Below are 57671 nucleotides of genomic sequence, written 5' to 3'. Positions count from 1 at the left end.
AGCGCAGCTTCATTGTCGTGACGCACTATCAGCGTTTGCTGGATTACATCGTACCGGATTACGTTCACGTACTGGCGGGTGGCAAAATCGTCAAATCCGGTGACAAGAGCCTGGCGCTCGAACTCGAAGCCAAGGGCTATGGCTGGCTGGAAGGTGAGGTGGCCTGATGAGCGATTTTCAGAATGTCGCATTGCGACTGGCGGAGGCTCAACGTAGCCCCGACTGGTTGCAGAGCCTGCGCGAGCGCGGCGCACTGAGCTGGTCCTCAGCCAAGTGGCCGACCCGCAAGACCGAGCTCTGGAAGAACACGCCGCTGCAGCCGCTGCAGAGTGACATGCCGTCACGTTGGGCTGCGGCCACTGGCGCTGCCTGGCAGCAGGACATCGAGCAGATCGATATCGATGCAACGCGACTGGTGTTCGTCAATGGCCAGTTCATGGCCGAGCTCTCAAGTGATCTGCCGGCGGAGGTCGTCCGCTTTGCCGATGCAGATGATGCGCAGCGCCAGGTAATCGAGCAAAAGCTTGGTACCGTAGTCGATGCCGAGCGTCACCTGTTCGCCGCTTTGAGCAACGCCTGGGCAGCCGATGGCATTCTGGTTCAGGTGCCGCGCAATCAATCGCTGGGCAAGCCCATCTACGTCCTGAACGTGTCTACCCCTGAGGCTGAGCCTGCGGTCAGTAACCAGCGCGTACTCATGCTACTGGAAGAGGGCAGCCGGGCCGAGCTCATCGAGCACTACGTTTCGGCGGACAGCAAGCAAAACGGATTCGTAAACAGCCTGACCGAGGTTATCGTGGGCCAGAACGCCCAGGTGCAGCATTACCGCATCAACCTCGAACAGGAAGACCTGCTGCATGTCGGTGGCGTCCATGTAAACCTGCACCGCGACGCTCGTTTCCATGGTTTCACCCTGGCTCAGGGTAGCCGGCTGAAGCGCATCGATTATCAGGTCAATCACCGGGGCGAGGGTGCTCATCTCGAACTGCACGGTGTCTACCTGCCGCGCAACAGGCAGCTGATCGATTACCACACCAACGTCGAGCATTGCGTGCCGCATTGCACCACAAACGAGGTATTCCGCGGCATTATCGGTGACTCGGCCAAGGCCGTATTCAACGGGCGCATTCATATTCACCCGCAGGCGCAGAAGACGCTGGCCGAACTCAGCAACAAGAATTTGCTGACCTCGCCAACCGCGGAAATCTACACCAAGCCCGAGCTTGAGATTTACGCTGATGACGTACGTTGTGCCCACGGCGCGACCATCAGTCAGCTGAATGAAACGTCGCTGTTCTACCTGCAAAGTCGCGGCGTCGAGCGCGCCGAAGCGATCAGCATGCTCAGTTTCGGTTTCATCAACGAATTGCTGACGCAGGTGCCGGAGCAAGCCATTCAGGATTACCTGCGCCCGCGCCTGACCACGCTGTTCGGGCAGGGGAGTGAACTGCTGGGGCAGCTGGATTATGAATGATTTGAGCATCACCACAGCGCCTGCGTTTGATGCGGACAAAGTGCGTCAGGACTTTCCGATTCTGAATCAGGAGGTCAATGGTCATCCGTTGGTCTATCTGGATAACGCCGCTACCACGCAAAAGCCGGAAGCGGTGATTCAGGCGATTGTGGATTACTACCGCACAGACAACAGTAACGTGCATCGCGGTGCGCACAAGCTGGCGGATCGGGCGACAGAAAAGTTCGAGGCCGCCCGTGTGAAAGTCGCCGCGTATATCAACGCGGCTGAAGCACGGCAGATTATCTGGACGCGTGGCACATCCGAAGGCATCAATCTGGTTGCCTCCAGCTGGGGCCGGACCAACCTGAAGCAGGGTGATCGCGTTCTAGTATCGGCGATGGAGCATCATTCGAACATCGTGCCATGGCAGATGGTTGCGCTGGAAGTCGGCGCCACGGTCGAGGCCATACCGGTGGATGAAACCGGCACGCTGGATCTGGACGCGCTCGCTTCCATGCTCGATGAGCGGGTGAAGATGGTCGCTTGCGGTCACGTATCCAACGCGCTGGGCACTATCAATCCGGTCGAGCAGATCATTGGGATGGCGCACGCCAGCGGCGCGCTGTGTCTGATCGATGGCGCGCAGGCAATCAGTCACTTCGATGTCGACGTTCAGGCGCTGGATTGCGATTTTTATGTATTTTCCGCGCACAAGCTGTTCGGTCCGACCGGGCTTGGCGTTTTATACGGCAAGCTGGACCTGCTGGATGCCATGCCCCCCTATCAGGGCGGCGGTGAAATGATCGAGACGGTCAGCTTCGCCGGAACCACCTACAACCAGCTGCCCTACAAGTTTGAAGCGGGCACGCCACATATCGCCGGGGTAATCGGCTTTGGCGCTGCGATCGATTATCTCCAGCAGCTGGATCGCCAGGGTGCGCAGGCGCATGAGCAGGCATTGCTAGCCTATGCGGAAAAACGCGCCCGGGAAACACCCGGCGTGCAGCTGGTGGGCACTTCAGCGTCCAAGACAAGCGTCTTGAGTTTTCTGCTCGAAGGCACCCACCCCCAGGACGTCGGGATGCTGTTGGACCAGCAAGGCGTGGCTGTCCGCACCGGCAATCACTGTGCTCAGCCGATCATGGATCAGTTCGGCATTCCAGGCACCATTCGCGCCAGTTTCGCCTTTTATAACACCAGGGCTGATGTGGACCGTTTGTTTGAAGCATTGGCCAAAGCCAGACAGTTCCTTGTCTGATAAGGAGTTCGCATGAGCGTAGAATCCTTCGATCCGGGTAGCCAGGTCGTCACCGTCACGCCCGCGGCACTCGAGCATTTCCGTCGACAGCTGCTGGGGCAGGAAGGCAAGGCCGTCCGCGTCAGCATTAAGAAGAGCGGCTGTACCGGCTTCATGTATGTCATTGACCTGGTAGAGCAGGGCAGCGACGACGATATTCAGTACCAGCTGGACGACGAGGTTAAGCTGCTGCTTTCCCGCGACAGCCTGCCGATCCTCAGCGGCTCGGAGATCGATCTGGTCAGGGAAGGTATCAACAAGCAGATCAAGTTCATTAACCCTAACGTCAAAGACCAGTGCGGTTGCGGCGAAAGCTTCAGTGTGAGTTGAGATGGAAAGACGCATGGTAGTTGCGCAGGCGGATTGTCCTGCGCGTCGTGTACCGGATGGCACTCCGCTGATCATCCCCAAGGATACCTTCGTGACGATCACGCAGGCATTGGGCGGCAACTATACGGTTACGTATCAGGGGCAAATGGTGCGGGTCGATGGCACCGATGCGGCTAACCTGGGGCTGGAGCCGGAGCTGCTGAGCTTTCCTGAACCGCAGGACGACCAGATCCGCGAAGAGCAGGTCTGGGAGGCGCTGGGTACCATCTATGATCCCGAGATCCCGGTTGATCTGGTTAATCTTGGACTTGTGTATTCGGTCAAGCTTGACCAACAGGCCAAGCGTGTTGATATCGAGATGACACTGACGGCGCCGGGCTGCGGTATGGGGCCGGTATTGGTCGGCGATGTAGAGTACCGCGTGCAGCGTGTCCCCAACGTCGAAACGGTCAAGGTCGATCTGGTATTCGATCCGCCATGGAGCCGGGACATGATGAGCGAAGAAGCCCAGCTCGAAACCGGTATGTTCTTTTAAGAGGTCTGCATGAGCCAGCTAGGCACCGATACCACCAGCGACGACATCATCGAGACGCTATCCTTTTTCGATAGCTGGGAGGACCGCTACAAGTACATCATCGATCTGGGCAAGGAATTGCCGCCACTGGATGATGCGTATCGCACCGACGACAACATTGTGCGTGGTTGTCAGAGTCAGGTGTGGCTGGTCAGCCGCAGGGAAGGGGACCGCTTCTTCTTTGATGCCGACAGCGATGCGTTTATCGTCAAAGGCCTGCTCGCCGTCGTCCTGGCTGCTTATAACGGCAAGACGGCCGAGCAGATCGGGGATTTCGATATTGAAAGCTATTTCGAGCAATTGAATCTGCTCAAGCACCTCAGTGTCACGCGCGGCAACGGTTTGCGCGCCATGGTCAAGCGTATCCAGGATACAGCCGCAGCGGCGTAAGCTCTGGCTTCGCTGTTCGGTGGGGACGGGCGATCTGCGATAAGGCAGATACTGGTCCTGCAATCGCCTTCAGCTATGTCCAAATACACGCGATGTCATTATGATATTGATGCGTCTCGCCCATGGCGTTATGGTCATGGAAAAAGACGGCGCAACCTTGGGTTGCGAATACAATTCATCAGGATATGACACAGCATGCAACGGATATGGCGACGGCTGACGGGCGATTATCAACTAGCGATTATTACGTCCGTTGGATTCCTTGGCCTGGTCGCGTTAACACCCTTTGCGATATATCGCCTGTCTCATGCTGACTGGCTGGTCGGCGCCGTTGATATTTTCCTGATACTGAGCACCTGCACTGCCGTGGCATACGCCTGGCGTACCGGCGATACATTACGACCCGGACAGTTTCTGGCCGCCTTCTACTCGACTGCGGCTGTGCTCGTAGCCATCAATCTGGGCGTGGACGGGCTGTTCTGGTTTTACGTCATGATCGTCTTCAACTTTTTCGTTGTACCGCCGCTGCAAAGCACTATCGCAACCTTGCTCGCACTCGCCGCGTTGTCCGGCTACAGCCTGGCCGGGCAAGGCCACCCCTTTGAAGACCTCCCCCAGCTGGTTTCCTTTGCCATTACGGCAATTATCACCAGCGTGTTTGCGATGATCTTCGCTGCGCGCGGGCGGGTCCAACGGCGACAGCTACACGAACTCGCAACCATCGATCCTCTCACCGGCATAGGCAACAGGCGTGCCCTCGAGACCGAGCTTGTGCGGGTATTCGCTGAACACACTCGTTATGGTACCGCCTACGGATTGCTGGTACTGGATCTGGACCACTTCAAGCGGATCAATGATACGTTTGGCCATAAGGCAGGCGATCGTGTGTTGAGGGATTTCGTAAGCATCGTCGACTCCGCCTGCCGTCAATCGGATCGATTGTTTCGCTTTGGAGGCGAAGAGTTTGTACTGCTGGCTCCACAAGTCGACCTGGACGGGCTTGAGCAGGTTGCCAGGAATATCCTGCGTACCGTCCAGGCCGAATTGCGCAACGCTGAAGGGGGAGAGGTGACGGTCTCCATCGGGGGCGCACAGGCGTTGTGGCAGGCAGATTACAAATCCTGGCTACACAGTGCAGACGAGTGCCTTTACCAGGCCAAACATGCAGGACGCAATACGATAGTTATCGACGGAGCGGGAGCTAAGCGGCAGCCCACGCTGTCAGATTGCGTACAGGCGGCTACTCCGTAGCGATCAATCACTGCGGAGGGCGTCATCGACAACGCATCCGGAGATGGCAGCATGACGCACAGCAGATTCAGTGAGAAAAGCTATTGGAGCAAGCTTAGCCGGTTTGCCTTGAGCGCAGGCCGCGAAGCAGTGGAGAAGTCCCTTTTTCTGTATTACGCGGCTCAGCGTCCTGAAACACCGAAATGGGCCAAAACAGCGATGTACGGTGCTCTGGCCTATTTCATTGCGCCGGTTGATACCATGCCAGATTTCCTGCCGATGCTTGGGTTTACGGACGACCTTGCGGTTATGGCTGCCGCGATCACAATGGTATCGTTTTATATCAACGATGAAGTCAAGGCCAAGGCACGTAACAAACTGAACGCCTGGTTCGGGGAGAAACAGGGTACTACCTACGAGGGCACTGCCGAACGTCCAGAATCAGCCCGCACCCAGGGCTGATTCTGATTTATTACTCAGGGGTATGTGTTGAAAACCTTTTGCTCACCCTCGTCGTTCACAGCGATGACCTTGTAAGCGTCCTGTCTGTCGCCCATTTCCATGCCCGGTGAGCCTACAGGCATGCCCGGGACGGCAAGTCCCACCACATCGGGTTTGTCGCTCAGCGCCAGAATGTCAGCTGCCGGTACGTGCCCTTCGATAAAGCGCCCATCAATTATCGCCGTGTGGCATGAGGCCAGCTCAGCCGGCACGCCAGCTTCTTGTTTGACGCTACGCATATCGTCTTCTAGGTGGTCGTTAACGGTAAACCCGTTTCCCTCAAGATGTTCAATCCAGGCCGAGCAACACCCGCAATTAGGATCTCTATGCACATCTATCGTCATTGGGTCGCCGGCATGGGCCAAGCCGGATATCAGCACAAGGGAAGCAAGCAATCGCGTCATGGGGTATCTCCTATCAAGAGGCCCAAGAGTACGGTTAGTCGGCGCGCCTCGCAATGCGAAAAGGACGATAAGAATTAACCGTTTATCCGATGAATCGTGCCTCAGCATTAAACAGAGGGAGGGTACATGCCGAACAGTGTTATAACGCGGAACCGCCAGTTATAACACTGGCGACGCGGCAATGTATTACCTGACTAGCGACGCGCAATAATCCACACTGCGTGAATGATTCCTGGGATGTAACCGAGCAGGGTCAGCAATATGTTCAGCCAGAACGCGCCGCCTAGGCCGACTTGCAGAAAAACGCCTAGCGGGGGAAGCAAAATTGCGCAAATCAAGCGAACCAGATCCATCGTCACGCTCCTTTAGGTCAGTCAGAAAAGTGATCCGTCGTAAACTCGACGGTTAAAGTTCTGACACTGCTGGTCCGACGAACGTTCCTGAATCAAGTGTTGTTCCGGTGTGTTGCCACCAGCGTGACTATGCCGGAAAGGAGTCTTCCAGCATCGGCACCTGGAAAGAAGCGATAGCGCAACAGAACGATCGCAAGGGATTTGGCTGCAACCGACGGGAAAACCCCGACAACAAAAAACCGGGCACTCGGCCCGGTCGTTTGTTCTTTACTTGGCTTTAGAACTCCATCGTAGCCGATAGCCAGAGTCGGCGGCCTTCTTCAATGCTTCCAGCGCTCGCCATGCCTCGCGAGATGTGAGCATAGCTGGACGCCCACTGGGTATCGCCTTCGCTATCCGTATAGTAGTTACCCTTGAGAAAATCCTTATCGAAAACGTTGTAAATTGTCGCATTCAGCGTCACGTTTTCGGAGGCGCGGTACGAACCGCCCAAGTGAAATACTTCATAGGCCTCGGTGTCGCCGACCTGCCTTTGCAATGCCTGGTCGTCAGGTTCCAGGTTCGCATAGCGCTGGGTATAGCGCGCCCGCTCACTGCGGTATTCACCTTTGAACCAAAGTCCAAGGCGCTGCGTAGCATCCCAATGAATACTGGCGTTGAGCATATGCTCAGGTGTATTGGTCAGAGGTTCACCTTTATCGGGACCGCTCTTTTGTTCGCTATCGTTGTAGGTGTAATTACCGGCCAGACGCCAGCGTGGCGCGAACTGCCAACTCGCGGCCAACTCAACCCCCTGGGTGGTGGCCTCTCCAATATTTATCAGTTGGTCATAGAAGCCCTCGGGGATTAGAGGGTTGCCACTGATATATACGGCGTTGCCATCCGAGATCTTCTCCTTGAAGTCATTGTGGAAGATGGTGGCGTTGGCATTGAAGCCGGCGAGATTGTCGTAATAAACGCCGAACTCGCTATTAGTGCTTTCTTCAGGTTCCAGGTCCGGACTACCAATGGTGAGCGTGTCACCCTGGCTGGTAATCCCATTGATCCCGTCATGCAGATCATTGAGATCGGGCGTTCGGTAGCCTTTGCTCACACCGCCTTTCAGTGTCCAGTTATCACTGGTATTCCAGACCAGGTAGGCGCGCGGGCTGACGTTCCCACCAAAGGCTTCGTGGTCTTCGTATCGGGCCCCAAGCGTTAGCGCCAGATCGTCGCGGATACGCCACTCATTCTCGGCGAACAACGCCCAGGATTTCTGTTCAAAATCCTCGTTAGCGATGCCGTCGGTCATCTCTGCATCGCGATATTGCCCACCTACTGTGGTGAGGTGTGATAGTCCGACCGGGACAACCAACTTGGTATCAAATACCAGGTCGGTGCTCTCTAGCTCCCGGTCGGAACCAATGATCGGGGCATGCGGCAGAGTCGGATGCGCTTCACCAATCAGGTAGTCCACCCCGTCTACCTCGGCACTGGGGATGGTGCGCCCAATCGTTTCGGTAGCATTTCGTGTCAGGCTGCTATCCAGCGTGCCGAATCCGAAACGAGCCGTATGACCTAGCGCAAGCTGTTCCCGCTCGAATCGCTGCTCGTCCTGATAACCACTGGCCGAACCGGGATCTTCCGCACAGTTTCGATCGAAGCCGTCCAGGGTACCCAATTGACACTCGTCGTTGTTGTAAACCTGGCGACCACGTTCCACGTCGAGATAGAGATCATGATTTTCAACCGGAGTGAGACTCAGCCGGCCGCCAATATTGTAGTTGCGTCCTTCTACCGGGGACGCGCCGCGCTTGGTTACTTCGGAATCGTTATCAAACATCAGGTCTGACGCGCTGCGATCATACAGACTGCCGCGCACCGCGAGCCCGAGTACCCCATCGATCAGCGGGCCACTGGTATAGAAACTAGTCTTGCTAGCATCGCCGTAATCCCGGTTTTCCTGAAAGGTGTGATCAAGGCTAACTGAAGTTCCCCATTCGTCCGCGACCCGCTTGGTAATGATGTTTATTACCCCGCCCATGGCATCAGAGCCATACAGGGTAGACATCGGCCCTCGAATCACCTCGATGCGTTCGATCGCAGACATGGGCGGCATGAAACTGGTGGATGTGTCGCCAAAACCGTTCGGCGCGACGTCGCCAGGACTGTTTTGCCTGCGCCCGTCTATCAGGATCAAGGAGTACTCGCTTGGGAGGCCTCGAATGCTTATGTTCAGGCCACCCGTTTTACCGGTACTCTGGCGCACATCAATCCCCTCGACATCCTCCAGAGCCTGCGCCAGATTGGCGTAACGCTTGCCCTGCAGATCTTCATTACTGATCACACTGATACTCGCCGGCGCTTCAGTGATTTTCTGCTCGAAACCTGAAGCGGTAACAACGGTATCAGACAACCTCACAGCGTTTTCATTGGCCATCGCGATGCTACTGGAAAGCATTACGACAGAACTGGCCAATGCGAAGGGAAGTGCATGCGAGCGGGGATTCGACAGCATTTATAACTCCTGTGGACGTTTGCCGATGGCTTCTGTGGCGAACGATAATGATTCTCAAACAGTGGTGCACTCTAGAAGCATTGGCATCGAAATTCCAGTCCAAGAAATGGAATACACCATTGAAGAAAACGAAACATCGCTATAATCGTTAGGAAACTGCCGGCAAAACAATAGCTTAATGATGGATATGGAATCCGCTTATGCATTTGCGATATAACGATAATCAGTCTTAATTGACATGAGTTCACATTCGCTGAAAAATTGAACCCTCTACCCGGTGTCAGCGGAGCGGCTTTGAGATTTACATGGCCGGTCTCAGCGACGCGTATTATCTATAACAGGGGCTGTTTCCGAGTATGGTCATGCACGACTTTAACGAATTGACCGTTTTTGCTGCGGTGGTTGAGCAAGGAGGGCTGACCCAGGTTTCGGTGAGTCTGGGACTACCCAAATCTACCTTGAGTCGCCGGATCAGCCAGCTTGAGACGAGAGTCGGTCAACGTTTGTTGCTTCGCCAGTCGAACCGGATGTTGCCCACCGAAGCGGGCAAACTGTTTTATAACTACTGCCGCCAGCTTCTTGATCTGGCCGTGCAGAGCCAGGATCTGCTGGACGACCTTAAAGAAGAGATCAGCGGTCCCCTGGTTTTGCGGGTGCACAACGCGTTCGAAAGAGGCTGGTTGCCCACTGTTCTTGACGGGTTTCTCGAGACACACGCTGGCGTTACGCTGGAATTGTCCGTAACCAGCCTGCGGCCCGAACAATCCGACCATACCGTAGGCGACCTGTGGCTGTGGCTTGGAGGAGACAGCTTCGCGGGACTACGCAACGAACCTCTCGGGCGATGGATCTCTGGGCTCTATGCCAGTCCTGAATTTGCCAAAACCCATGGATTGCCGACGCATCCCGAACAGCTTCCAACCTGCCCTTGGGTCGATGTGCTGTGCGGCGCAGGCGGCCCTGTCCATTTGCACAGCCCGAACCAGGGCGCGTTTCAGTTCACGCCACCACCGTCGAGATTGAAGTCAGACAGTCTGGTTCTGCAGGCTGACTGCCTGGTGCGCGGGCAGGGCGTCGGGATACTTCCTGAATGGTATGCGGAGAAATATGAGCGTGCGCATCCGGGTAGTCTGGTCCGCTGCCTGGAGGGCTGGAGCCCCGCGGAACAACCTATAAATCTGCTGTACAGTTTCGGTAAGGCACCGAAGAAGGTGACAGCGCTGGTGGACTGGCTGCGTCAACATATGCCCTCGTCATGGGAACATTGATGCAGCCTTGATCGCGTTATTTGAGACGACGCTCGATACCCATGTGTACAAGGATCTTGGCTGAGATCTCTTCGACCGAGAAGTGGGTCGAATTGATGTAGTTGATGTTTTCCTTGCGAAACAGATTTTCAACTTCGCGTACTTCAAATTCACATTGCGCGAAGCTTGCGTAACGGCTATTCGGGCGTCGTTCATTGCGGATACTGGAGAGTCGCTCCGGATCAATGGTCAGGCCAAACAGCTTGTGCTTATAAGGACGCAACGAAGCGGGGAGCTGCAAGCGCTCCATGTCGTCTTCGGTCAGCGGATAGTTTGCCGCACGAATGCCATATTTGAGTGCCATATAAAGGCAGGAAGGCGTCTTGCCGCAACGCGATACGCCCACGACAATCAGATCGGCTTCATCATAATGTTGAGTCCGGGCACCGTCATCGTTGTCCATGGCGAAGTGCACGGCATCGATTCGGTCCTTGTAATGACCGTTGTGCTGAATCGAATGGGATTTACCAACCGAGTAGGACGATCCGTCGCCAAGCTCCATTTCAAGCGGGGCAAGGAAGGTCGCAAATATATCGATCATGTAGCCGTTTGAGCGGGACAACTGCTCGCGGATCTCGCGATTCACGACCGTGTCGAAGATGATTGGCCGCGCGCCATCCCGCTCGGCAGCTGCATTGATTTGTTGTACCATGTCGTGCGCTTTTTCGATGGTGTCCACATACGGACGCAGCAACTTGGTGAAACTGATGTTCTCGAATTGAGAGAGCAGGCTCTGGCCAAGGGTTTCGGCGGTTATGCCAGTGCCATCTGAAATAAAGAAAGCGGTGCGTTTCATGCGCTTGGCCTTAAAAGCTGTGTTGGCTGGGTGTAGCAATTGGGTATAGCAATATAGAAACCCCGATAGAAACCTGAGGTTCATTAGCGGCATTGTGGCGCATTTGTTACATGCAGGCCAGATGGTCGGCCCTTTGCGTATCGCTCAATTCAATGGAATTACGGAGAGATCACCTTGTTAGAGTACGTAGTGTCCTTCGAACAACTGGGTGCGGGAGACGTTGAACGCGTCGGCGGCAAAAACGCCTCGCTTGGGGAAATGATCAGCAACCTGGCCCACGCCGGCGTGTCTGTCCCGGGCGGTTTCGCTACCACAGCAGATGCATACCGCGACTTTCTGGAGCAAAGTGGTCTGAACGAGCGTATTCACGCCGCCCTGGACGCACTGGATGTAGATGATGTTAATGCTCTGGCCCAGACAGGCGCACAGATTCGCCAGTGGGTCATGGAAGCAGAGTTTCCTGAACCACTCGATGCGGCCATCCGCACGGCCTTTGCCGAACTGTCTGAGGGCAATGATAATCTTGCCGTTGCGGTCCGCTCTTCCGCCACAGCAGAAGACCTTCCAGACGCTTCCTTTGCCGGGCAGCAGGAAACCTTCCTCAATATCCGCGGTGTCGATAACGTTATCCGTGCGGCCAAGGAAGTTTTCGCCTCGTTGTTCAACGACCGCGCTATCGCTTACCGGGTGCATCAGGGCTTTGATCACAAATTGGTCGCCTTGTCTGCTGGTGTTCAGCGCATGGTGCGCTCGGAAACCGGCACTGCGGGGGTGATGTTCACCCTGGATACCGAATCCGGATTCCGTGACGTTGTTTTCATTACCGGCGCCTACGGCCTCGGCGAAACAGTCGTACAGGGCGCAGTGAACCCCGACGAATTCTATGTGCACAAGCCTACCCTTGAAGCGGGGCGACCGCCGATTCTGCGCCGCAATCTGGGTAGCAAAGCGATCAAGATGGTCTACGGCGAAGTGGCGAGCGCGGGTCGCTCCGTCAAGACCGTGGAAGTCGACAATGCTGATCGCTCGCGCTTCTGCCTTAGCGATGAAGAAGTCATTGACCTGGCTCGCCAGGCGCTGATTATCGAAAAGCATTACGAACGGCCCATGGATATCGAATGGGCGAAAGACGGTGACGATAACAAGCTATACATCGTTCAGGCCCGTCCTGAGACAGTGAAGAGTCGTGCCAGCGGCAACGTGATGGAGCGCTATCTGCTCAAGGAGAAGGGCAAGATACTGGTTGAAGGCCGCGCGATCGGTCAGCGTATCGGTTCGGGCCCGGTCAAGATCGTTGACCACATCTCGCAGATGGACAAGGTTATGCCCGGAGACGTGCTGGTATCCGACATGACGGATCCGGACTGGGAGCCTGTGATGAAGCGCGCCAGCGCCATCATCACCAATCGAGGCGGGCGCACCTGCCACGCGGCGATTATCGCGCGTGAACTGGGTATCCCGGCGGTGGTTGGCTGCGGAAACGCAACCACCGAGCTGAAGGACGGGCAAAACGTAACCGTATCCTGTGCCGAAGGTGACACGGGGCTGATCTATGACGGCGAGTTGTCCTTCGATGTACGCACCAACAGTGTCGACGCGATGCCTCAGCTACCCTTCAAGATCATGATGAATGTCGGCAACCCCGATCGTGCATTCGATTTCGCCAACCTGCCTAATGCAGGTGTTGGTCTTGCGCGCCTGGAATTCATCATCAACCGGATGATCGGCGTTCACCCCAAGGCCCTGCTCAATTTTGCCAGCCTGCCAAGCGACGTGAAGGACAGTGTCGAGAAGCGGATTGCCGGTTACTCCGATCCGGTCGACTTCTATGTTGAGAAACTGGTTGAAGGTGTCAGCACCCTGGCTGCCGCGTTCTGGCCAAAGAAGGTCATCGTCCGGCTGTCCGATTTCAAATCCAATGAATACGCCAACCTGATCGGCGGCCGCTTGTACGAGCCTGAAGAAGAGAACCCCATGCTGGGTTTCCGTGGGGCATCGCGTTACATCAGCGACTCATTCCGCGATTGCTTCGAACTCGAATGCCGTGCAATGAAGCAGGTTCGCGATGTAATGGGCCTGACCAACGTCGAGATTATGGTGCCGTTCGTTCGCACTGTAGGTGAAGCCAAACAGGTGGTTGAGCTGCTCGGCGAAAACGGCCTGAAGCGCGGCGAAAACGGCTTGCGGCTGATCATGATGTGCGAGCTGCCAGCGAACGCTCTGCTGGCCGAAGAGTTCCTCGAGCATTTTGACGGATTCTCCATCGGCTCCAACGATCTTACTCAGCTGACACTCGGCCTGGACCGGGATTCGGGGATCATCGCTCACTTGTTCGACGAGCGTAACGCAGCGGTGAAAAAGCTTCTGGCCATGGCGATCTCAGCCTGCACTTCGGCCGGCAAGTACATCGGTATTTGCGGTCAAGGTCCGTCTGACCACCCTGATCTTGCACGTTGGCTGATGGATCAAGGTATAGAAACCATGTCGCTGAATCCCGATTCGGTGATGGACACCTGGTTCTTCCTGGCGGAACAGAACGCCTGATATGACTCAAGGAGACTCCATGCACTATATAACTCCGGATTTGTGTGACGCCTATCCAGACGTTGCCGTCGTCGAGCCGATGTTCAGCAATTTCGGCGGCCATGATTCATTCGGCGGTGAGATCGTTACGGTTAAATGTTTTGAAGACAACTCCGTTGTGAAGGAGCAGGTTGATCAGGACGGAACCGGCAAGGTAATGGTCGTAGACGGTGGCGGGTCGCTTCGTCGCGCCTTACTTGGCGATATGCTCGCTGAAAAGGCCGCTCGTAATGGCTGGGAAGGCATCATTGTTTACGGCTGCGTACGCGATGTTGACGTTCTGGTTCAGACGCCACTGGGGATTCAGGCGCTCGCCAGCCATCCCATGAAAACCGACAAACGCGGAATAGGCGACCTGAATGTAACGGTTACCTTCGGCGGCGTGACCTTCCGTCCCGGTGAATATGTGTATGCGGATAACAACGGGATCATTGTTTCCCCGACCGAACTGAAAATGCCTGCCTGACCTGCGAATCTGTGCTGAAACCCAACTGCGGGACCGACATCCGAATGGTGACACCGTTCGGATGTCGAGCGTCTTTGCATAGCGTGTTGGCTGCAGCCGATGTACTCAGGCGGTGGCGGCAGCGAACAGCTTTTCAAGAAACCTTCCGGGCTTGAGGGTTTCCGGCTATCCATTGATGCGAGGTCACTACCGTGGACGATCCCTTTGAAAATCAGTTACGCAACCTCATGCGTGATGCCGAACATCAGCGTCCAGTCAGCTCCGACAACGAGCGACTCGAACGGGTGCTGCATAAGGCGCATATACACGGCGGCATATTCGATTTGCTGAGTCTTTTTGCCCGATGGGGCTGGGTACTCACCGAAGGGATAAACAAAGGTATTCAGCACGGGCGCCCGGTACGACGTAGTAACGATTCCTCCAAACAAGCGAGCGAGTAAATCATGGAATTTGATACCTGGAGGCAAAGCTTCGTAGCAGCGATGACCACCCTCTGGAGCAAAATTGCTTCCTTTGTTCCCGACCTGATCGCCTCGCTGCTGATCGTGTTGCTTGGTTTCGTTATAGCCAAACTGGTTGACGCATTGTTGAGCAAGGGGCTTGCCAAGCTGGGATTGGACCGTTTGATGACAGGTGCCGGGGTCACCAAGCTGCTCGGAAGGATAGGGATATCGTCGCCGGTTTCTTCTGTTGTGGGCAAGATAGTCTACTGGTTTATCGTTCTGACATTCGTTGTGTCTGCTGCCGAGACGCTGGGTCTAGCCCGGGTTTCTTCGACGCTTGATGCGTTCGCACTGTATTTGCCTAAAGTGTTCGGCGCCGCGCTGATACTACTGGCGGGTCTGCTGCTGTCGCACCTGGTGAGTGGCGTCGTACGCGGCGCCGCTGAAAGCATCGGTGTTGATTACGCGGGAGGGCTGGGGCGTTTCGCCCAGGGACTGCTGGTCATCATCACCGTTTCTCTGGCGATCGGTCAGCTGCAGATTGAAACCGGCTTGCTCAACACCGTGATTGCCATTGTGCTGGTCTCCTTCGGCCTCGCAGCTGCATTGGCGCTGGGCCTGGGCAGCCAACAGGTGGTTGGTCAAATCATTGCGGGTGTCTATGTACGTGAACTCTACCAAGTGGGTGATCGCATCCGGGTCGGAGACGTTGAGGGTGTGATTGACGAGATCGGCACTGTAAAGACGTCTCTGGTCGATGATAGCGGGGCGGTAGTCTCGCTATCCAACCGTGTTCTGCTGAACGAACGGGTCTCCCGATAACCATCTAGCGTGTACATCAACCCACTTAGCGATCCCCTCGTTTTGAACGATTCTGGCCCATCAAGCAGCCGATATACTCCTGCCGACCTTTCGGACGAGGAGCTGGTCGTGCGCGCGAAACGTGAATTGCTTCACACGACAGTGGCTTATGAAGAACTCATGAGGCGCTATCAAAGAACACTTTTTAACGTTTGTGCGCGATATTTGGGGAACGAAAGGGATGCTGATGATGTCTGTCAGGAGGTAATGCTAAAAGTGTTACATGGCCTGAAACAGTTTGAAGGCAAGGCAAAATTCAAGACATGGCTTTATAGCATTACATACAATGAGTGCATCACACAGTATCGAAAAGAGAAGCGTAAAAAGCGACTCTTCGATGCGCTAAGTCTGGACTCTCAGGAGGAAGCTCAGGAAGAACCCGAGCCTCTCGCAGGTAGTGGTGGCCTGGACCGCTGGCTGGTTCATGTGAACCCGGTTGATCGCGAAATTCTTGTGCTACGCTTTGTGGCAGAGCTTGAATTTCAGGAGATTGCCGACATCATGTATATGGGACTAAGTGCGACAAAGATGCGTTACAAGCGTGCATTGGAAAAGCTCCGTAAGCACGTCGTAATGCCCCTTTGAAACTCGCCCTATGATGATGTGGCGTTGTCTGTATACTCACGCCTGTGTTTTGCCGAGATTGCGCAAACCTAACGTCCGAATGGATTAAACGGGGATTCAAAGATGAGATTGAAAAACACTGTAGGTATCGTTGTTGGCGCCGTAGTAGCTGCCTCCACAATGCCAGTTATGGCTCAGAGCGCCGGCTCTGTTGAGGCGGAAGCATTTGCCAAGCGTTACTTCACCGACAGCATCCATGATCTGGATGACGGTACTCTGGTCGGTGGTAGCCTCGGTTACTTTGTGAGCGACAACGTCTCGTTGAACCTCGGCCACGGCGTTTACAAGAGCCTGGAAAGTGAAGCAGCCGGTTTCGAAGGTGACGACATCGACGGCCGCATGACTCACCTTGAGGCCATCTACCACTTCGGCCAGGGCGCAGTACGTCCTTATCTGTCCGGTGGTGTTGCTCACCAGGAATTAGATCAGGTTGGTACAGGCAGCCGCGACAAAACCAGCATGTTGCTGGCAGGTGCCGGTGTTAAGAACTATTTGAACGAGAACTTCTTCGTTCGCGCCGGTGTCGACGTCATGCATGGCCTGGACCACGATAACACCGAGTGGATGGCTGGCGTTGGCCTGGGCCTGAACTTCGGTGGTGCGTCACAGCCTGCTGCCGAGCCAGCTCCGGCTCCAGCACCTGCTCCAGCTCCGGCGCCTGCGCCAGAACCGGAAATGCAGAACGTTCGCGTTGAGCTCGACGTCAAGTTTGACTTCGACGAAGCGACTATCCGTCCTGAGTTCCGTCAGGATATCCAGAGCCTTGCTGAGTTCATGAACACCTATCCTTCAGTAACCACTACTGTTGAAGGTCACACTGACTCTGTAGGCACTGAGCAGTACAACCAGGACCTGTCACAGCGTCGTGCAGCGTCCGTACGTCAGGCTCTGATCGACGAAGGCGTTGACGGTAATCGTATCGATTCGGTCGGTCACGGCGAATCCAGCCCGATCGCGGACAACGAAACTGCTGAAGGTCGCGCGATGAACCGCCGCGTTGAAGCAGACGTAGAAGCAGAGGTTGAAGTTCGTTAATAGCGAGCTTGCCAATAAAAAACCCGGTCATTTGACCGGGTTTTTTTATGCGTAATCGGGTAAACAGTTGACGCCGGGGAAGCGCATGCGGAAGTCTTCAGGCATGGGCATCACTTTCGACGCAGCAAAATGGTAAAAAACGAAGCCCGATTTTGCCAGGGCAACAAGCTCGCCATTACGTGCCTTGGTAATACGAAAGATAATATCGCCGCCGTACTTGTTCAGGTCCATCAGACCCACTTCGAAAATCAGTGTATCCCTGGCAAAGGCCGCTGTCCGGTAAGTCGTTGCCAGATCGGTAACGATGATTCCGACTTCGTTCTCGCCCACTTCTTCGATGCCGAATTGATATAGAAAGCGAGCACGCGCTTCGGAAATCATCGAGATCATGGAGTCGTTTGCCAGATGCTTGCCGGCGTTGATGTCGGTGATCCTGACGGTCAACTGAGTAGTGAAATAGAACTGTTGCTCGGGGAAATGGAGTATCAAGCGGGACATATTCAACCTTGCGCTGCGATCGCCCATGACGACGGAACGAGTCGACAGGGGAGGAGTGGAGGAAAGCGCACGCATTGTACGCGACCAGACGGTCACAATACAGCTACAAAAAAGGCCACCCGAAGGTGGCCTTCCTACACCCGGGCCTGAGCCCGACGAACAGTCTTAGAACTGGTTCATGGTGTTGTCTTTACCGCCAGCCTTCAGTGCAGCTTCACCAGCAAAGTATTCTTTGTGGTTGTCGCCGATGTCCGAGCCAGCCATGTTCTGGTGCTTGACGCAGGCGATGCCCTGACGGATTTCCTGACGCTGAACGCCCTTGACGTAGGCCAGCATGCCTTCGTCTGCGAAGTACCCTTTTGCCAGGTTGTCGGTAGACAGGGCGGCAGTGTGGTAAGTCGGCAGGGTGATCAGGTGGTGGAAGATACCTGCTTCGCGTGAAGCATCCTTCTGGAAGGTACGGATCTTCTCATCAGCCAGCTTGGCCAGTTCGGTTTCGTCGTACTCGACGCTCATCAGCTTGGTGCGATCGTAGGCAGACACGTCTTTGCCTTCTTCCTGCATGGCATCGAATACCTGCTGGCGGAAGTTCAGCGTCCAGTTGAACGACGGGCTGTTGTTGTAAACCAGCTTGGCGTTCGGTACGACTTCGCGGATACGGTTAACCATGTCGGCGATCTGACCAACGTGAGGCTTCTCGGTCTCGATCCACAGCAGGTCAGCGCCGTTCTGCAGACTGGTGATGCAGTCCAGTACTACGCGGTCAACACCAGTGTCCTTGCGGAACTGGAACAGGCCGGAAGCCAGGCGCTTGGGCTTGAGCAGCTTGCCGTTGGCCTTGATGACTACATCGCCGTTCTGGATGTCGTCAGCGCTTTCGATGTAATCACCGTCCAGGAAGCTGTTGTACTGGTCGCCCAGGTCGCCTGGCTCGTTGGTGACGGCGATGGCTTTGGTCAGGCCGGCGCCCAGGGAGTCGGTACGGGCAACGATCACGCCGTCGTCAACGCCGAGCTCAAGGAATGCGTAACGTACGGCATTGATCTTGGCCAGGAAGTCGGAATGCGGAACGGTTACCTTGCCATCCTGGTGACCGCACTGCTTCTCGTCAGAAACCTGGTTCTCGATCTGGATACAGCAAGCACCGGCTTCGATCATTTTCTTGGCCAGCAGGTAAGTGGCTTCCGGGTTACCGAAACCAGCGTCGATGTCGGCGATGATCGGGACAACGTGCGTTTCGAAGTTGTCGATCTTGGCCTGGATTTCAGCTTCTTTGGCCTTGTCGCCAGCGCTACGGGCGTCGTCCAGCGCGGTGAACAGGAGGTCCAGTTCGCGCGCGTCAGCTTGACGCAGGAATGTGTAAAGCTCTTCGATCAGACCGGAAACAGAAGTCTTCTCGTGCATGGACTGGTCAGGCAGCGGACCAAAGTCAGAGCGCAGTGCGGCAACCATCCAGCCGGACAGGTAGAGGTAGCGCTTGTTGGTAGTCTTCAGATGCTTCTTGATGGAGATCAGCTTCTGCTGACCGATGAAGCCGTGCCAGCAGCCCAGAGACTGGGTGTAGGCGTTGGTATCGGCGTCGTACTCGGCCATGTCTTTGCGCATGATGGCGGCGGTGTACTTGGCGATGTCCAGACCGGTTTTGAAGCGGTTCTGGAGGCGCATGCGAGCAGCGTATTCCGGGTTGATGGCGGCCCAGGTGCTACCTGCGGCTTCTGTTACCGCGGCAATAGCCTTGATCTCGTTTTGGTAAGCTGACATGGTCAATCCTTCAAAGTTTGCGTTTGGTTCTGCACGATTTGTCGACCTGAACCCGCCATGGGCGACAGTCTGAACAGCTGGAGCAATAACGAAGAAGCAATCGGAATGAAGGCAGCGCGGAGGAGGGGGGTGACGAACAGATGGATGACGTACGTCTGCGTATACAGCCAGGCAGTTGCTTGACCTTGCAGCGTGGTGGTTCCGTCATTCAGGCTGATACGTTTAAATCGCTTCCCCGTCCCTCAGGACAACTTCGTTCCAGTCGCAACCTCGTCAAAATGCCTTGTGGGCTGTTAAGACACGCATCGGCCCTTTGGTATCGGAGCCGATCGGGAACCCTTCGCAGGGTCCTGGCTAGCGGGAGCGGGGCAATGATGCGACTTGCCAGAGGATAAGTCAACTTGCATGTAGTGATTATTTTGTTGCACTACAGGGTTGCGAAAAAGTTCAATCGAGACGTTCAACCATGAGTCGAATACTGCCCGAATCCTCTTGCCGGGTAGTTGTGCGCCAGCCGATATCGCGGCTCTCTGCTGTTTCGGCGTCCCCTAACGCACCTACCGTCACCCATTCGCCCAGCCGGGCAGTGATCTGCGTATTGGTGTGCCGTATGTCGATACGCTGGTTATCATTGCGGTTTATCCGGTCATCGTTTGCATCAAGACTGATCGTTGCCATATCGCCGTTCAGGCGAACCGTTGCATAGAAGCCTTGCGTAACATCGCGATAATGGGTTTGCTCGACGATCTGTCCGTATGCATCCATGGATCGTGTCGAAAGCGGTACGCTGTGACCGCTCTGGATAAGGACAGGGTACCCCTCGTTAGCGGTAATCTGCCGCACACCGTCTGCTGCGCTGTGCGTTTCCCGTCGTATGATTCGCCCACGGTTGTGTTCGCCAGGATTGCCAATCACAACGCTCCCTGTTTCTGAACCAAACCGCCCATCGATGCGGTGCCCGCGGCTCTGACCGGTGACGTTCGTATTGCTTGCTACACTTATTTTCAGGCGTGCGGGTTTGCGGTCAAGATCCGCGATGAGGCTGCGAATATCGTCGATTCGTTCGGGTTCGGCACGCACGATCAGCTGGCTGCCATAGGCGGAAAGGCGTTCGTCGTCTTGCAACATTGGCTGTATCACCGGGATAAGCGATTCTGCCAGGCCATAATTGAGCGGGATGACTTCGGTAGTCGGTGCCGCAATAACAGCCGAAGCGGCCAGCCATAGCAGGAGCGTACTGCCGCGCAGGAAACGTCCACATTGCTTCATAAGAGGAATCTGCGAAGGGCGGGGTCGCTCTGACTGCTCGACCACGGCTCGTCGAACAGGTCGCCGTGGCGCTTTACCTGGTCGCGACTGTTATAGCGGGCAAATCCGTCGCGCTTAACGGCCCTGGGTAGCAGCAGGATTCCTGCATCGTCGGCCAGCAGGAAAACCCGTGGGTCCGGCGCCAGGTCCGGATGTTGTTTCCGGACTTCGCAATAACTGGGGAAACGATGCATCAGCCCAACGATACTGTGTCCGCCAAGCAAATTCTTGCTGACATTTTGCACCAGAACCCGAATGCGCGCTTTGGGGTTGCTGCTGATCAGTGGTTTACAGCTTTCTATGAATGCGCGCTGATTGAAAAGCCACATTGCTTGATCAATCGCGTAGATAGTCAGACTGCGACGCGCCTGCAAGGCGAGGTTACAGGCATGCTCAAGCGCGTTCTGTTGGTCAACAGCCACCAGCTCCGGCTCAACGCCCAGGCGCTGCGGCTGGGGATGTTCCATGACGGGACGCGCCGGTTCGGGCGGGTTGTGAATCGCGAAGCGTCCTGGAGAAGTGAACTCGATCGGCGCCATCTCGTCTGCCGCGTCGTTTTCACTACGCCAGATCATGCGGTGATGGGGGATGCCCGCCTCGAGATACTCACCAGACTCGACCACAAAACCCAGCCCCCTGTAGAAGTCCAGTGCGTAGGTCTGGGCTGACAGCTTCAGTATGTCCATCCCGACGCCGCGGGCATGATCCATCACTGCCAGCATAAGCACCTTGCCAAGCCCGGTGCCGCGCCAGTCCCGCATAACCGCTACGCGGCCGATATGGCCATCAGGCAGCAGGCGTGCGGTGCCGGCTGGCTCGCCCTTTGCGCACAACAGGAAATGCACCGATATGGCATCGTCGGCGTCCCATTCTTCATCGGCTGGAATGCATTGTTCATCGATGAACACAGCGCGCCGAATATCCCGCAGCGATTCACAGCTGAGCCAGTCGACTACCTCAATGGTGACGTCATTCCTCATCATCCCCCTCCAGCAGGAGGTCTCCTTTGTTGAGCAGTTGTTCTACTAACATCCAACCTTCAGCGTCGGCCTGCCACTGGAGCAGGCGCTCGGCGTCCAGGTAGTCCTCATTGCAGACTAGTTGAACCAGCGGCAACAGGGAAGCAGGCAGCACGCAATGCTCGCCGCTGGCGAAGAGCACCAGCTGGTCAACTTCGACACGGTAGGCGAGGCGGGCGCTAGGATTGCGAACCAGGCCGTAACCCTGGCTCAACACTTGCGTCAGCTCACCAGGGTCCTGTGCAGCCGGCTGAAGCAGTTCTGGGTACCGCGGCTCGGTCATGAAACGACCAAACCATATCGCCAGGGCGGTTCTGTCATTGGCCGCTTCAAGCAGAATCTCGCGCAGACGGTCCACCGCAGCGTCATCGATTTCGGCCGGATTGGCCGGGGCCTGTTGGCCGGCGTCGCTGTAACGTTGTTGCTCACTCAGATGCTGGCCGAGGAAATCCGTGTAATGCACCAGTACTTCGTGGTGACTGGGTGCGCGGAAGCCGATTGAATAGGTCATGCATTCGTCTTCGGCGATACCGTAATGCGCCAGACCTGGCGGGATATAAAGCATATCTCCGGGGGCCAGCACCCATTCTTCCTGCTGCTCAAATTCGCGCAGGATCTTGAGGTCGGGGTTGTCGAGAAGGGCGCTCTCAGCGTCGCAACGTTGATCCAGCTTCCAGCGCCGGTGCCCTTGTCCCTGCAGCAGGAACACGTCGTAGTTATCGTAATGCGGCCCAACACTGCCACCGGGCGAGGCATAGCTGATCATGACGTCGTCCAGCCTCCAGCTAGGCAGGAAACTGAACGCTTTCATCAGGTCGGCTACGTCCGGGACGAACTGGTCGACCGCCTGTACCAGCAGGGTCCAGTCCTTTTCGGGAAGGGTGCGGTAGTCGTCCTCGGTAAACGGGCCACGGCGTAGCTCCCAGGGGCGCTCCCCATGTTCAAGGACGATACGCGACTCAACTTCCTCTTCAAGCGACAGGCCGGCAAGCTCATCAGCGGACAGCGGATTCTCGAAATCAGCAAAGGCCTGACGTATAAGCAACGGTTTTTTCTGCCAGTAGTCACGCAAAAATGTTTCGATGGAGATATTGCCAAGAGGTGAAGCGTGATCGGGGGATGCCATGTTCAATACCTGTAACTTAAAACGCCCGGGGGCGCCGGGCGTATAGGAAACGCGGGAAGGGCTAACGCCTGGAGGGGCTCAGATGCGCTTCGCCTGATCCACCGCGTTACCTATGTAGGAAGCAGGCGTGAGCGCCTTGAGTTCCTGCTTGGCCGCAGCGGGTATTTCCAGAGCCTCTACGAATTGTTGTAGCGCGTCCGGCGTGATGCCTTTGCCGCGCGTCAGCTCCTTCAACTTCTCATAGGCATCCGGAACGGCATATCGACGCATCACTGTCTGGATGGGCTCGGCCAACACCTCCCAGCAGTTGTCGAGATCATCAGCTATCTTCTGAGCGTTAAGCTCTAACTTACTGATTCCCTTGATAGTCGACTCGTAGGCAATGACGCCATGAGCGAAGCCCACGCCCAAATTACGCAGTACCGTTGAATCAGTCAGATCCCGCTGCCACCGGGAGATCGGAAGCTTGCTTGCCAGATGCTGGAGAATGGCATTGGCGATTCCGAGATTTCCTTCGGAGTTTTCAAAGTCGATCGGATTGACCTTGTGCGGCATCGTCGACGATCCGATTTCGCCCGCAACGGTCTTCTGCTTGAAGTAGCCGAGCGAAATATAGCCCCAGATATCACGATCAAAATCGATGAGGATGGTATTGAAGCGGGCCACTGCGTCGAACAGCTCGGCGATGTAGTCGTGCGGCTCGATCTGCGTCGTGTAAGGGTTGAAGGTGAGACCGAGAGTCGTCTCAATAAAGCTCTTAGCGTTAGCTTCCCAATCGATCTGCGGATAGGCCGACAGGTGAGCATTATAGTTACCCACTGCGCCGTTGATCTTGCCCAGCAGCGGCACGGCTTCGACCTGGCTGATCTGCCGTTCCAGTCGATATACAACGTTCGCCAGCTCTTTGCCCAGCGTGGTAGGCGAGGCTGGTTGCCCGTGGGTGCGGGAAAGCATTGGAACGTCCGCGTACTGTTTGGCCAAGCCGCGAATGTCGTCGGCAATACGACGCATCAGTGGGAGCAAAACCTCATCCCGACCGCTGCGCAGCATCAGCGCATGGGACAGATTGTTGATGTCTTCGGAGGTGCAGGCAAAATGAATAAATTCATTTATTTCCTGGAGTTCCGGAAGATTCTTAACCTGTTCCTTTAGCAAATACTCCACCGCTTTTACATCATGATTGGTGGTGCGTTCGATTTCCTTTATGCGCTCGGCGTGCTCAAGCTGGAAGTCATCCACCAGGCGGTCCAGCAATTGATTAGCCTGTTCGGAGAAGGGGCCTACCTCGGGCACACCCGGGTGTGCAGCCAGACACTGGAGCCAGCGGACCTCAACCTGAACGCGGAAGCGGATGAGCCCGTATTCACTGAAAATACTGCGCAGGCTGGCGGTCTTACTGCCGTAACGGCCATCAACCGGAGATACAGCGGTGAGGGAGGAGAGTTGCATAGGATTCTCGTAATTGGTCAGGCGGAAAGGGGCAAATCATACACCAGTCCGGGGCGTTTTGGGCCGCCGGGCGGGCATGGCCAGGCTAAGCAGCGTCGAGACGAAAATCAGTCCAGCGCCGAGCCAGGTAGTCAGATCAGGTATTTCATTCCAGAGTAACCAGGCGATAAAGCCGGAGAATACGATCGCAAGGTAACTGAACGGGCCGATCTTGCCTGGCGGTGCGAGGGCGTACGCATGGGACATGATCAGCTGACTGGCCGTGGCAACTATCCCGACGCCGGCGAGCAGCAAAAGCTCGGTCAGCGTCAAGGGCTGCCAGGCCCAGAGCAAAGGAATCGCGGATAGCAGCGCTGAAAAAGTCGCGAAATAAAACACGATACGACTGACCGGCTCGGTATCGCTCATCGCCCTGATAGACACCCAGGCAGACGCCGCCAGCAGACTCGCACCGATGCCCACCAGCCCCTTGGGATCGAACAAGGCCCCGGTCGGCTTCGCTACCAGCAATACACCCGCGAATCCTATCAGCACCATGACCATCATGCGTGGAGTCAGCGATTCGCGGAGCCACAGCCAGGCGAGAATGGGCGTGAACACCGGGGCGGCGTAAGTAAAGATCATCGAGTCGGCAAGCGGTAGATGGGCGATGGCGTAGAAAAAGCAATACATCGCGCTCAAGCCATAGAAGGTGCGCAGGAAATGCCCGCCCAGTCGCTGGGTACGGAAGGGCGCGAAGCCCTGTATTACCATCATCGGCATGAAGAACAACACGCCGACAAAGTTGCGCGCGAACACGATGGTCTCGTTATTGACGGTAAGTGATGCTTCGCGAATCAGAACGCCCATGATCGAGAACAGCAGGGCGGAAAGTGTAAGGAGTGCGGCGCCTTTTCGCGGCTGGTCAAGCCGGGTCAGCTCAACCATTGAGAACTGACCGGCTCGCGTCCAGTAATTTGCGGCGCGATACCAGAAGCTGCCACCGGTGGCCATCCAGCTGACGCCATAACCGTGCGGACCGGATACCCGCCAGGAGCAGTGCGCGAATCTGGTTCGCTGTAGAAGGCTGCTGCAGGTAACGCATATCACCTTGCACCTGAATACGCATCTTGAGCGTACTGAGAGTGTCCTGATAGGTGCCACCGAGGCCAGCCATGACGTTGTCGTGCAGCAAGCCAAAATGCTCCACCTGGTTGCCGACCTGATCAAGCCGCTGTCCCAGCACTTGCAACATGTCCTCGCGCTTGGCGAGTTGGCGTTCAAGCGCCAACAGGTTCATGACATACCGCAGCGCCTGGCGTTGCAGGCCCACGGTGTCGCGTTCGAGCATAGCTTGTAGCGCCTGGATTCCGTGTCGAATCGAATGGAGCGAGCCGCCATAGACTTCCATTACATCGTCAGGAGAGCGTTCAAAGATGCTTTGCAGGAGGCAGCGCGCTGGACCTTCGCTGTACTGACCGGTTCTGGCGAGCTTGTCGACCTGTTGCGCGGCTTCGAATATCGCGCCCAGCGCTACCACCTGTTCTTCCGCCCGGTTCATGCGACGTCCTCATCATAGGCAGGGATGGCTGTTTCGATTACACCGCCACCCAGACATATATCATCCTGATAAAGAACGACAGACTGGCCGGGCGTCACCGCACGTTGCGGCTCATCGAAGCGGATCAGGTAACCAGAATCCGTGCGCTCAAGTACGCAGCGCTGATCCGGCTGGCGATAACGTACTTTTGCTGTCAGCCGTACCGGAAACTCGAAATCCGGCTCGTTGACCCAGAAGATATCGGAGCACTCCAGCGCGCTGGCGAACAGCCAGGGGTGGTTGTTGCCCTGACCGACTATCAAAACGTTGCGCTGTAAATTCTTGCGCAGTACATACCACGGATCATCACCTGCACCTTGCATGCCGCCAATGCCCAAGCCCTGACGTTGTCCGATCGTGTGGTACATCAAGCCGTGATGCTGACCAATAACCTGCCCGGTCGTGGTCTCGATATTCCCTGGCTGGGCCGGCAGATACTGCTTTAGAAAATCGCTGAAACGGCGCTCGCCAATAAAACAGATCCCGGTGGAGTCTTTTTTGCGAGCCGTTGCCAGCTCGTACTTTTCAGCTATGCGCCGCACCTCCGGCTTTTCCAGTTCACCTACAGGGAACAGCGTGCGAGCGATCTGTTGGCCCTGAACTGCGTGCAGAAAATAGCTCTGGTCCTTGTTGCTATCGAGCCCGCGCAAGAGAAGGGTCTGGCTGGCTGTGTCGGCCCGGCGGACGTAGTGGCCGGTGGCGATCAGGTCGGCGCCGAGCATCAAGGCGTAATCGAGGAAGGCTTTGAACTTGATTTCCCGGTTACATAGGATGTCCGGATTGGGAGTGCGCCCGGCCTTGTACTCTTCGAGAAAATGCTCGAACACGTTATCCCAGTATTCTGCAGCAAAATTCGCCGTGTGCAGCGTGATACCAAGCCGGTCAGCCACCGCCTGTGCATCGGCCAGGTCTTCCTTGGCAGTGCAGTATTCAGTGCCGTCATCCTCGTCCCAGTTCTTCATGAACAGCCCCTCGACCTGGAAGCCTTGTTCAAGAAGCAGTGCCGCGGATACGGAGGAGTCCACCCCGCCGGACATGCCGACTATGACGCGGGTCTGGCTGGGGGTTTTATCAGGTGTGGAAGTCATATCAGCGAATCAGGTCCAGTGGATAGTGCGGTTTCTCGAGATAGTCCCGGATGCAATCAAGTACAAGGTGGCTGCGCAGTTCGATTGGCGTGTCCTGCAGTTGCGCCAGCGTCATCCAGTGGGCAGCGATAATGCCATCATCCAGTTCACGGTGCGGGTCATGGTCCAGAGGACGCGCTGCGAAACAGGTTCGTTGGTATGTCGTACCGTTGCGGGCAGTAAACAGGTAGAGGCCGATCAGCCCGGTAATCTCCACCGTCCAGCCGGTTTCCTCCAGCGTTTCACGGTGCGCCGCCTGGATGAGACTTTCGTCGGCTTCCAAATGACCGGCAGGCTGGTTTAAAACAGCACGTCCGTCCTGGCGCTCCTCAACCATAAGGAAGCGGCCCTGATCTTCGACAATGGTGGCAACGGTGAGGTGGGGTAGAAATCGCATGCCGAGCCTCCGCAAAGGTGGCATAGAGTAGCTTAAACCTGCTCTTGCGTGAACCATGACCCATCATTGCGCCGCCTGACAGGATGCTGGAATAGATTCAAAAAACAGCTAGGATGCTGTTACTCATAGAGATGTAGCGAAGAATGTAGTGTTACTACATTCCAGTGCTTGCCCAAGCAATCGATACGGCTGATAGCGCCGAGAGCGCCTAGCGTCATGGGTCGAAACCTAAAAGTGCGTGACTTTTTGTAGGAAAACTACAACAATGCCGGCACTCATTGAGCTCGTGGACTTTGCATCGCTTTAATGAAAAAGGACAGCAGAGCCATGTACCTTATTCACTGGTCGCAGGTTATCCGCTTGCGATCAATCTTCTGACAACGACAACACAACGGAGTCAAACATGGGATACCAAAAGATCCAGGTGCCGAACAGCGGCGACAAAATTACCGTCAATGCGGACCTGTCCCTTAACGTGCCGGACAACCCGATCATTCCTTATATCGAAGGTGACGGGATCGGTGTCGACATTTCTCCGGTCATGATGAAGGTTGTAGATGCTGCTGTTGAAAAGGCGTATGGCGGCAAGCGCAAGATTTCCTGGATGGAAATCTTCGCAGGCGAAAAAGCCACCCAGGTCTACGATCAGGACACCTGGTTGCCGGAAGAAACCCTGCATGCCGTTAAGGATTATGTCGTTTCGATCAAGGGCCCGTTGACCACTCCGGTAGGCGGCGGCATTCGTTCGTTGAACGTTGCGCTCCGTCAGCAGCTGGATCTGTATGTCTGTCAGCGTCCGGTTCGCTGGTTCACCGGTGTCCCCAGCCCGGTTACCAAGCCCGGCGACGTGGACATGGTCATCTTCCGCGAGAACTCTGAAGACATCTACGCAGGTGTTGAATTCAAGGCTGGCTCTCCGGAAGCGAAGAAGATCATCAAGTTCCTTGAAGACGAAATGGGTGTCACCAAGATCCGTTTCACTGACATGTGCGGCATCGGTATCAAGCCGGTCTCCGAAGCGGGCACCAAGCGCCTGGTTCAGCGCGCTCTGCAATACGCAGTCGACAATGATCGCGATTCGGTGACGATCGTTCACAAGGGCAACATCATGAAGTTCACTGAAGGTGCGTTCAAGGAGTGGGGCTATGAAGTTGCCCGCACCGAGTTCGGCGCTGAGCTTCTGGACGGTGGCCCATGGATGCAGTTCAAGAATCCGAAAACCGGCAAGAACATCGTGGTCAAGGACGTCATCGCTGATGCGATGCTCCAGCAAATCCTGCTGCGCCCGGCTGACTATGACGTGATCGCCACATTGAACCTGAACGGCGACTATCTCTCCGACGCGCTGGCAGCGGAAGTCGGCGGCATTGGTATCGCTCCAGGCGCCAACCTGTCCGACACCGTTGCGATGTTCGAAGCGACCCACGGTACCGCACCGAAGTACGCGGGTCAGGACAAGGTTAACCCGGGCTCTCTGATTCTGTCTGCGGAAATGATGCTCCGCCACATGGGCTGGGTCGAAGCGGCTGATCTGATCATCAAAGGAACTGAAGGCGCCATCGCCAACAAGACCGTCACTTATGACTTCGAGCGTTTGATGGAAGGCGCACAGCTGCGCAAGTGTTCGGAATTTGGCGATGACATGATCAATGCCATGGGCTGATAACTAGAGGAGGGGGTCGTTCCGTCGCGGCAGCGAGGGGACGGCAACCGCTCTGGTCCGTTAGAAACAATAAAGCCGGCTTACGCCGGTTTTATTGTTTGACGCCCAGGAGGTTGGCCTGCGCAAAAAGGCAGCCCATGCTGCCATTCAGGATTTCCGATATCAGTGATTGGCTGAAGCCGTCTCCTTGAGCCCTGCCTTGGCTTCGTCGGGTTTCTTCTCTGCCACAGACTGGATATTGACCGCGTGCAGGCCCTTGGGACCCTGGATGATTTCGAACTGGACAGGTTGCCCGGCTTTCAATGTGCGGTACCCCTCCATCTGAATTGCCGAATAATGCGCAAAAAGATCCTCATCTCGTCCATCGGCTACGACGAAGCCGTACCCTTTGGCATTATTGAACCACTTGACCTTACCGTTCTCCATTACCACATCCTCTGCTAACCCCGCCGGGGAAGAATGAAACTGAATTCACATAGCATGGAAAGATCAAAAACAAGTGACCTGCACGTCATGCTTGTTTACACTTTTTAACATTGAATCACAGTAAGTCAAGGTGCCCTCTGGCAAGCTGTGTACCAGTACACATTCCCCTCGGAGTTATGCTCCCAGCAATAGTGATCCATCAATATGTTTTCAAAGCAAAAAATTCTACTAACCTCGAGTCAGAGGCCTGATGAACCGGGGCGCGAAGAAGATCACGATCTGGCTGTCGAGACGAGCAAGCCTGAGCTCAAACCGCCATCACGATACAAGGTAGTGATGCTCAACGATGACTTCACGCCGATGGATTTCGTGGTAGAGGTGTTGGAGTCTTTTTTCATGCTTAATCGCGAAGCAGCGACTCAGGTTATGTTAAAGGTTCATACTGAGGGCAGGGCGGTTTGTGGCGTCTATACTCGTGACATAGCCGAAACGAAGGCCGAACAGGTAAACGAATACGCTAGGGAATGCCAGCATCCGTTGATGTGTCAGATTGAACGGGACGCGTGATAAAGCGACTGGGTCGCATGATGAGGTGGCAAAATGCTGAATAGAGATCTCGAGATCACCCTGAACCTGGCGTTCAAGGAAGCGCGGAACAAGCGCCACGAATTCATGACGGTCGAACATCTGTTGCTGGCCTTGCTGGATAATCAGGCGGCGGTAGCGGTGATGCGCGCTTGCGGAGCCGATATGGAGCGGCTGCGGCGCGAGCTGACGGAGTTTATCGACTCCACGACTCCTCTGATCCCCAAGCACGATCATGAGCGCGAGACACAGCCTACGCTGGGCTTTCAGCGCGTTTTGCAGCGCGCAGTATTCCACGTGCAGAGCTCTGGAAAGGGCGAGGTCAGCGGTGCCAATGTACTGGTAGCCATTTTCAGTGAGCAGGAAAGCCAGGCAGTGTTCTTCCTGAAACAGCAGCAGATCGCCCGGATCGATATCGTCAATTATATTTCCCACGGTATCTCCAAGGTTGCTGGCGATGCCGAACAGATCCAACCGGATCAGGAAAGCATGGACGAGGAGGCTGGCGAGGCCGCCACCTCGAATAATCCGCTTGAGACTTACGCCAGCAACCTCAACGAGCAGGCCAGAATCGGTCGGATCGACCCGCTGGTCGGGCGTGCGTCCGAAGTGGAGCGGGTAGCTCAGATCCTGGTGCGGCGCCGCAAGAACAACCCGCTGCTGGTGGGTGAGGCTGGGGTGGGCAAGACGGCTATTGCTGAGGGCCTGGCCAAGCGCATCGTCGATGGTGAAGTCCCGGATATCCTGACCGAAGCGGTGGTGTATTCACTCGATCTGGGTGCTCTGCTGGCCGGTACCAAATATCGCGGCGACTTCGAGAAACGCTTCAAAGCGCTGCTAAAGGCCCTGAAGAAGCGTCCGCAAGCTATTCTTTTTATTGATGAAATTCACACCATAATTGGTGCAGGCGCAGCATCGGGCGGGGTGATGGATGCGTCCAATCTGCTCAAGCCGATGCTTTCCTCCGGTGAAATCCGCTGTATCGGCTCGACCACGTTCCAGGAATTCCGCGGCATCTTCGAGAAAGACCGTGCGCTGGCTCGTCGTTTCCAGAAGGTCGACGTTATTGAACCTTCAGTGGAAGATACCGTACAGATCCTCCGTGGCCTGAAAAGCCGGTTCGAAGAACATCACGGCATCCGCTATACCGACGAGGCCCTGCGCGCTGCGTCGGAACTGGCGTCGAGGTATATCAACGATCGTCATATGCCCGACAAGGCAATTGACGTGATCGATGAGGCAGGTGCCTATCAGCGGTTGAAGGCGGTCGAGGAGCGGCCCGAGTGCATCGACGTGGCCGAAGTCGAGGCGATTGTCGCCAAGATCGCCCGGATACCACCCAAGCACGTTTCGTCCACTGATAAAGAGCTTCTGCAGAACCTCGATCGGGATCTCAAACTGGTGGTCTTCGGACAGGATACGGCGATCGAATCGCTTTCCACCGCGATCAAGTTATCGCGTGCCGGTCTCAAGTCGGCGGACAAGCCCGTGGGCTCATTCCTGTTTTCTGGCCCGACAGGTGTCGGCAAGACCGAAGTGACCCGCCAGTTGGCGAAGAGCCTTGGTGTCGAGTTGGTGCGGTTCGATATGTCGGAATATATGGAACGGCATACCGTATCCCGGCTGATCGGTGCACCGCCTGGCTATGTCGGCTTTGATCAGGGCGGCCTGCTTACCGAAGCCATCAACAAGACGCCTCACTGCGTCCTGCTGCTGGATGAGATCGAGAAGGCGCACCCGGAGGTGTTCAACCTGCTGCTGCAGGTAATGGACCACGGTACCTTGACCGACAACAATGGACGCAAAGCGGATTTCCGTAATGTGATCATCGTGTTGACCACCAACGCCGGGGCTGAGTCCATGTCCCGTGCGTCGATTGGTTTTACGCGCCAGGATCACACCAGCGATGCCTCGGAAGTCATCAAGAAGACTTTCACCCCCGAGTTTCGCAACCGTCTGGACGCAATCATCCAGTTTGGCAGCCTGAGTCATCAGAGCATTACCTCGGTGGTCGATAAGTTCCTTACCGAGCTGCAGGCCCAGCTGGAAGACAAGCACGTGGTTATCGAAGTAGACGAAGACGCACGCAGGTGGCTAGCCGAGCACGGTTATGACCCGCTGATGGGGGCGCGCCCAATGGCGCGGCTGATTCAGGACAAGATCAAGCGGCCTCTAGCCGAGCAGATCCTGTTTGGAGACCTTGCCGAGCACGGCGGGACTGTTCAGGTCAGTTTGCGAGATGATGAGCTGATACTGAACGTGCTGGAAGAAGAGATGGCCTGAGCGGTGCAGGCCGGAACGAAGCCGGTACGGGGTTAGCGTCAGCTAGCCGCGTACCGGCTTTTTTTAGCAGCAATTCTGAGTGCAGGTGCTCAACAGTCGAATGTCGCCCATATCGGGGCGTGGTCGGAGGGCTTTTCCATCGACCGGATGTCATAGTCAATGCCCGTATCCACGCACAATCCAATCAGGGCTTTGCTCGCCATGACCACATCGATACGCAACCCGCGGCGCGGGGTATCATCGAAACCACGGCTGCGGTAGTCGAACCAGCTGAACCTGTCGTTCACGTCCGGATTCATATGCCTGAAGGTATCAACCAACCCCCAGTCCTTGAGTCGTTGGAGCCAGGCGCGCTCTTCGGGCAGAAAGCTGCATTTGCCGGTGCGGAGCCAGCGCTGGGCATTTGCCGGACCAATTCCGATATCACAGTCCTCCGGGGAGATGTTTATATCCCCCATTACCACCAGCTTTTGTTCGGGTGTAAAGCTTTGCTCGATATGCGCCTGCAGATCCGCATAGAAACGCGTCTTGGCTGGGAACTTGACGGGGTGATCACGGTTCTCACCTTGAGGGAAGTAACCGTTGAAAACCACCATTTCAGAGCCATCGGCACAGGTCAGCGCAGCGGAAATCATCCTGCGTTGAGACTCCTCGCCATCGGTGGGTAAGCCTTTGACAACCCAAAGGGGCTCCGCGCGAGTCAGCAGCGCAACACCATAGTGACCTTTCTGGCCGTGGTAGAACACGTGATAGCCCAACGCTTCGACTTCAGCCAGGGGAAACATCGGATCGTCTACCTTGGTTTCCTGCAAACCGATAACGTCAGGAGCGTGACGCTCGACAATCGCTTTTAATTGATGAGGTCTTGCTCGTATACCATTGATATTAAAAGAAACTACTTTCATCGTTTGTCCTATAAGTACAGGCAATCCGGCCCGGCTCGTTAGGCTTCAAGAGCAACCGTACAGGCCAGCAGCTGATGCTTCGCAGGTTTCGGTCCGATTGAACGGGGCAGCATGTTAGCATTCCTCCTGCCATTCAGTTGTTGGATAATCGAAATCATGGTTCGACCCTTATTCCCGGCGTCCCTGCTTGCATGCCTGCTTCTGGTTTCGACCGCGGGACACGCAGAACTGAGGGTCAATGTAGAACCCGCCAACACCGCTGTACGAAACAACATCGAAGCGTTCATAGGGCCCGTTGAAGCCGAGAGCAGGCGAGACATGTGGCGCCAGGCCAGGTATAGCCGTGATCAAGCCATTGATGCGGCCAGGGCCCTCGGTTACTACGATGTGCGTGTGCGTCCTCGCGTTATCGGCAGCAACGACTCACCTGTCCTGGAACTCAACGTAACGCTCGGCGAGCCAGTCCGTTTGCGGGACGTCGATATCCGTGTGACCGGCCCTGGCCAAGGGACGCCTGCGTTTCGGCGACCGGACAGTCCCAGGCTGAGCCCTGGTGCCAAGCTGCATCACGGACACTACGAAAGCGCGAAATCACTGATCAGTAATCAGGCTTTGCGTTATGGTTATTTTTCTGGCCGTTTCGTTGAAAGCCGCTTGCTGATTGATGCAGAAGCGAAACAGGCAGATATTTCGCTGCTTTACGATTCGGGTGAGCGCTACCGGCTTGGGGACGTGACGTTCTCCGATACGCCATTCACTGAAGATCTGCTGCGCAGCATCGTTACCTTCGACAGTGGTGTGCCCTATGATTCGGAGCTGTTGGCCGAATTCAACCGCGACCTGTTATCGACAGATTATTTCGAAAATGTGCAGGTGCTCGCGCCCGCGTCCCAGGCGGTTAACGGCGTCATACCTGTGCAAGCGACTCTGAGCGCACGCAAGCCGCACTCGCTCGGCTTCGGTGGAGGCTATTCCACCGACGTAGGTGCCCGCGGGCGTATCAACTGGACCCAACACTGGCTTAACCAGCATGGTCATAGCCGCGGTGCGGACCTCGAGTTATCCCTGCCCAGGCAACAGATCACCACCTGGTACCAGATTCCGCTGACGCCGCCACAGGCATCCAGTCTGCGGTTTTTCACCGGTGTACAGAAAGAAGACATCGAAGATGTCGAGACAGAAAACTTCGTAATTGGCGCGCTCCACCAGCGGCGGTTGAAGAACGGCTGGGAACGCGCCATAGGTCTGCGCCTTGAAGAAGAACGCTTCAAAGTGGGCAACGATGAAGGCGATGCCACCTTGCTGATACCGAGTCTCGGTTTCAATCGCACCAACAGCGATGGCGGCATGGACCCGAGCCAGGGCTATAGCCTTGCGTTCGAGGTTCAGGGCGCGAAAGAAGGCTTTATCTCCGACTTCGATTTCCTGCGTGTGACCGGCGCTGCGCGCGGCCTTTACACCCTGCAGGACCGGCACCGGCTGTTAGGTCGAGCGCAGCTTGGCGCTGTTGCCAGCCAGAGCTTCGAGCGCGTGCCGCCCTCGCTGCGCTTTTTTGCTGGCGGTGACCAGAGCGTGCGTGGCTATGATTTTCGCACCCTGTCGCCGGTCGACGAGACGGGCGACAACATCGGCGGCCGCTATCTGGTGGCGGGGAGTCTCGAATATCAGTATGAATTCATTGATAAATGGCGCGGCGCGGTGTTCGTCGACCATGGTAACGCCGTGGATTCGCTTGAAGATCCGCTGGAAACCAGCGTCGGGATCGGGATTCGCTGGGTATCGCCGATCGGCCCCATCCGACTGGACCTCGCCAAGTCCGTAAGCGACTCGGAGCAGGGTTTTCGTATTCATTTCGCCATGGGACCTGAGTTGTGATCTGGTTCATCACCAAGATATTTTTGCGCGGGTTGTTGATCCTGGCGCTCATTCCTTTGGTGCTGGCCTTGTTGCTTGCCAACGATGGAGTAAATCGCTGGTTGTTCAAACAGGTCCAAGCGTTCGAACCTCGTCTTCAGCTTACCGATGTTTCGGGCGATCTGTGGGGCGGATGGGCAGTCGAGCGCCTGGAGTGGCGTGACGAGAACCTGCAGGTAGTTATCCAGGACCTGGCCACTTCCTGGACGTTTCGCTGCCTGGGAAGTGGGCGGCTTTGCGTCGAGTTCATCGACATCGCCAGCATCCATATCGACTCGCAACCGGCCGAAGAAGATGAGCACGCTACCGACCAGGCCATAGAACTACCGGATATTGATCTACCACTGGGGCTGGATTTGCAGCGGCTTTCGATTGGCAGCATCTGGATGGGAGCGGAAGAGCCGTTATTAACCGATATATACCTCACCGCTGCGTTGGTCGAGCAGTTACTTTATATACGTGAGTTCAGCGGGGCGGGGCCGCAGTTGAGCTGGAAGCTGGACGGCGAAGTGCGTATGGCCGATGGCTGGCCACTGATGATTCGAACCGTCGCCGACTTGCCGCCTGTGGATGGGCGCGAACTCACTGCCGACCTCAGGCTCAGCGGCAGTGCCGAGGATCTGCGGATTGATCTTCGCACGGATGGCTACATCAATGGCCGTCTGACCGGGCGCGTCGCCCCTCTGGAGCCTGCTCTGCCGCTTACCGTGGAGTGGCAGAGCGAGGATTTCCTTGCGCTGTCAACGCTGCCCGAAACCCTGACGCTGCAAGCGCTGACAGTAACCGCGCAGGGCAATCTCGATTCCGGCTATTCGATACGGGGCCAGGGCAGTCTGCCTGGCGAAGGCGGCGAGATTGCATTGCAACTGGAGGCTCTGGCCAGAGCCACAGGCATTTCCGGTCTGGAACTTCAGCTCCGCGTTGCCGACGAGCCTGCCAGACGTCTCGCACTCTCCGGCGCCGCCTCCTGGGAGGATGAGCTTGAGGCTGAGGTACAGGCTGAACTAGACCGGTTTCCCTGGCAATGGCTATATCCGCAGGATATCGGCGAGATCGTTGTAGAACAGTTAGAGGTAGACGCCAGCTTGCAAGGCATGGATTTTCGTAGCGATCTGAGCGCTTCGTTGTCCGGCGTTGCAGGGCATAGTGCAGATATCCAGATGACCGTGGCCGGCGACCCGGACCGCATCAACGTTGCGCCCCTTGTCGTTACAACCTCCGCGGGAAGCGCCAACGGCGAACTGGCGCTCGATCTCACCGAGGGTGTTGCCTGGGATGCCCAACTGTTGTTGCAAGAACTGGATCCGGGGGTGTTCGTCGCAGACCTGCCAGGTAGCCTCAACGGTCCGATAAGCAGCCGCGGCAGCCTGGAAGATGAACAGCTCGAGCTGGTGGCCGACTGGGAACTGAACGGCTCTTTGCGTGACCGTGAGTTGAGGCTGTCCGGCGCTGTAACCAAGCAGGACGAGAACTGGGATTTCACCGACATACTGCTAACCCAGGGCGAGAACCGTATCGCCGGCGGGGGCCGCTGGGGCGAAGAGATAGCGGCGGACCTCGATATCGATCTCCGCGCCCTGGAGAGCCTGTGGCCGGGGTTGTCGGGGCAGCTTGCGGGCGATATAAACGCAGCAGGTTCGCTGGATGCCCCGCGGGTGAACGCCAATATCCAGGGACGCCGGATCGGCTATGAGCAACTGGAGCTGAGGCAGCTCAGCCTGACCGGCGAAGTGACTTTTTCAGAAGAAATGCCCGGACGGCTGAACCTGACCGCGGATCGCATGCGCAATGGCGAGACCCGTCTGGGTGATCTGGACGTACAACTGCAGGGTAACCGCGCGGCCCATGCGCTGGATCTCACGCTGGAGCGCAGCGTAGTGGATATCCGCAGCCGAATTGAAGGCAGCCTGGTTGACGACCTGTGGCAAGGCGCCCTGGTACGCGGTGAAATCGAAGCCAGCGGTCTGGATTGGCGACTAGAGGGCCGGGCTCCGATTGAATACCAACTGGCTGAGGGTCAGCTCGCGTTGCAGGCGCATTGCTGGACACATGAGTCGGCGCGTCTGTGCTTTGAAGGCCCCCAGCAACTGATGCCAGACCGGCAACTGGCTTTGACGCTGGATGCGTTCCCCTTGACGTCGCTGGAAGATTTCCTGCCTGAAGATTTTTCCTGGAGCGGCACGCTGAACGCGGATGTCGAGTTCGCCCAGCCCGCCGGCGAACAGCCAACAGCCCAGGCAAGAATCAGCAGCATTGACGGGATGGTGTCGGTTACTGACATGGACCAGACCGTTGCCTTTCCTTATTCGCGACTGGAACTTACGTCGGAGCTCGATCCTCAGCGCGCGCGGAACAACTTCGTACTGCAGAGCGAAGCGCTTGGCCAGCTAGCGATTCAGGCTGACATTCAGGATCCGGCGGGTGAACAGCAGCTCACCGGTAACTACCAGCTCGACGGTTTCAAGCTCGATTTTGTTCGTCCTTTTTTACCCAACGTTGAAGTGGTACGCGGTCAGCTGAACGGCAGTGGAGATCTGGCCGGAACATTGCTGGCACCTGAGGTAGCAGGCGTTATCGATCTGGAGGACGGTGAAATCAGCGGTCCGGAGCTGCCGGTCAGCTTCGAGCAGCTGAACGCGCGCGCCGAGATATCCGGGCAAAGCGCCACCCTGTCAGGTAATTGGCGCAGCGGTGAAGCGGGGCAGGGCAACATCAACGGGCAGATAGCCTGGGCGCCCGAGCTCGACCTGTCGTTGGCGATAACCGGCAATGCATTGCCCGTCACTGTGGAACCCTATGCTGACCTCCAGGTGAGTCCGGACCTGAGGATCAGTCTTGCCGATAACCGTCTGCAGCTGCTGGGCCAGATCGCCATTCCGGAAGGCGACATCACGGTACGTGAATTACCGCCTCAGGCTGTCAGGTTGTCGCCTGATGCCGTTGTGGTAGGAGAGCAGACAGCCGCCGAGCAGGCTCCATTGGATATTGACGCCAGCGTGCAGCTGATTATCGGCGATCAGCTGCGTTTCTCAGGCTTTGGTCTGACCGGCAGGCTACGCGGGCAAATCCAGGTTGAGGAGACCATGACTGCCAATGGCGACCTGAACATCCTTGACGGGCGCTATCGCGGCTACGGGCAGCGCCTCAGACTCCGGCGCGCGCAGCTTTTGTTTGCCGGCCCGATAAGCCAGCCTTACCTTAATATCGAAGCCATCCGCGAGGTCGACGGCGTTACCGCCGGCCTGCGACTGACAGGGCCAGCGGAGCAGCCCCAGTCAGAAATATTCTCCGAACCGGCGATGGCTCAGGAGCAGGCGCTGTCCTATCTGATTCTGGGAAGGCCGCTTGGTAGCGACGGCGGCGATTCTAATGTGCTCGGACAGGCCGCGCTTGCACTGGGGATGGCTGGAAGTGGCCCCATGGCGCAGAGCATTGCTGGCAGTCTGGGCATCAAGAATTTCCAGCTCGATACTGAGGGGACGGGTGACGCTACTCAGGTGGTGGCGGCGGGTTACCTGACAGATAAGCTCAGCCTGCGCTATGGGGTTGGGGTTTTCGAGCCTGCCAGTCAGGTCGGTATCCGGTATGAGCTGACACGCCGGCTGTATCTCGAAGCGCTTAGCGGTTTTGCCAGTTCGCTGGATTTCTTCTACCGTATCGATTTTTGAGCGGCTGCATACTGGTAGACATGCCAGGGTCTGGTTCCGGTTCATCGCTGCCGCAGCGACAGACCCTCGTGCTACAGTGATTCCCATTTACAGGCCGTGCAACCTGCCCGGCAACAACAAGGAGCTCACATGTCCACTGTTACATTGAAAGGCAATCCGATCACCATTGGCGGTACATTTCCGGCAGCCGGTGACAGCGCGCCGGCGTTTAGCCTGGTGGCCAAGGATCTATCTGATACGCCGCTGTCCAGCTTCGCTGGCAAGCGCAAGATCCTGAACATTTTCCCTAGCGTTGACACACCGACCTGCGCCACATCCGTTCGCAATTTCAACAGCCAGGCGAGCCAGCTGGATAATACCGTGGTGTTGTGTATTTCAGCGGACCTGCCATTTGCCCAGGCGCGTTTCTGCGGCGCAGAAGGTCTGGACAACGTGGTCATGCTTTCGACCCTGCGCGGCGGCGAGTTTTTGCAGGCCTATGGCGTAGCGATCGAAAACGGTCCGATGGCAGGGCTGACTGCGCGTGCAGTCGTGGTGCTGGATGAAGAGGACAAAGTCCTACATAGCGAGCTGGTTGCAGAGATCGGCAGCGAACCGAACTATCAGGCTGCGCTCGACAGTCTGGCTTGATCGCTGCGTGGGTTAGCTGCATCACCCAGTGACCAGGCTTGGTCGCTTAGCCGATGCCGTTAACCCGCCAGCAGGGCAATAACTGCTCCGCTGGCAAAAGCGACCACCACAACCGTGCCCAGCAGTAGCTTGCGCACGGTTTCGGATCCCATACCCAGTGCCTGATCTTTCGCATCACCGGTGAAACGACCGGACGTGCGATGTATCCCTTTCTCGGTAACCGGCGAAAACAGATTGTCCTCGCGCTCAGGATCCTCGTTCTCATTCGTCAGCTGACCATCCCATGCCTGCCTGGACATCAGTCTGTCGAGGACCCCAGGCATGACCATGCTGCCCAGGATCGCCTGTAACGAAGCCTTGCCCAGCCACAATTCCCGCGGCGCATCCGTGGCAGCACGGAGTATCGCCCGGGCAGCCACCTCGGGTGTATGGATCGGCGGCACGGGTTGCGGCCGCTTGCGCATATGATTGCGGACCCAGTCGAATTGCGGCGTGTTATGCGCTGGAAGTTGCACCATGGTGATCCTGATCGCGCTCTTGTCGTGAATCAATTCGCAACGCAGCGCATCGGTGAAACCCCGTACGGCAAACTTGGCTGCGCAATAAGGGGCCTGCAAGGGGATAGCGCGGTAGGAGAGGGCGGAGCCAACCTGAACGATGGTGCCGCGGTCGCGCCGTTGCATACGCCGCAATGCCGCCTGGGTGCCGTGCACGCAACCGAGGTAGGTCACTTCACTGACGCGCCGGATTTCCTCGGGGGGTAATTCGGCAATGCTGCCGAACACTGTGACCATTGCAGCATTTACCCAGACATCGATCGGACCGAGCTCGGCTTCGATCCGGTCGGCCGCGCTTTCCACCGCAGCTGCATCTGACACATCTACCGCAATTGCCAGAGCACGCGCACCGATGGATTCCAACTCGGCACGCGTATCTTCCAGCCCCTGCTCGCCACGGGCAAGCAAAGCAACCTGATAGCCCGCGCGGGCGAACTCATGGGCAACTGCGCGTCCCACCCCCGCGTTGCTTCCAGTGATCACAACGGTCAGCTCATCGCTCATATCATTTCCTTTATCAATACCTGGATAGCGAGCGAATGACGCTCAACGCAATAACGTATTCCAGCCTGCGTAGCGGTGTCTGATCGGGCCCTGCGCAATGCTCAGGCCGATAATCAGCAGGCCTGCCACAACGCTGGCTATTGAGGCAGTTAATGAAGCGCCTCCGAGCAGCCAGGGCGCCACCAGCAACCAGAAACCGATAGGCAGATTGAGTATCCGCAGCGGGCGGGCTACTTCGGCCATGGCCAACACCGATACAGTGATCAACAGCGACCCCATGAGATGATCGCTGTTGGCCATTTCACCGGACGTTCCGAACAACAATCGGGTGCACATGAGGGCAACGCCGAGGACACATAACGCCGCGAGCCCGGCCGGCAGATTGACGCCGCGAAAACCTTTGAGAGCCATCTCCGATAACGCGCCTTCGAATTCAGGCGTATCGTCCTGCCGCGCTCCGTCCATCGCGCCGCCCATGAAAAACGTCTTCCAGAACGGTTTGCCACGTCGGCGGGCATCCTTGAGAAACTGGCCCATTGCGATCAGCTCATCCAGGGCATAGGGCATCATTACCAGCATGGCCAACGCCTGCAGCAGACATAGGGCACACCAGGTGTTGATGAATATAGGCTGAGCGATGATAAAGAATATACTTACGGCCCCCAGCGGCACGACCACCACCCCGAACGCTGCCACCATCCACGGCATGGTGCGCCAGCGCCGCGCATCGCCCATGACCGCCATCAGCAACTCGATCATATAGGCCATGACGCCGATGCCTGCATCAGACACAGGCCAGGCACGCGACATGTCGGAGGTAATGATCGTCTCGGTCCCATTGCCGAAAAAGGGATCCCAGGCAGAGCTGGTATGGCCAAGCTGATAGCTTGCGAGATATCGCGCCAGGAGAATACCAATCACCGCTAGTGCTGCAATGGGCAGGCGTTGTAGCCAGGTAGAGGGGTTATAGTCCCATCCCGGAGGCACCGAGGCTTTCTGCATCATGCCTGACATGCTCATGCCTGGCATCATGGGTATGAGCGTGGAGAAGGCTATAACCAGGCCACCAACCAGCAGTGCATTGCTGTAACTGGCCGGAGACGGCGTCCAGAACACCAGCGGGGCGAACATCAGCCAGAGACCAATCGTTGTGTTGGCCCAGAATGCCCAGCTCATGCGCTTCAGTGAGAGAACCGACAGCACAACGATAAGCAGGCCACTGATCACATCATTCCATGTCATGAGCATGGCGCGGGTGGCAACGTCCGGCAGGACGCGCTCAGATGCCAGCCGTGCCAGATCAAAATCGTCTGGTTGGATAGACAGATAACCGAAGATGAATGGAGAACTTGCCAGCCATACGCCCAGTATCATGTTTGCAAAGTGACACCAGAGCGTCGCCAGCCGACGCCGTTCCATCATTTGCATATGTTCAGGCATGCTTTGGTCGCCGCTCATCGCGGTCTGGCGTAAATACTCACTCTGGTGTTCCAAAACGCAGGCGCTCCAGACGAAGAAATGAATCTGCTATCTGAACCGACAGGGATATCAAGCGGGCAGTTCCCGGGAATGCCATAACCGGCTGCAGCGCACGGCAGCGCTGCGTGCTCTGAAGGGTTGCTTATGATGTGCAGGTGGGGCGCTACGAAATTAGTCCTTGATGCGGAGATTCTTGACCGAATGTGCGCGTTGCTCGTCCAGCGAGTTGTAATAGGTGTTCTGGGTGGTGCTGAGGCTGTTATGTCTGAGATCGGCCTGCAAGTCCTTCATGTCCCGGCGCGGCGCATCAAAGGTGGCGGAGGTATGCCTCAACCAATGCAAGGAGGCTGAACGTAGATGATCCACCTCGTCATCGGTCCAGCCTTCGGCGATCATTCTTTCCAGCGTGCGGTCGAACACCTGCTGCAATAACAGCCGCAAATGCCGATCTGAAAGTCCTCCGCGTCCCTTTAGTGTTGATAACAGTGGTTGGTTTTCGTGTGGTGAGGGCAGGGCAGGCAAGCCGAGATGTCGGCGATAGCGCGCGAGGTAGTTCTCGATGAAATCGTCACGCACGCTGATTTTCGCCGCCTTGTTGCCTTTGCCCACCACGTGGAACCACCAGTTACCTGCGGTATCCCGCCGGAAATCGCCCATCGTTGGCTCCCAGTTGTCACGGCCGACCAGATCGGACACGCGCAGATACATAGAGAAGAGGGTGGTCAGAATAAACAGCGTTCGCTCGTGGGTTTCATCCTCATCCGCCATCTGCTCCGCCACTTCGATAACGTAGTTCCATTGCAGCGGCGTCAGCGACCGGCCAGCCACATCCAGGGTATTGCGCTGTTTATAGATGGATTTCTGTTTAACGGCCCGGAAAGGGTTAACTTCGGTAAGACCCTCATCGATGGCGTGTTGGAAAAAGCTGCCACACACGGCAAATACCTGAGCGACCGAGCCCTGGGACATTTTGTAGGGCCGACTGGCCAGCTCCTGACTGTTTGCGTCTGTCATCAGGCGGTTGCGCTTTGGCACGGTAACACTGAAGGGGCGCCAGGCCTGATTGACCTCATAGCGATCAGAATCGAGTTTTCTGCGGCCACCAATACGTAAAAATCGAGATTTGACCATGGGGCCAACCCAATCAGCAGGCGGTCTGAGGCAGAATTCCATGAAGGCTTCGGCATCCCTGCGCCGGAGCTCCAATAACGGCTTACGCGCGATGAGCAGCGTCCAGAGCAGCAAGCGCTCGACATGGGTACGGTACGAGGTATAGGTCGTGGCGTTACCCGAATAGGATTTCAGAAATCCACGTACAGCCGAATAACCCTCGACAGCGCGGACTTCATCGGGAAAGCCTGCCAGATAGGCCTGTACGGCAGGCAGTTCTTCGCTGACCTGGCTGAAGTTCAGTTCAAGAAACCGGTCGTAGGTTTCGAATACTGGCGATGGAGAGTTTGGCATTAGCGAGAGTTTGGCTTGTGTGATGACTAAAAAAGGCTCTAGTCTGGGCCTTAGCAGACGCATATGCAATATCCGGGTCTAGCTGTTATCGGATATTGCATATGGATTGAGATAGCACTCGATGGCTCTATTGAAGCTGTCATGGGTTTGTTGGCTGATATGGGCTCGTTGTTGCTGAAAGTTTGGCGCTGGTCGCCCACCGGTTGGCCGTATGGCCCAAGACGCTGTGAACCCATCCCTGGGGGCTTGGCGAAAACATCCCTGTTTTCAACACTTGCTCCATACGGCCAACCAGCGCGCTTGAACGGGATTCGGTTTGCCGGAGGGTTTAAACCAGGATGCTTGTTTCTGGTTGGATACAGGCCATGAATACTGGGTTAGTAAGTGAAGAGTATAAAAATTAAGGGAGGTCCTGGGGTCAGCCCTGGGCTAAACGGCGGGATAAGTACCGCAGACTTTGGAAGCGCGCGCTGTGCGGCAGCTTTAAGATCGTCCTGAAGCAGGAACGCCATTAGTTTCAGCTCCAGCGTGGCAAGCGGGTTCGGCATTGGCAAATTGGATTGTGTTGTAGCCAAGACCGAGAGCTGCTCGAATCCTCGTTGAGGTCCGCTGGATGACAGTGTGAGTACAAATGCTCGAGGGAATCATGGTTCAAGCTGTGAGACCAGGCACCGAGCCAGGGCCTGAATTCGGATTCGCTAGCTACCGCATGCATAATCTGCTGACGGTGGCGCTCATCGGAGCATGTAAAGCGCGATGCAGCGTTCAAGAGGTCCATTGAGCGCTTTTAGGTTGCGATCGGCTGGCAGGCTGTTCTGATCCACACTGATTTGAAAGCCCCCCCTTAACACTCGCATCGCTCACCGATAGGTTCGTATAATCTATATTATGTTAAATCACGTGGTAGGATTATTAGAACAACGCTTGATATTTCCAGAACGCTCGGGACAGTACCTGTCGTCTATTCCCTGCTGTTGATTGTTTAATGCAAGGATTCCAACAAAGCCAAGCAAAGCATTCACGGGTCAATCAAACCTCCCACGCCTGCTCGTATTAAGTCTTTGGTGAACGTCCCGCACGCAAACCATGCTCACAAACCACGCTCAAGAGAAAAAGTACGACGTCACCAATCCAAGTGTGACCAGCGTGACAATCATGGCGATCAGTGCAAGTAGCCCGTCCCGGGCTATCAAGGCGATGCCGAATATTGCCAATGCCGCGCCGGCACTCAGCGCGCTGAACGGTACCAGCTCCATAGCCGGCAGCGCCAGGGAGATCAGCACGCAGGCAATCGCGATCATGTACAGCCCGGGCCCTTTGACCAGGACCTCCAGTCGAGGCTTGAAAACTCGATCTACGAACCGTGCAGCGGGCCGGGTCCGCTTTACGGCCTTGTCGAGCTTGTCCCGACTGATCGAGCGGTTCAGCAGAATCTTGGGCAACCAGAACTGTTCACGTCCAAACAATAGCTGACCTGCGGTCAGTACTACCATGACCCCCATGACGGTAGGTACGCCAGGAATGCCGCCAATCACCGGCACCAGTGTTATCAGGCCGGCCAAAAGCAATAAGGGGCCGAAAGCGCGGGGACCGATGGTTTCAAGGATTGATCCGAGTGAAGTTCGCTGTCCTTCAGATTTGTCCTCGGCCTGGACTATGCGGTCCAGAAGCTCTTGCATTGTCGTGAGGTCGCTAGCCATATCTCCGCCCTCTCCCGCTCAATCTGCGCCCTATCCGCTTAGATGCGTTTGATCTCGGTGCTCAGGGTATGCGTTTCGCCTGGTTCGAGGATGCGCGCGTCCGGTCCCGCGTTGGCGGCCTCAATGCAGACCATCCCGAGATAACCGTCATCTGGAAACTGGCTTAGTCGGGTACTTTTATCGATCCAGGGATTCCAGACCACCACCGATTGACTGCCGTCTCGCGCAACAATGACTCGCTGATCCTCGGCACCTTCGAGCTGAATGGGTGACCGATGGTCGTAATAGATACGATCCACCTCGCCTGTAAAGGTTACCGCACCGTGCTGGGTGTTGGATGCCACGCCTGTTACCTGATCGACATATGAGGCGCCTTCAAGCCCCCAGAGCTGGGTGGAATGAATGCTGTGTACAGGTAAATAGCTGTGCAATGCCTGGCTTAATACCTGTGGTTTGTCACTCAGATTGGTGGTGATCAGGTTGATCGACAGGCTCTGTCCTAATTCAAACTCCGCCTGCAATCGCCATGCTTCCCCGGGTAGTTGTTTGCGGATCGTATCTTCAGGGAGTTCAAGTAAGAGCCGCAACAGATGTGGCGCGCTGTAAGTGTCGGTGAGAACCCATTGACTGGTGCGGGCTATGCCATGCGCTGGTCCTGGCCGTTCACCGGCGAACCACGGCCAGCATATGGGGACCCCACCGCGCAGCGGTTTGCCTGGCTCTTCCGGATCGATCGGGCTCATCCACAGTAACGGCTCTTCGCCGGCAGGAACACAGGAAACGATATGAGCGCCTTCGAGAGATATTCGCGCCTGGACCGCCGGATGATCGATTTCAAGAAACTCGCGCCCGTGTATGTTGCGCAGCACACGGATTTCCTTTGAAGCGACCGCCACCTTTACGTTCATGAAAGATCCTTTTAGTTGAATATCTGAGGCCTGGACCAATACGCTAGCGGTAGTGCTTGCAGCATTCCACTATGCGTTTGGCCATTTCGGCACTGTCGCACTTATCGGCAATATCGCTGAGTGATACCACGCCGATGAAGTCCTTATCGTTGGGATTATCCAGCACTATCAGGCGCTGAACCTGATTTTCACGCATCTTGCGCAGCACCTCGGTTATCTCGTCCTGTTCGTAGCAGAACAGGATATCCCGGGTCATGATGGTGCTGATTTTGTCGTCTCCGGATTTGCCCTGTGCAAGCGTGCGCAGCGCCATGTCGCGGTCGGTAATGACACCCACCAAGTTTTCATCATCCGCAATGGGCACAAAGCCGCTCTCTTGCTCGAGCATCCTTTGTGCAACGTCCTGGATACTGACATTCGCATCGGTGAACTCAGGCCGTGAGGTCATTACCTGGCTGACTTGCATGGGAGGTCCTCCTGCAGACGATGGGATCAGTCGAGCCCGTGTCCTATTGGTGACTCGCGCCCCGTTGGAAAGTTGCAGCGGGGCAAGGCCTCCCTGGCTGCGCTACAACGGGTGCCTGCGCCGTCAGGCTTTCGTCACGCGCACACTGATACACGCTTCGCTGGAAGAGGGTCTGTCGCGAGTGCCTGGAGGATCGAGCACTGTGAGGGTATGTGGTGTGCAGACGTCCCGCGACGGGACGCCTGAATCCGCCGAGGGAATTACTTGCTGGGGTCGATTCGGAAACCTACCTTGAGCACCACCTGGAAGTGCGCCACCTGGCCATTTTCAACGTGGCCCCGGGTCTCCTGGACCTCAAACCATTCCACGTTCTGAACGGTCTTGCTGCACTGAGCGATAGCTGTGCGGATGGCGTCGTCGATGCTCGTCGTGGAGGAACCAACTATTTCCACTCTTTTGTATACGTGATCTGACATACAAGTCTCCAATTCCAGGTTGTCGTATCTGTATGGCAAAGGATGCGATTGTTAGTTCAAAGGCAACGGTGCTATCGGCAATCGCTTGCGGAGCTGCCCTCGCCCGCCCCTGCGCTTGTCCGTGACCGCGAAGGCCGACTCAGCGCTCGCGCGTATCACGACTGGAGCCATCACGATGATCTCCGCCGGTATGGGTGGGAATCGAGCCTTGTTGCTGCAGGGCGCGCCAGGCTTGGCGAAGGAGGCGACAGGAACCTGCCATCTGTGTTGCTGCTGCCATGGAGTGTCTCCGTAAACGTTTGGATGTCCACAGATACTAGCGGCTCAATCATCTATGTCAATGAGAACGATTATCATTTTGTGCGAATGGGATGGCATGTTCTGGTGATGAAACAAGGCTCGGATAAACCGGAACGGGATCGGTGCTGCGGACAGCACCGAAACAGTCTACATGCAAGGGTTGGGGTGACGTTAACGGCTGGCGACCATCTTTTCGATACAGTGGCGGGAGTCTTCAGGCAGGTGGGTGAACTGCAGGCCAGTCCAGTACTGACCGCCTGCGATGCTCTCGCGACGCCATTTACTCTCTGCGTCCAGCATGAATTCAGTAATGCCATTGAGCGTCATTGGCAGGTTCACCTGCAGCGCGTAAGACTTGAACATCTCAATCGGTTTTTCGCTTAACAACATAAGACCTTCGATGTGCAGATCGACAACTCGACCCAACAGATCACCGGTATTCAGATCATAGACCTCAAGGCTGCTGCTCACTCTGTGACGCTCCAGTTTTCGTCTTTCGTTCATCAATTGCTCATCCACTGTGTTGCATCACAGACTCCTGGCGGGCACTTGCTAAGGAGTTTGCGGTATTTGCTGGCGGGCTAGAAGTCGCCCGATTGTGCTTTTAGGTCAACTCAATCACAATTCACTGATCGGGTGCACAGGGCTGGAACCTGAGTCACATATCAATATGCCACTATCCTAAATCAATTGCAGCCCTCGCCCATTTGTCGACGTGAATAGTTCTGAGCAGCTTCATTAGGTCGCACCTACTGGGCAGCAGCCGTCGGGCCCGCTACTCTGAAATAATCACCCATGCTGCCGGAGTCACCCGTGAATCTGAATAAATACATCCTGCCCCTTGTTGCTGCCGCGTGTGTAGCCGGAACCGCCGTAGCCCACGATTATCAAGCTGAAAGCCTGTTTATCGATCATCCCTGGGCCCGCGCCATGCCGCCTACCGCTACCACGGGTGCGGCGTATTTCCGGATCGATAACAACGGCGAGACGGGGGACCGTCTGCTCGGTATCGAGACACCTGCGGCTGAGTCTGCAGAGATGCATGAACACGTCGATGCCGAAGGCCTGATGAAGATGCAGAAAGCCGCTGACTTGACCATCGATGCAGGTGAAAGCCTTGCGCTGGAGCCAGGCGGTTATCACATCATGTTGATCAACCTTCAACAGCCGCTGGTTGACGGTGAGAAGTTTCCCATGACGTTGCGTTTTGAGCAGGCTGGAACCGTGGAAGTTGAAGTGGCGGTACATAAAGAGGCGCCGGTCAAGAAGGACAAGCCCACCGAACCCGTACACGACCATGCTCGCTGAGCAGCGATCTGGCTGGTTGCCCAATCAGTCACGATCGAGCAGATGAAATTGCGGTAATTGCAGCTGCCAGCGGATGGCGGCCAGCCTGATCAGCAGGACAGCAAGCATCGCCAGTGCGACTTCGAGCCCGGGCGGCAAGTCCATAGGCACAAGCATGATGTAGAGCAGGGAACCTATGAGGCTTGCGGTGGCATAGATTTCCTTATGGAAAATCAACGGGATTTCGTTGCAGATGATATCGCGCATCACGCCGCCCGCTACGCCGGTCATGACCCCCATGATCACCGCGGCGCTCAAGGGGGCGTTCGTTGCCATTGCGATCTGCGTACCGATTACCGTGAACACGGCGAGACCAAAGGCGTCGGCGACCAACAGACCCGTTTCGTGGATGGGTCGAGTCAGGCGCACCCACGCTACCGTGCCGAGCGCCGCTACGATTGCCACGAGAATGTAAACATCATCACGGATCCAGACCACCGGATGGCGATCGAGAATGACATCACGCAGGGTGCCGCCGCCCAGCGCCGTAATGATCGCAATGACCAGCACGCCCAGCAAATCCATCGACTTTCTACCGGCCATGAGCGCGCCGGTGATAGCGAAAACCGCGACCCCAAACAGATCAAATGCATAGAACCACGTCATCAGTCTGGCTCCACGGGTCAGTTAAGCCGCCAAAAGCGCCTAGCTCCAGGCGGCAGTCAAGACCTGCCGCGAACAAACTGTCGACGCACTTTGACTCAGTCTAGTCTTCCCGGCTCGGGGTACGCATGGTGACGAACTCTTCTGCAGCCGTCGGATGAATCCCGAGCGTTGCATCGAATACCGCCTTGGTCGCGCCCGCCTTCACCGCGACCGCGAGACCCTGGACGATCTCGCCCGCATCCGGGCCGACCATATGAATACCCAGTATGCGGTCGCTATCCTTGTCGACGATGAGCTTCATGAAGCTTTGCTCGCCGCGCCCGGCAAGGGTGTTGCGCATGGCGCGGAAGCGGCTTTCGTACACTTTGAGACGATGCCCCCCTGCCCTGGCCTGCTCTTCGGTCATGCCGAGCGTGGCGATGTTAGGGATGCAGAACACTGCTGTGGCGATATTCTCGTAATCGACCGGGACGTATTCATCCGGTTTGTAGAGACGCCTGGCGAGCGCCATGCCTTCAGCCAGGGCCACCGGTGTCAGCTGTATGGTATCGGTGACGTCGCCGATGGCGAATACGGCTGGATCATGTGTCTGATAGAGCTCATCGACCGCTACAAACCCTTTGTCATCGAGGGTTACCTGGGTGTTTTCCAAGCCCAGCCCAGCCAGATTCGGACGTCGCCCGGTTGCATAGAGCACCAGATCGGTCTCCAGCGTCTCACCATTCTTGAGCACGACATTCAGAGTGCCGTCCTCCTGGCGGTCGATTCGCGCCACATCGGCATTGAACCGCACATCCAGCTCCTTGGCTTCGAACGTGTGAGCCATATGCTCGCGCACGTCCTTATCGAAGCCCCGCAGGAACAGATCGCCACGGTACAGCAAGCTGGTTTCGCAGCCGAGGCCGTGGAAGATGCTGGCGAACTCTACGGCGATGTAGCCCCCGCCAACCACAAGGGTCCGCCGCGGCAGCTCCTTGAGGAAGAACACATCATTGGAACTGATGACATGCTCGTTACCGGGGAATTCAGGAATATGCGGCCAGCCACCCGTGGCGATCAGAATGCGTTCAGCGCTATAAGTGGTGTCGCCAACGATCACCGTATGCGAGTCGACGAAACGTGCTCGCCCGTCGACCAGGGTCACGCCTGCGGAGATCAGCAGGTTACGGTAGATACCGTTGAGACGGGTGATCTCAGCGTTCTTGTTCTCCAGCAGACGGCTCCAGGTAAACCCGGCCTTCTGCAGATCCCAGCCATAACCGGCTGCGTCTTCGAAGTCCTCGGCGAAATGTGCGGCGTAGGCAAACAGCTTTTTGGGCACGCAGCCGACGTTTACGCAGGTGCCGCCCAGATAGAGGTCCTCCGCTACGCCAACCCGCGCGCCCAGCGCTGCCGCCATGCGGCTAGCCCTAACCCCGCCGGAACCCGCACCGATAACAAAAAGGTCAAAATCGTATTGCGTCATGCTCTGTTCCCGCTGTGCAAAAGCGTCAGCATACCTGATCAATTGGTGGGACGAGACACCCTTTGCGCTGTGTAGAGCCCTTGTGCCGACGCTTAACGGAACGCATGAACTGAACAGTAGCCGACTATGCGTTGTCGAAGATGCGTATGTACCGGAACTGCGAAATCTCCATTCTGGTCAACCACAGCGCACAAGCCCGCACTTCTTCAGGCTCTGCATCAGGTGCAGCCAGTAACGGAGACGTAGTTCGTATATCCGTAACCGCAAGGTCAGCAGACCTTGAATTCTGGAGTTGGGACTATGTCTGATCATTTCTTTTCGCATGCCCCCAAACGGCTGCTCGCTGCGATAACGCTTGGTGCCGCGGTAACCCTAGCAGGGTGTGCTGGCACCCCACCACCCACTACGCAACTCGCCGTCGCCAAGCAGGCAGTCACCGACGCGGATACTGCCGAGGGTGCTGAATACGCGCCGGTAGAGCTGCGCAAGGCAAGGGAAAAACTTTCCGAGGCCGAGCAGGCCAACCTTGACGAGCAATACGACAAGGCCAGACGCCTGGCTGAACAGGCCGAATGGGATGCGCGGGTAGCCGAGCGCAAAGCGCGGGCGGAAAAAGCGCGTTATACCCTGCGTCAGGCAGAGGAAGGCACCAATGAGTTGCGCGAAGAAAGCCTGCGCAGCAACAACTGAACCCCGGCCCATTTGTTTGCTTTGCAAGGAGTAGCTTTATGCGTAACTACCTCGCTCTACCCGCCTGCTTCGCCGTAAGTCTGCTGGTGACGGCGTGTGCGACCCAGACTAACCCCAACTTCGAACAAGCCCAGCAGAATGTATCGGATCTGCAGAATCATCCGGATGCCCGGCAGTACGCCGCAATCGAAACTCAGGATGCGGTGACAAAACTGGAAGAAGCTGAAAAGGCGCTCAATAAAGGTGCAGATCAAAGCAAGGTAGACCATCTGTCCTATCTGGCCGACCGCCAAGCCGAGCTGGCGCGTCAGACCATCGTGCTGCGTACGGCCGAGGAAGCCTTTGAACGCCTGCCGGAAGAACGCGCACGAACGCGGCTCCAGGCCCGCGACCAGGAAATCGAGCAGCTGCGTGAACAACTCAATGCCAAGGATACCGAGCGTGGCTCAGTAGTGACCTTTGAGAGCGTATTGTTTGATGTGAACAAGGCAGACCTGAAACCCGCTGCCAATACAACCATCCGCACGTTGGCAGACTTCCTGAAAGACAATCCGCAGCGCAAGATCCTGGTAGAAGGTTTTACCGATAACACCGGTTCGGACGCGTACAATCTTGAACTGTCGCAGGCGCGCGCCGACTCGGTGCGCCATGCCCTGGTGCGTGAAGGCGTCGAGCCGAGCCGTATCGACACGGTCGGCCTGGGCAAAGCGCATCCGGTCTCCGGCAACGATAGTCCCGCCTCTCGCGCCATGAACCGCAGGGTTGAAGTCACTATTTCCCACGACGAACGAGAGGTGCCGTCACGCTAGCCTGGTCTTGCCGATAAAAAACCGTCCACCCCGATCAGGAGGTGGACGGTTTTTTTATTTCAAGAAAGATTTGATCACTCTATCAACCGGTAACGACCCGTTATAGCCTCGCACCGGAATCGGATGCCCGGCCGCTAGAACCGGACGCCTGGTCACTGGAATCCAATTTCTTGTCCCCCTTGTTTTTGCCTTCATTCGCGGAATGCTCGATTACCGCATTGATTTCCGCGCCAAGCAGCAGCACCGCAGCGGATATATAAAAGAACAGCATCAATACGATGACCGCACCGATACTCCCGTAGGTCGCATCATAGTTTCCGAAGTTCTGCACGTAATAACCGAAGGCCAATGAGGCGGCAATCCACACGATAACGGCAACGACCGAACCCGGCGTGATAAACCGGAAACTCTGTTCCACGTTGGGAGCAATGTAATAGAGAAGCGCAACGACCAGCATCATCAGGAATATTGCGACGGGCCAACGCGCCCAGGTCCAGACGGTGACAACGATATCCTGCAGCCCCACCTGCGAGGCAAGCCACTCCATCACCTGCGGCCCCATGATCATCAAGGCAGCCACGACCAGTAATACGATGGCGATGCCGATGGTGTAGACAATAGAAAGCAGGAATACCTTCCAGGTGGGACGCGCCTCGGTCACGTCGTAGGCCTTGTTCATGGCGTTCATCAAAGAACGCATACCGGCTGATGACGTCCAAAGGGCTATCAGAATACCGAACGAGAGCAGCCCGCCGTCCTGCGACTGCAGCTGATCAATCACCGGGTTTATCTGCTCCGTTGCCGTTTCCGGCAATACCGTTGTCGCCTGGGTACGCAACCAGTCAAAAAATTGCGGCAGGTGCAGGAAACCAAGCATTGCCATGAGAAACAGAATAAAAGGAAAGATCGAAAACAGTGCCTGATATGCCAATGCCGCAGAGTACGACGACATATCATCCGCGCCGAACTCCTTGAGGGTGCGCTTGGCCAGAGTGCCCCAACCGATGTTGCCGGTGTTCAAGATCGCCATATATTCGTCCCCGTTTCAGAGTGGTTGAAGTTGAGACGACGCCCGACGCTGGTAGTTCGGCCAGATCGACCCGAAACGCACCGAAATGGCCGTGACAGAGCCACCGCATTTGTCGCCGGCGCGGCGAGCGATTACCATGCGGCCCGCACCTGCTGGAGGTGCCAATGGAGTAAAACCGCATGTTCCACCTGATTGCCGTCACGCTGCTTTGGGCGGTTTCCTTTAGTCTGATCGGCGAGTATCTGGCCGGCCAGGTCGACAGCTATTTCTCGGTGCTGACGCGGATCGTCCTGGCAGGGTTGTTGTTCCTGCCCTTGTTACGCCCGGCGCGCCTGCCCCGGGGCATGATTCCCGGATTGCTGGTGGTCGGCGCCTTGCAGTTTGGCGTCACCTACATCTGTTTGTATCTTTCGTTCGAACTGCTGAGCGTCCCCGAAGTACTGCTCTTCACTATCTTCACTCCCCTCTATGTCGCCCTGGCAGACAATCTACTCAAACGCCGTTTCAGCATCGGCCCGGTAGTGGCAACGCTGATCGCGGTGCTGGGCGCGGCGGTCATCCGCTATGACGGGCTGAGCGACAGTTATATTCGCGGATTCCTGTTGCTGCAGCTGGCCAACATGGCTTTCGCTGCCGGGCAGATTGGCTATGCTCACCTTGTGCGGCACCATCAGGTCGACGTGCGTCAGCAATGGAACGGCTTCGGTTTCTTTTTCATTGGCGCCCTGATCGTTGCCTTGCCCGCCTGGTTTCTACTGGGCGATGCGCAAAAGCTGCCGCACAGCTCGGTCCAATGGGGCGTTCTGGGTTGGCTGGGGCTAGCCGCTTCGGGCCTTGGATTCTTTTTCTGGAACCGTGGCGCGACGCAGGTTGACGCCGGCACATTGGGAATCATGAACAACGCGCTGATTCCTGCCGGATTGGTGGTCAATCTGCTTGTGTGGAATCAGGAGGCGGATATTCAGCGGCTGCTGATCGGCGGGTCAATCATCGGAATATCCCTCTGGGTGAATGCGCATTGGCCTCGGTGGCGCGATGCGCGCGGCTGACATGCACCGCACCTAAGGCTCTGGAACGGGCGATTCGAGGCTGCCTCCGCGGTAATAACTTCCACCCGAACAGGTGAGTTTCTGCGCGGGCCTGGCCGAAAATCCTGTGTTATTATCGGCTCGGCAAGTAACCGAGGCGGGCTCCGTTATCAATCAATTCAGACTTCAGCAGTGTGTTCAGGTATTCACTGCCCCCATTCTTCTGACCGTATCCGGCTCGGCCGGCATGCTGCTACTGGGCACTGATACAGAACACGCCGGCAGCGCTGTGGCCGCTTCGGACCCAGTTCAGAAACTCGCCTTTATCCTCGCTGCGTTCACCACAGTCGCAGGTTTGATTGGGCTCTTTCGTGCGCTGTTCAGGTTTTTTCGGATGAACCCAATGGTGGTGACAGATAGCCACCCATGCGAGGCCTGTGATCACGACGCACCGCAATCAGCGTTGACCTCATCAGAGTCCAGCTGCAACCTGTGTGGCTCCGTCCGTAGCCGGTCTCTGTAGCGCAGATTCGTTTATCGCAGCCTATCGACTGACCGGAATCCCCTGTGGACACAGCACTGGCACGTACTTTCCTGGAGATCATTCGCGGCGGTAGCTTCATCGCTGCGGCGGAGCGTCTACATTTGACCCAGGCGGCCGTGACCGCGCGCATCCAGTCCCTCGAAGCCCAGCTCAACTGCACCTTGTTCATTCGCAATCGTTCCGGTGCCAAACTGACCGCTGAAGGCGAGATATTTGTTGTGCACGCCAATCAGATGGTCCAGGCCTGGGATGCGGCGCAACGCAATCTGCCCCTGCCAGAAGGACATCGCAGCGTACTCAGTCTCGGCGCAGAGCCAAGCCTGTGCAATCCGCTGATGCTGGACTGGGTAGGGTTGTTGCGAGAGCGGATTCCAACGCATACGGTACGTGCGGAGATGGGCGAGACTCACCAATTGATGCGCCGTGTCGAAGACGGCACGCTGGATGCCGCGCTGGTTTACCAGCCCGAATACCTGCCGGGACTCCAGGTGGAGGAGTTACTGGAGGAAAAGCTCATCCAGGTGCGTCTGCCAGCCAAACCCGAGCCCTATGTGTATATCGACTGGGGCGAGAGTTTTCGGCGACTGCATGATGCCGCCTTGCCAGAGCGCGTTCGCGCGCCGGTCAGCTTTAATCTCGGCCCGCTCGGCTTGCAATACATCATCGAAAACGGTGGCTCAGGCTACTTCCGCACCCGTGTAGCTCAGCCCTATCTCGACGACGGCGTGCTCGAACGCGTTCCGCAGGCGCCCGAGTTCAGTTTTCCAACCTATCTGGTCTATACCCGCCGGCAAGAGTCTGAGGCGCTGGACCAGGCGTTCAGTCTGCTGCGTGAGGTCGCCAGCAGCAATCGGGCTTGGTCCCGGCGGCGAGACGCCCTGCTCTAGCCGCCCTCTGCTCCGTGAGGACTCAGTTCCGAGCCTTCAAAGATGCATCAGCAGATCCTGATGCAACGCTGCAATCAGGTCGGTCTGAGTGACCAGTCCCACCAACTTGCCGTCGTCCATGATCGGCAGAGAATGCAGCCCGTGGCGGGACATCAACGGAATCATGTCAACGATGTGCATCTGGCTGTCTGCGCTGATCACCGGGCTGGTCATCCATTTGCTTACCGGCTGCTCGCGCCAGATCTTCATCCGTGCGGCAAACAGTCTGCCGGGCGAGGCATCGACCTGGCCCATCAGATCACCCAGGCTGACAATACCTACCAGCACCCCTTTCTGGTCTATCACCGGTACGGTTTTGACATGGTGGTGGCGCAGCATCTGCAGCGTTTGCAATACACTTGTGTCCGGCGTCACCGATAGCACGTCGCGAGACATTATCTGAGCGGCGCAGGTGTCGCGCATATGTCTGCGCATCGCCGAACGCTCGGTGTTGCGCACAATCTGTTGCAGATCTTCCCGGTTGATATCGACGAATTCGCCGAATTCATCCAGGGCGCTATCCAGGTCCTCATCATTGATGCCGACTCTTCGCTCAGCGACCGGATCCATTGTGTGATGGGTATTGATTGGCTCGGTTGCTTTGTGTTTGGTGCCGGTCAGATGGTTGAACACCCGCGCGCACACCAACAGACTGAGCGCAACGGTCATCACCGGTAGAATCAGCGCCCAACCCGAGCCTTGGATCCAATTTCCGGCTAACACCAGTACCATTGCCATGGCGCCGCCCGGCGGATGCAGACAGCGTAGCGGGAACATCAACAGCAACGCCAACCCCGCAGCCAGACACGCGACTTCAATGCTTGCGCCGAATGCCGCAGCCAGTACCGAAGCAACTGCCAGCGCTACAAGATAGCTACCGAGCAACGACCACGGCTGAGCCAGAGCACCGGATGGAACGGCGAGCAGCAGGATGGCGGACGCGGCCAGCGGGCCGGTCAATGCGACAGCGATGCCATGACCGAACAGGAACTGGCAGAGCCAGGCGCTGACTCCAAGCGACAGCACCAGGCCGACGGATAATCGTAGCCATTCGCCGGGCCGGGTTGTCACCGCTTGCGGTAGCCAACCGACAACGCGCGCGGACAGCAGAAAGAATTGTTGCAACATGGGACTCCAGAAACGGGCCGGCCGCAGGCGATTAGGTCGCAAGCAGCCAGTCCGTACAGATCAAAAAGAGTACTGATCAGGCATTCAGATAAGCGACCGAAAATCGCTCGAACGGTTCCTGCGCAATGTCATGACGGCCATCAGCTGACGCCTTGCAAAGTCTGCACCGGCTCCTGCGCTGATTTCGGCTGGCGAATGGTCAGCCAGCAATTAACCGCCATCAGCAACATGCCTGCAGCGAAGGTGCCGCCGCCGATCAAGCGCACCACGTAACCGGGATGGCTGGCCGAGAGCGCTTCAACGAAGGAATACGTCAAGGTGCCGTCTACATTCACGGCCCGCCACATGAGCCCCTGGGTAATGCCGTTCACCCACATAGCGACGATATACAGCACGGTGCCAATAGTCGCCATCCAGAAATGCGCATTGATCAATCCTACGCTGTACATCTCCTTCCTGCCGTACAGCTGCGGAAGCATGTGATAGATGGTGCCGATACTGATCATTGCCACCCATCCGAGTGCGCCGGCGTGCACGTGACCAATAGTCCAGTCGGTGTAATGGGACAGTGCATTCACCGTCTTGATAGCCATCATCGGCCCTTCAAACGTGGACATACCGTAGAACGCCAGCGCGACCACCAGGAACCGCAGGACCGGATCAGTGCGCAGTTTATGCCAGGCGCCAGACAGGGTCATCATGCCGTTGATCATCCCACCCCAGCTCGGTGCAAGCAGTATGATCGACATCACCATGCCC

General features: G+C 56.6%; 56 protein-coding genes (2 of these 56 running past the window's edge). 26 read left to right on the top strand and 30 right to left on the bottom strand.

All coding sequences use genetic code 11. From position 1 onward, the window contains the following. The 8 genes from sufC to HG264_RS05125 all read left to right on the top strand — a co-directional run. Window positions 1-167: the final stretch of a Fe-S cluster assembly ATPase SufC gene (gene sufC, locus HG264_RS05160; RefSeq protein WP_169406654.1), read on the top strand. It extends 583 nt beyond the left edge of the window; 167 of the gene's 750 nt are visible here — the last part of the coding sequence; its start codon lies off the left edge, out of view; it ends in the stop codon at window positions 165-167. After that, on the top strand, window positions 167-1474 hold the full coding sequence (gene sufD / locus HG264_RS05155; protein ID WP_169406653.1) for a Fe-S cluster assembly protein SufD: 1308 nt from the start codon (window positions 167-169) through the stop codon (window positions 1472-1474). Before sufC ends, sufD begins: the two co-directional genes overlap by 1 nt. Further along, a complete protein-coding gene (locus HG264_RS05150) occupies window positions 1467-2714 on the top strand; it encodes an aminotransferase class V-fold PLP-dependent enzyme (RefSeq protein ID WP_169406652.1) in 1248 nt (415 codons plus the stop codon). Before sufD ends, HG264_RS05150 begins: the two co-directional genes overlap by 8 nt. Before the next feature lie 12 nt (window positions 2715-2726). Then, window positions 2727-3083: an iron-sulfur cluster assembly accessory protein gene (locus HG264_RS05145; protein ID WP_169406651.1), complete on the top strand. Its 357-nt coding sequence runs from the start codon at window positions 2727-2729 to the stop codon at window positions 3081-3083. A gap of 13 nt (window positions 3084-3096) precedes the next feature. Next, window positions 3097-3618, top strand: a complete 522-nt coding sequence (gene sufT / locus HG264_RS05140; protein ID WP_169406650.1) for a putative Fe-S cluster assembly protein SufT — start codon at window positions 3097-3099, stop codon at window positions 3616-3618. A 9-nt stretch (window positions 3619-3627) separates the two neighbouring features. Further along, the gene (locus tag HG264_RS05135) at window positions 3628-4047 is read left to right on the top strand and encodes a SufE family protein (protein ID WP_169406649.1); all 420 of its coding nucleotides are present in this window, start codon (window positions 3628-3630) and stop codon (window positions 4045-4047) included. A gap of 195 nt (window positions 4048-4242) precedes the next feature. Continuing rightward, window positions 4243-5298: a GGDEF domain-containing protein gene (locus HG264_RS05130; RefSeq protein ID WP_169406648.1), complete on the top strand. Its 1056-nt coding sequence runs from the start codon at window positions 4243-4245 to the stop codon at window positions 5296-5298. 51 nt (window positions 5299-5349) lie between these two features. Next, complete coding sequence (locus HG264_RS05125; protein WP_169406647.1) at window positions 5350-5739, top strand: YkvA family protein; 390 nt, start codon at window positions 5350-5352, stop codon at window positions 5737-5739. Between the two features lie 14 nt (window positions 5740-5753). Here the strand turns inward: HG264_RS05125 and HG264_RS05120 are convergent, their stop codons facing one another. From HG264_RS05120 to HG264_RS05110, 3 genes are all read right to left on the bottom strand, one after another. Then, window positions 5754-6182 (bottom strand): DUF411 domain-containing protein, encoded by a 429-nt coding sequence (locus HG264_RS05120; protein WP_169406646.1) that lies wholly within the window; start codon window positions 6180-6182, stop codon window positions 5754-5756. A 194-nt stretch (window positions 6183-6376) separates the two neighbouring features. After that, window positions 6377-6535 (bottom strand): YqaE/Pmp3 family membrane protein, encoded by a 159-nt coding sequence (locus tag HG264_RS05115; RefSeq protein WP_150301571.1) that lies wholly within the window; start codon window positions 6533-6535, stop codon window positions 6377-6379. A 277-nt stretch (window positions 6536-6812) separates the two neighbouring features. Next, window positions 6813-9032, bottom strand: coding sequence for a TonB-dependent receptor domain-containing protein (locus tag HG264_RS05110; RefSeq protein WP_169406645.1), 2220 nt, complete (start codon window positions 9030-9032; stop codon window positions 6813-6815). A 362-nt stretch (window positions 9033-9394) separates the two neighbouring features. Here HG264_RS05110 and HG264_RS05105 point away from each other — a divergent pair, with 362 nt between their 5' ends. After that, window positions 9395-10300 carry a LysR family transcriptional regulator gene (locus tag HG264_RS05105; protein ID WP_169406644.1) on the top strand — a complete coding sequence of 302 codons (906 nt, stop codon included), beginning with the start codon at window positions 9395-9397 and terminating at the stop codon, window positions 10298-10300. Window positions 10301-10316: 16 nt separating this feature from the next. Here the strand turns inward: HG264_RS05105 and HG264_RS05100 are convergent, their stop codons facing one another. After that, entirely contained in the window at window positions 10317-11135 is an 819-nt protein-coding gene (locus tag HG264_RS05100) for a pyruvate, water dikinase regulatory protein (RefSeq protein WP_169406643.1), read from the bottom strand. A gap of 174 nt (window positions 11136-11309) precedes the next feature. Here HG264_RS05100 and ppsA point away from each other — a divergent pair, with 174 nt between their 5' ends. The 6 genes from ppsA to HG264_RS05070 all read left to right on the top strand — a co-directional run bounded on the left by ppsA (window position 11310) and on the right by HG264_RS05070 (window position 17147). After that, on the top strand, window positions 11310-13679 hold the full coding sequence (gene ppsA, locus HG264_RS05095; protein ID WP_169406642.1) for a phosphoenolpyruvate synthase: 2370 nt from the start codon (window positions 11310-11312) through the stop codon (window positions 13677-13679). A gap of 19 nt (window positions 13680-13698) precedes the next feature. Beyond that, the gene (gene rraA / locus HG264_RS05090; RefSeq protein WP_169406641.1) at window positions 13699-14184 is read left to right on the top strand and encodes a ribonuclease E activity regulator RraA; all 486 of its coding nucleotides are present in this window, start codon (window positions 13699-13701) and stop codon (window positions 14182-14184) included. Window positions 14185-14375: 191 nt separating this feature from the next. Beyond that, complete coding sequence (locus HG264_RS05085; protein WP_169406640.1) at window positions 14376-14624, top strand: CrfX protein; 249 nt, start codon at window positions 14376-14378, stop codon at window positions 14622-14624. 3 nt (window positions 14625-14627) lie between these two features. Continuing rightward, on the top strand, window positions 14628-15449 hold the full coding sequence (locus HG264_RS05080; protein WP_169406639.1) for a mechanosensitive ion channel domain-containing protein: 822 nt from the start codon (window positions 14628-14630) through the stop codon (window positions 15447-15449). A 42-nt stretch (window positions 15450-15491) separates the two neighbouring features. Further along, window positions 15492-16073: an RNA polymerase sigma factor SigX gene (sigX, locus tag HG264_RS05075; protein WP_169406638.1), complete on the top strand. Its 582-nt coding sequence runs from the start codon at window positions 15492-15494 to the stop codon at window positions 16071-16073. Window positions 16074-16175: 102 nt separating this feature from the next. Next, window positions 16176-17147 (top strand): OmpA family protein, encoded by a 972-nt coding sequence (locus tag HG264_RS05070; protein WP_169406637.1) that lies wholly within the window; start codon window positions 16176-16178, stop codon window positions 17145-17147. A 45-nt stretch (window positions 17148-17192) separates the two neighbouring features. Here the strand turns inward: HG264_RS05070 and HG264_RS05065 are convergent, their stop codons facing one another. From HG264_RS05065 to HG264_RS05020, 10 genes are all read right to left on the bottom strand, one after another. Continuing rightward, window positions 17193-17645, bottom strand: coding sequence for a thioesterase family protein (locus tag HG264_RS05065; protein WP_169406636.1), 453 nt, complete (start codon window positions 17643-17645; stop codon window positions 17193-17195). A 165-nt stretch (window positions 17646-17810) separates the two neighbouring features. Next, window positions 17811-19406, bottom strand: coding sequence for an isocitrate lyase (locus tag HG264_RS05060; protein WP_169406635.1), 1596 nt, complete (start codon window positions 19404-19406; stop codon window positions 17811-17813). Between the two features lie 447 nt (window positions 19407-19853). Continuing rightward, on the bottom strand, window positions 19854-20675 hold the full coding sequence (locus tag HG264_RS05055; protein ID WP_169406634.1) for a secretin N-terminal domain-containing protein: 822 nt from the start codon (window positions 20673-20675) through the stop codon (window positions 19854-19856). After that, window positions 20672-21697, bottom strand: coding sequence for a GNAT family N-acetyltransferase (locus HG264_RS18690; RefSeq protein WP_169406633.1), 1026 nt, complete (start codon window positions 21695-21697; stop codon window positions 20672-20674). The genes HG264_RS05055 and HG264_RS18690 overlap by 4 nt, the downstream gene beginning before the upstream one ends. Then, entirely contained in the window at window positions 21684-22859 is a 1176-nt protein-coding gene (locus HG264_RS05045; RefSeq protein ID WP_169406632.1) for a cupin domain-containing protein, read from the bottom strand. Before HG264_RS05045 ends, HG264_RS18690 begins: the two co-directional genes overlap by 14 nt. A gap of 78 nt (window positions 22860-22937) precedes the next feature. Further along, a complete protein-coding gene (gene purB, locus HG264_RS05040) occupies window positions 22938-24308 on the bottom strand; it encodes an adenylosuccinate lyase (protein ID WP_169406631.1) in 1371 nt (456 codons plus the stop codon). Between the two features lie 36 nt (window positions 24309-24344). Further along, complete coding sequence (locus tag HG264_RS05035; protein ID WP_169406630.1) at window positions 24345-25235, bottom strand: DMT family transporter; 891 nt, start codon at window positions 25233-25235, stop codon at window positions 24345-24347. After that, a complete protein-coding gene (gene hflD / locus HG264_RS05030; protein WP_169406629.1) occupies window positions 25228-25848 on the bottom strand; it encodes a high frequency lysogenization protein HflD in 621 nt (206 codons plus the stop codon). The genes HG264_RS05035 and hflD overlap by 8 nt, the downstream gene beginning before the upstream one ends. Continuing rightward, entirely contained in the window at window positions 25845-26975 is a 1131-nt protein-coding gene (mnmA, locus tag HG264_RS05025; RefSeq protein ID WP_169406628.1) for a tRNA 2-thiouridine(34) synthase MnmA, read from the bottom strand. The genes hflD and mnmA overlap by 4 nt, the downstream gene beginning before the upstream one ends. Before the next feature lies 1 nt (window position 26976). After that, on the bottom strand, window positions 26977-27411 hold the full coding sequence (locus tag HG264_RS05020; RefSeq protein ID WP_169406627.1) for an NUDIX hydrolase: 435 nt from the start codon (window positions 27409-27411) through the stop codon (window positions 26977-26979). 403 nt (window positions 27412-27814) lie between these two features. On the opposite strand from HG264_RS05020, the gene icd reads away from it, so the two are divergent. Continuing rightward, window positions 27815-29074: an NADP-dependent isocitrate dehydrogenase gene (icd, locus tag HG264_RS05015; RefSeq protein WP_169406626.1), complete on the top strand. Its 1260-nt coding sequence runs from the start codon at window positions 27815-27817 to the stop codon at window positions 29072-29074. Window positions 29075-29236: 162 nt separating this feature from the next. Here the strand turns inward: icd and cspD are convergent, their stop codons facing one another. Next, a complete protein-coding gene (gene cspD, locus HG264_RS05010) occupies window positions 29237-29500 on the bottom strand; it encodes a cold shock domain-containing protein CspD (protein ID WP_169406625.1) in 264 nt (87 codons plus the stop codon). A 204-nt stretch (window positions 29501-29704) separates the two neighbouring features. On the opposite strand from cspD, the gene clpS reads away from it, so the two are divergent. Next, complete coding sequence (gene clpS / locus HG264_RS05005) at window positions 29705-30067, top strand: ATP-dependent Clp protease adapter ClpS (RefSeq protein WP_169406624.1); 363 nt, start codon at window positions 29705-29707, stop codon at window positions 30065-30067. 33 nt (window positions 30068-30100) lie between these two features. Beyond that, on the top strand, window positions 30101-32368 hold the full coding sequence (gene clpA, locus HG264_RS05000; protein ID WP_169406623.1) for an ATP-dependent Clp protease ATP-binding subunit ClpA: 2268 nt from the start codon (window positions 30101-30103) through the stop codon (window positions 32366-32368). A gap of 89 nt (window positions 32369-32457) precedes the next feature. Here the strand turns inward: clpA and xthA are convergent, their stop codons facing one another. Next, the gene (gene xthA / locus HG264_RS04995) at window positions 32458-33273 is read right to left on the bottom strand and encodes an exodeoxyribonuclease III (protein ID WP_169406622.1); all 816 of its coding nucleotides are present in this window, start codon (window positions 33271-33273) and stop codon (window positions 32458-32460) included. A 156-nt stretch (window positions 33274-33429) separates the two neighbouring features. Here xthA and HG264_RS04990 point away from each other — a divergent pair, with 156 nt between their 5' ends. The 3 genes from HG264_RS04990 (at window position 33430) to tpx (ending at window position 39485) form a co-directional block, all read left to right on the top strand. Continuing rightward, window positions 33430-35148 carry an autotransporter assembly complex family protein gene (locus tag HG264_RS04990; protein WP_169406621.1) on the top strand — a complete coding sequence of 573 codons (1719 nt, stop codon included), beginning with the start codon at window positions 33430-33432 and terminating at the stop codon, window positions 35146-35148. After that, window positions 35145-38855 (top strand): translocation/assembly module TamB domain-containing protein, encoded by a 3711-nt coding sequence (locus HG264_RS04985; RefSeq protein ID WP_169406620.1) that lies wholly within the window; start codon window positions 35145-35147, stop codon window positions 38853-38855. The genes HG264_RS04990 and HG264_RS04985 overlap by 4 nt, the downstream gene beginning before the upstream one ends. A 129-nt stretch (window positions 38856-38984) precedes the next feature. After that, a complete protein-coding gene (gene tpx / locus HG264_RS04980) occupies window positions 38985-39485 on the top strand; it encodes a thiol peroxidase (RefSeq protein WP_169406619.1) in 501 nt (166 codons plus the stop codon). A gap of 59 nt (window positions 39486-39544) precedes the next feature. Here tpx and HG264_RS04975 read toward each other — a convergent pair whose 3' ends face one another. From HG264_RS04975 to HG264_RS04935, 9 genes are all read right to left on the bottom strand, one after another. Next, window positions 39545-40546, bottom strand: coding sequence for an SDR family oxidoreductase (locus HG264_RS04975; RefSeq protein WP_169406618.1), 1002 nt, complete (start codon window positions 40544-40546; stop codon window positions 39545-39547). A 42-nt stretch (window positions 40547-40588) separates the two neighbouring features. Next, window positions 40589-42040 (bottom strand): vitamin K epoxide reductase family protein, encoded by a 1452-nt coding sequence (locus HG264_RS04970; protein ID WP_256663779.1) that lies wholly within the window; start codon window positions 42038-42040, stop codon window positions 40589-40591. 156 nt (window positions 42041-42196) lie between these two features. Next, window positions 42197-43489, bottom strand: a complete 1293-nt coding sequence (locus HG264_RS04965) for a site-specific integrase (RefSeq protein ID WP_178102802.1) — start codon at window positions 43487-43489, stop codon at window positions 42197-42199. Between the two features lie 1103 nt (window positions 43490-44592). Continuing rightward, a complete protein-coding gene (locus HG264_RS04960; protein WP_169406617.1) occupies window positions 44593-45189 on the bottom strand; it encodes an exopolysaccharide biosynthesis protein in 597 nt (198 codons plus the stop codon). 38 nt (window positions 45190-45227) lie between these two features. Continuing rightward, a complete protein-coding gene (locus tag HG264_RS04955; RefSeq protein ID WP_169406616.1) occupies window positions 45228-46097 on the bottom strand; it encodes a D-hexose-6-phosphate mutarotase in 870 nt (289 codons plus the stop codon). Window positions 46098-46140: 43 nt separating this feature from the next. Then, entirely contained in the window at window positions 46141-46563 is a 423-nt protein-coding gene (locus HG264_RS04950; RefSeq protein WP_169406615.1) for a CBS domain-containing protein, read from the bottom strand. A 260-nt stretch (window positions 46564-46823) separates the two neighbouring features. Further along, window positions 46824-47039 carry a dodecin gene (locus HG264_RS04945; RefSeq protein ID WP_169406614.1) on the bottom strand — a complete coding sequence of 72 codons (216 nt, stop codon included), beginning with the start codon at window positions 47037-47039 and terminating at the stop codon, window positions 46824-46826. A 139-nt stretch (window positions 47040-47178) separates the two neighbouring features. Next, window positions 47179-47319: a hypothetical protein gene (locus tag HG264_RS04940; RefSeq protein ID WP_169406613.1), complete on the bottom strand. Its 141-nt coding sequence runs from the start codon at window positions 47317-47319 to the stop codon at window positions 47179-47181. Window positions 47320-47510: 191 nt separating this feature from the next. After that, window positions 47511-47843, bottom strand: coding sequence for a PilZ domain-containing protein (locus tag HG264_RS04935; RefSeq protein WP_169406612.1), 333 nt, complete (start codon window positions 47841-47843; stop codon window positions 47511-47513). A 309-nt stretch (window positions 47844-48152) separates the two neighbouring features. On the opposite strand from HG264_RS04935, the gene HG264_RS04930 reads away from it, so the two are divergent. Next, on the top strand, window positions 48153-48647 hold the full coding sequence (locus tag HG264_RS04930; protein WP_256663778.1) for a copper chaperone PCu(A)C: 495 nt from the start codon (window positions 48153-48155) through the stop codon (window positions 48645-48647). Window positions 48648-48671: 24 nt separating this feature from the next. On the opposite strand, the gene HG264_RS04925 is transcribed toward HG264_RS04930, so the two are convergent. Together HG264_RS04925 and gorA are read right to left on the bottom strand one after the other, a co-directional pair. After that, window positions 48672-49292 carry a trimeric intracellular cation channel family protein gene (locus HG264_RS04925; RefSeq protein WP_169406610.1) on the bottom strand — a complete coding sequence of 207 codons (621 nt, stop codon included), beginning with the start codon at window positions 49290-49292 and terminating at the stop codon, window positions 48672-48674. Between the two features lie 100 nt (window positions 49293-49392). Further along, on the bottom strand, window positions 49393-50757 hold the full coding sequence (gene gorA, locus HG264_RS04920; protein WP_169406609.1) for a glutathione-disulfide reductase: 1365 nt from the start codon (window positions 50755-50757) through the stop codon (window positions 49393-49395). A gap of 300 nt (window positions 50758-51057) precedes the next feature. Between gorA and HG264_RS04915 the strand changes: the two genes are divergently transcribed. Beyond that, window positions 51058-51447: a DUF4398 domain-containing protein gene (locus HG264_RS04915; protein ID WP_169406608.1), complete on the top strand. Its 390-nt coding sequence runs from the start codon at window positions 51058-51060 to the stop codon at window positions 51445-51447. Window positions 51448-51485: 38 nt separating this feature from the next. Further along, the gene (locus HG264_RS04910) at window positions 51486-52256 is read left to right on the top strand and encodes an OmpA family protein (protein WP_169406607.1); all 771 of its coding nucleotides are present in this window, start codon (window positions 51486-51488) and stop codon (window positions 52254-52256) included. A 100-nt stretch (window positions 52257-52356) separates the two neighbouring features. Here HG264_RS04910 and HG264_RS04905 read toward each other — a convergent pair whose 3' ends face one another. Continuing rightward, entirely contained in the window at window positions 52357-53286 is a 930-nt protein-coding gene (locus HG264_RS04905; protein ID WP_169406606.1) for a YihY/virulence factor BrkB family protein, read from the bottom strand. A 179-nt stretch (window positions 53287-53465) separates the two neighbouring features. Between HG264_RS04905 and HG264_RS04900 the strand changes: the two genes are divergently transcribed. Next, on the top strand, window positions 53466-54335 hold the full coding sequence (locus tag HG264_RS04900) for a carboxylate/amino acid/amine transporter (RefSeq protein ID WP_169406605.1): 870 nt from the start codon (window positions 53466-53468) through the stop codon (window positions 54333-54335). A gap of 546 nt (window positions 54336-54881) precedes the next feature. Then, window positions 54882-55745 carry a LysR family transcriptional regulator gene (locus HG264_RS04895; RefSeq protein ID WP_169406604.1) on the top strand — a complete coding sequence of 288 codons (864 nt, stop codon included), beginning with the start codon at window positions 54882-54884 and terminating at the stop codon, window positions 55743-55745. Window positions 55746-55781: 36 nt separating this feature from the next. On the opposite strand, the gene HG264_RS04890 is transcribed toward HG264_RS04895, so the two are convergent. Continuing rightward, complete coding sequence (locus HG264_RS04890) at window positions 55782-56912, bottom strand: CBS domain-containing protein (protein WP_169406603.1); 1131 nt, start codon at window positions 56910-56912, stop codon at window positions 55782-55784. A 140-nt stretch (window positions 56913-57052) separates the two neighbouring features. Next, window positions 57053-57671, bottom strand: partial view of a cytochrome-c oxidase, cbb3-type subunit I gene (ccoN, locus tag HG264_RS04885; protein ID WP_169406602.1) — the end only. The gene runs 818 nt beyond the window's last position; only the last 619 of its 1437 coding nucleotides appear in the window; the start codon falls outside the window, past its right edge — the gene reads right to left on this strand; its stop codon occupies window positions 57053-57055.

The sequence above is a fragment of the Pseudomonas sp. gcc21 genome (genome assembly GCF_012844345.1).
Taxonomy (GTDB): Bacteria; Pseudomonadota; Gammaproteobacteria; order Pseudomonadales; family Pseudomonadaceae; genus Halopseudomonas.
Note: the sequence above shows the minus strand (reverse complement) of the source record. Positions and strands in the feature narration are given on the sequence as shown.

Coding starts and splice junctions, on each gene's coding strand:
- sufD (WP_169406653.1), top strand. CDS start 167: ATGAGCGATTTTCAGAATGTCGCATTGCGACTGGCGGAGGCTCAACGT.
- HG264_RS05150 (WP_169406652.1), top strand. CDS start 1,467: ATGAATGATTTGAGCATCACCACAGCGCCTGCGTTTGATGCGGACAAA.
- HG264_RS05145 (WP_169406651.1), top strand. CDS start 2,727: ATGAGCGTAGAATCCTTCGATCCGGGTAGCCAGGTCGTCACCGTCACG.
- sufT (WP_169406650.1), top strand. CDS start 3,097: ATGGTAGTTGCGCAGGCGGATTGTCCTGCGCGTCGTGTACCGGATGGC.
- HG264_RS05135 (WP_169406649.1), top strand. CDS start 3,628: ATGAGCCAGCTAGGCACCGATACCACCAGCGACGACATCATCGAGACG.
- HG264_RS05130 (WP_169406648.1), top strand. CDS start 4,243: ATGCAACGGATATGGCGACGGCTGACGGGCGATTATCAACTAGCGATT.
- HG264_RS05125 (WP_169406647.1), top strand. CDS start 5,350: ATGACGCACAGCAGATTCAGTGAGAAAAGCTATTGGAGCAAGCTTAGC.
- HG264_RS05120 (WP_169406646.1), bottom strand. CDS start 6,182: ATGACGCGATTGCTTGCTTCCCTTGTGCTGATATCCGGCTTGGCCCAT.
- HG264_RS05115 (WP_150301571.1), bottom strand. CDS start 6,535: ATGGATCTGGTTCGCTTGATTTGCGCAATTTTGCTTCCCCCGCTAGGC.
- HG264_RS05110 (WP_169406645.1), bottom strand. CDS start 9,032: ATGCTGTCGAATCCCCGCTCGCATGCACTTCCCTTCGCATTGGCCAGT.
- HG264_RS05105 (WP_169406644.1), top strand. CDS start 9,395: ATGCACGACTTTAACGAATTGACCGTTTTTGCTGCGGTGGTTGAGCAA.
- HG264_RS05100 (WP_169406643.1), bottom strand. CDS start 11,135: ATGAAACGCACCGCTTTCTTTATTTCAGATGGCACTGGCATAACCGCC.
- rraA (WP_169406641.1), top strand. CDS start 13,699: ATGCACTATATAACTCCGGATTTGTGTGACGCCTATCCAGACGTTGCC.
- HG264_RS05080 (WP_169406639.1), top strand. CDS start 14,628: ATGGAATTTGATACCTGGAGGCAAAGCTTCGTAGCAGCGATGACCACC.
- HG264_RS05070 (WP_169406637.1), top strand. CDS start 16,176: ATGAGATTGAAAAACACTGTAGGTATCGTTGTTGGCGCCGTAGTAGCT.
- HG264_RS05065 (WP_169406636.1), bottom strand. CDS start 17,645: ATGTCCCGCTTGATACTCCATTTCCCCGAGCAACAGTTCTATTTCACT.
- HG264_RS05060 (WP_169406635.1), bottom strand. CDS start 19,406: ATGTCAGCTTACCAAAACGAGATCAAGGCTATTGCCGCGGTAACAGAA.
- HG264_RS05055 (WP_169406634.1), bottom strand. CDS start 20,675: ATGAAGCAATGTGGACGTTTCCTGCGCGGCAGTACGCTCCTGCTATGG.
- HG264_RS18690 (WP_169406633.1), bottom strand. CDS start 21,697: ATGATGAGGAATGACGTCACCATTGAGGTAGTCGACTGGCTCAGCTGT.
- HG264_RS05045 (WP_169406632.1), bottom strand. CDS start 22,859: ATGGCATCCCCCGATCACGCTTCACCTCTTGGCAATATCTCCATCGAA.
- purB (WP_169406631.1), bottom strand. CDS start 24,308: ATGCAACTCTCCTCCCTCACCGCTGTATCTCCGGTTGATGGCCGTTAC.
- HG264_RS05035 (WP_169406630.1), bottom strand. CDS start 25,235: ATGGTTGAGCTGACCCGGCTTGACCAGCCGCGAAAAGGCGCCGCACTC.
- hflD (WP_169406629.1), bottom strand. CDS start 25,848: ATGAACCGGGCGGAAGAACAGGTGGTAGCGCTGGGCGCGATATTCGAA.
- mnmA (WP_169406628.1), bottom strand. CDS start 26,975: ATGACTTCCACACCTGATAAAACCCCCAGCCAGACCCGCGTCATAGTC.
- HG264_RS05020 (WP_169406627.1), bottom strand. CDS start 27,411: ATGCGATTTCTACCCCACCTCACCGTTGCCACCATTGTCGAAGATCAG.
- icd (WP_169406626.1), top strand. CDS start 27,815: ATGGGATACCAAAAGATCCAGGTGCCGAACAGCGGCGACAAAATTACC.
- cspD (WP_169406625.1), bottom strand. CDS start 29,500: ATGGAGAACGGTAAGGTCAAGTGGTTCAATAATGCCAAAGGGTACGGC.
- clpS (WP_169406624.1), top strand. CDS start 29,705: ATGTTTTCAAAGCAAAAAATTCTACTAACCTCGAGTCAGAGGCCTGAT.
- clpA (WP_169406623.1), top strand. CDS start 30,101: ATGCTGAATAGAGATCTCGAGATCACCCTGAACCTGGCGTTCAAGGAA.
- xthA (WP_169406622.1), bottom strand. CDS start 33,273: ATGAAAGTAGTTTCTTTTAATATCAATGGTATACGAGCAAGACCTCAT.
- HG264_RS04990 (WP_169406621.1), top strand. CDS start 33,430: ATGGTTCGACCCTTATTCCCGGCGTCCCTGCTTGCATGCCTGCTTCTG.
- tpx (WP_169406619.1), top strand. CDS start 38,985: ATGTCCACTGTTACATTGAAAGGCAATCCGATCACCATTGGCGGTACA.
- HG264_RS04975 (WP_169406618.1), bottom strand. CDS start 40,546: ATGAGCGATGAGCTGACCGTTGTGATCACTGGAAGCAACGCGGGGGTG.
- HG264_RS04965 (WP_178102802.1), bottom strand. CDS start 43,489: ATGCCAAACTCTCCATCGCCAGTATTCGAAACCTACGACCGGTTTCTT.
- HG264_RS04960 (WP_169406617.1), bottom strand. CDS start 45,189: ATGGCTAGCGACCTCACGACAATGCAAGAGCTTCTGGACCGCATAGTC.
- HG264_RS04955 (WP_169406616.1), bottom strand. CDS start 46,097: ATGAACGTAAAGGTGGCGGTCGCTTCAAAGGAAATCCGTGTGCTGCGC.
- HG264_RS04950 (WP_169406615.1), bottom strand. CDS start 46,563: ATGCAAGTCAGCCAGGTAATGACCTCACGGCCTGAGTTCACCGATGCG.
- HG264_RS04945 (WP_169406614.1), bottom strand. CDS start 47,039: ATGTCAGATCACGTATACAAAAGAGTGGAAATAGTTGGTTCCTCCACG.
- HG264_RS04940 (WP_169406613.1), bottom strand. CDS start 47,319: ATGGCAGCAGCAACACAGATGGCAGGTTCCTGTCGCCTCCTTCGCCAA.
- HG264_RS04935 (WP_169406612.1), bottom strand. CDS start 47,843: ATGAACGAAAGACGAAAACTGGAGCGTCACAGAGTGAGCAGCAGCCTT.
- HG264_RS04925 (WP_169406610.1), bottom strand. CDS start 49,292: ATGACGTGGTTCTATGCATTTGATCTGTTTGGGGTCGCGGTTTTCGCT.
- gorA (WP_169406609.1), bottom strand. CDS start 50,757: ATGACGCAATACGATTTTGACCTTTTTGTTATCGGTGCGGGTTCCGGC.
- HG264_RS04915 (WP_169406608.1), top strand. CDS start 51,058: ATGTCTGATCATTTCTTTTCGCATGCCCCCAAACGGCTGCTCGCTGCG.
- HG264_RS04910 (WP_169406607.1), top strand. CDS start 51,486: ATGCGTAACTACCTCGCTCTACCCGCCTGCTTCGCCGTAAGTCTGCTG.
- HG264_RS04905 (WP_169406606.1), bottom strand. CDS start 53,286: ATGGCGATCTTGAACACCGGCAACATCGGTTGGGGCACTCTGGCCAAG.
- HG264_RS04900 (WP_169406605.1), top strand. CDS start 53,466: ATGTTCCACCTGATTGCCGTCACGCTGCTTTGGGCGGTTTCCTTTAGT.
- HG264_RS04890 (WP_169406603.1), bottom strand. CDS start 56,912: ATGTTGCAACAATTCTTTCTGCTGTCCGCGCGCGTTGTCGGTTGGCTA.